Raw genomic sequence first — 55,493 nt, 5'->3', positions numbered from 1 at the left:
GCCGACCTACGTGGTCGCGCCCCTCGTCGCGCGCGGCGCGCTGGTGCCGGTCCTGCGGGATTTCGCGGTCGAGCGCTCGGCCGTCACGGCGCTCTGGCCGGAGAGCCGGCGCGGCAACCCGAACGTCAAGGCGTTCCTGGCCTTCCTCGGCGAAGTGTTCCCGTCGCCGACCCCCTGGGACGCCCTGATCGGCGCGTGATCCCGCCGCGGCGCGGGCCCGCCTCACAGGATCCGCGGATGGCGGCGGGCTGCATCCGCCGCGCGAACGCCATCGAGCGCACGGGGTAGCGGGTTCCTCCGGTGGCCGGTCGCTGGTATCGGCCATGCCTGCACGTGATGAGCAGCTTTGCCGCTCACGTCTGCTTTCAGGACTGAGCAAGGGATCCGCGCATGCCGAGCACGTTTGGCCTGAACCGCACGCTGGGCAGCGCCATCGGCGTCATCGCCCTGGTGTCGGTCCTCAGCAGCGGCGCGGTCCTGATCACCGGTAACCAGCTGCAGGAGGCAACGGACGCCCGAAACCGCTCCAGTCAGCTGATCCGCGGCCTCGATAATTTCCGGACCGCCATGCTCAATCAGGAGACCGGGCTGCGCGGCTACCTGCTCACCGGGCGCGAGGGCAGCCTGGAGCCGTACAGGTCCGGACGCCTGGCTCTCGATGAGGCTATCAGCCGGCTCAAGGTCATGATCGGCAACGATGCCGAGCGCACGCGTCTCCTGGCCGACGCCGTGGCAGCCGCGCGGAGCTGGCAGGCCGACATCGGCGAGGCGGCCGTCCGCAATGCGGCCGACCCGTCGACCCGGGCCGAAGCGGTCCGCATCGAGGCGGACGGCAAAGGCAAGCAGTTCTTCGACACGGTGCGCGAGAAGCTCGCGGCCATCGAGACCCTTGAGGATGCGGTGCGCACCGCGCTGGTCGGACGTGTCGCGCAGGCACAGCGCGACGAGAGCGTCGCCCTGTGGGGCGGGACCTTGCTGACGCTCCTGATCTGCGCAGGCATCTGGATCGCCATCAACCGTCTGATCGTCCGTCCCCTCGTGCGCGTCATGGCCTTCGTCGCGCAGGTCGGCGAGGGCGACCTGTCGGGACGGCTGGAGGCGGGCGTGGCCGGCGAGGTCGGCCGCCTCGGCACGACGCTGAACGCGATGGTGGCGGGGCTGTCGGACCTCGCGCGCACCAACCGGGCCGCCACCGCCGACCTGAGTGCGGCCGCGGCCGAGATCCGCGCCTCGGCGCAGGAGCAGGCCGCCTCGGTGGAGCAGCAATTCGCCGCCGTGCAGGAGACCGCCGCCACGGTCGACGAGATCACCCATTCGGGCGCGCAGATCAGCAAGCGCGCCACCGAGGTGATCGCCACCGCCCAGGCCACCGCCCAGACCTCCCGCCAGGGCCTGCGCGCCGTCTCGGACACCGCCAAGGCCATGGACGCGATCCGCGAGCAGGCCGAGGCGGTGGCCGGCAACATCGTGAGCCTGTCGGAGAAGACCCAGACGATCGGCGACATCATCGAGACGGTCAACGACATCTCGGAGCGCACGCACCTGCTGGCGCTCAACGCGGCGATCGAGGCGGCGGCGGCCGGCGAGAGCGGGCGCAGCTTCGCGGTGGTGGCCTCGGAGATGAAGCTGCTGGCCGACCAGGCGAAGGCGGCGACCGGCCAGGTGCGCGGGATCCTGGGCGAGATCCAGCGGGGCATCAACACGTCGGTGATGCTCACCGAGGAGGCGGTCAAGCGCGCCGCCGCCGGCAAGACGCGCTCGGACACGACGCAGCGGACCATCGAGGAAATCACCGCGAAGGTCGAAGAGGGCGCTCAGGTGTTCCAGCAGATCATCGCGTCGACGAACCAGCAGCAGCTCGGCATCGAGCAGGTGATGGGTGCGCTCCAGAACATCCGGCAGGCCAGCCAGCAGACGGCGGCCGGCACGCGGCAGGTCGAGACTGCCTCGGCCAACCTGACGGAGCTGGCCCAGGCGCTCATGGCCCTCGCCGAACGCTACCGGCACTGAGGCCTGTCCGGCCTCTTCTGGTCCCGTGTGCTGTGTCGGTTCCGGTTATACGGCCGCCGCTCGCGGCGACGCAGATCCGCAAGCGCCGCCGTATCCATCCTCATCCTGGAGCCGATGTCGGCCTCGATCGCACGGCTGAGCGCGTGCGCAGTTCCGTGAAAGCCTCTCGCTCGGGGAAGCGAAGCGCGTCGCTCGGGAGGCGACCGAAGACCCGGAAGGCGGCGGCGCCGTGCACGCGCTGGGGCTCCTGACCGCTCCGGGTGGCGCCGCCGCCGCGAGTTGCCCTCGCGGCGGCTTCCGGTGATCCGCCCAGGAGAGGGCGCCACATGAGCGAGGGGGCCTCTCGATGATGGCTCTCCTGCGCTTGGTCGTGGTGGCGGGCTACCAGAGCCGGGACAGGATTACCGAGGGTCCCGGCGCGCCCGCCCGAGATGCTGCGCCTCCGGGTCAGTAGCTGACGTAGCCGCCGGCGCCCTGGCCGGGGCGGACCGCACCGCTGGTGTTCACGGGTGGGGCGGCCTGCTGGCGTTCCGACGAGCGGTTGGCCAAGGCGCGCCCGGCGGCACAGCCTCCGACGGCGCCGAGGACGCCGTGCCCTGCGTAGTGGCCGGCGATGCCGCCCACGATGGCGCCCTTGATGCAGCCCTTCGCCTCGGCCGCCGGACCGGCAGCCAGAAGGGCACCCGCCGCGAGAGCGGCCGTGACGACACGCTTCATCATGATAGTCTTCTCTCCGCAGCATCATCGCTGTGGCGGAGATGTAAGCTCTGGAAACCCGGCTTTAAGAGGTGTTGAGAAGAATAATTATAACTGTCGCGCCCTTGATTTTCGGAAATCATAGCACTGATCGGAACCGATCCGTCCCTCGGCGCAAAGGTTATGCTGATGAATGCTTGATGAATGGAGCTTGTTAACCGGCTGGACGGCACTGGCCAACCATTAGGTCCTGGCTATGGGCATGCCCCTTCATCAGGCTGGCGATCTGCCCCCGCTACCAGACGCGCCGATCGATCGCCGTTCCGGGCGCCCGGCCACCCGTTCGCGTCGACCGATAGGCTGGCACCAGGACTGAAGCGTCGGCACGCGCCGGACCATCGGTTCAAAAAACATATCGCCGCCTCTAGACGACCGGTCTAATCAAGCCTATGTCAAGGTCATGGCACAGGTCAGCGGCAACATCGACACCCGACGCGGCATCCTCGACACCGCCCACGGCATCGTGGGTGCCAAAGGGTTTTCGGGCGTCGGTCTCAACGAGATCCTGGTCGCGGCCGGGGTCCCGAAGGGGTCCTTCTACCACTACTTCGGCTCGAAGGAGGCGTTCGGCGAGGCCCTCCTGGCCGACTACTTCGAGGCGTACCTTGCCGACATCGACGCGACCCTCGCCGAGCCCGGCCTCAGCCATGCCGAGCGCCTGATGAACTACTGGCGCAAGTGGCAGGCGACGCAGGGCAGCATCGACTACCAGCGCAAGTGCCTTGCGGTGAAGCTCGCGGCGGAAGTCTCGGACCTGTCCGAGCCTATGCGGCTGGCTCTCAAGCGCGGCACGGCCGGGATCATCGACCGTGTGACGGGTGCCATCCAGGCGGGGGTTGCCGAGGGCTCGCTGAAGGTCGAGGCCGAGCCTCGCGCGACGGCCGAAACCCTCTACCACCTGTGGCTTGGTGCGAGCCTCATGGCGAAGATCGAGCGCACCGACGCACCGTTCGAGGCCGCGATGAGGACGACGCGGCGCATCCTGGAGCCGGGACCCGCCTGACCGGGCGAACCGATCCCGATGCGGGGCATGTCCGCGCGCAGACCTTAGACGACCAGTCTACTAAATTCCCATCGGAGGAGAGACCATGACCCCACCAAGCGCAAATCCCATCGCTCCCTACCTGCTGCTCGCCGAACTCGGGGCCGCCTTGTTCGGTGGCACCGCCGCCTCGGCCGAGGAGCGCATCACCCTGGAGGTCATCGGCGCCGTCCGTATGGCCGGTCCCGAGTCGGCTCGCCGCGCGGGCCCAGCGCCCGAGGGAGCCGAGGCCAGGCCGGCGCGCGAGGCGACCGCCGCGCGTTCCATCGACGAGATGGCGGCCCGCCACAACTGACCCGCTCGCGCACGTACCGACGACAGATCCACACCAACCCCGGAGAATGACGATGAAGATCCTGATGGTACTGACCTCGCACGACCAGCTCGGCGACACCGGCCGGAAGACCGGCTTCTGGCTGGAGGAGCTTGCCGCCCCCTACTACGTGTTCAAGGATGCCGGCGCCGAGGTGGTCCTCGCCTCACCCAAGGGCGGACGGCCGCCGCTGGATCCCAAGAGCAACGAGCCGGGCTTCCAGACCGACCTGACCCGACGCTTCGAGGCGGACCGCGACGCCAACGCCGTCCTGGCGGACACCGTCCGGCTCGATGGCGTCAACCCTGAGGGCTTCGATGCGGTGTTCTATCCCGGCGGGCATGGCCCCCTGTGGGACCTGGCCGAAGATCCCGCTTCCGTCCGGTTGATCGAGACGACGCTCAAGGCTGGCAGGCCCGTCACGCTCGTCTGCCACGCGCCGGGCGTGCTGCGTCACGCCAAGGCGCCTGACGGCAGGCCGCTCGTCGACGGCAAGGAGGTCACCGGCTTCACCAACACCGAGGAAGAGGCCGTCGGCCTGACCCAGGTCGTCCCGTTTCTCGTCGAGGACGAACTGAAGCGGAACGGCGGCCGGTTCAGCAAGGCCGGGGACTGGGAGCCCTACGTGGTCGCCGACGGCCTGCTGATCACCGGCCAGAATCCGGCCTCGTCCGGACCCGCGGCCGAGCGCCTTCTCGGCCTGCTCGCGCGCGCCTGACGCCCTGGGGTGCACGGACCGCAGACGAACCCGAGGCGCGTTCGGCATCCCGGCCGACCGCGCCTCGGAATTTACCCCGGCAGGAGGCCCGAGGCGCGGTAGGTCTCGATCAGGCTGTCGAACTGCGCGACGTCCGACCGGCTCCTCGCGTACAGCTGGGCTCCGGACACGGCGGCGAAGATCGCTCGGGCCCGCGCCTCGCTGTCCTCGGGCTCCACAGCCCCCGCCATGACCAGCACCTTGCCGAGCCAGACGATGTTGACGTCGGCGAAGCCTTGCGCCTCCCGCTGCACGATGTCCGGCAGGTTGGCGTATTCCGCCGACATGAAGCTGCACAGGCAGAGCCTGTTCCCGTCCTCGAGCGACCTGCGGAAGGTGCCTGGATAGAGCCGCAGGCAACGGACCGGATCCGAGGTCTCGGCCAGCATCGCATCCAGCTCCGCCGCCGTATCCTCCCAGTAGCGCTTGGCCACGGCGGCGCCGAGATCGGCCTTGCTGGCGAAGTGGTGGTAGATGCTCGCCGCTTTGATGCCGACTGCGTCGGCGAGATCGCGGTAGCTCAGCCCGCCGTAGCCGTGCGCCTGGGCGGTCTTCCGTGCGGCGGCCAGGATCGTTTCCCGCGCGTTCGAACTCATCGCAGACACCCCACCCGCACCGAAAATCTAACGATCGTTAGTTAGGGATTGACGAGCCGGAAATCCAGTCGTACTTCTCGCCTGCCTAACGACAGGTAGGGAAGCGACATGACGCAGGACATCATCTTCTCGGACGCCACCGGACTCGCTGAGCTGATCCGGACGAAGCAGCTCTCGCCCGTCGAGGTCGTGCGGGCACATCTCGACCGCATCGAAGCCGTCGACCCCAAGGTCAACGCCATCGTCACCGTCGCGGCGGGTGCGCTCGACGCTGCAGCGGCCGCGGAAGCCGCCGTGCTCGCCGGCGAGGAACTCGGGCCCCTGCACGGCGTGCCGTTCACCGTGAAGGATTCCATCGACACCGCCGGCGTGCTGACCCAGCGCGGCTCTCCGATCTTCAGGGGCCGGGTTCCGGATGCCGATGCCACCAGCGTCGCGCGGATGAAGAACGCGGGCGGCATCCTCCTCGCGAAGACCAACCTCCCAGAATTCTCCTACTGGATCGAGAGCGACAACCTGCTCTCCGGCCGGTCGAACAATCCATGGAACCTCGACCGCACGCCGGGCGGCTCAAGCGGCGGCGAATCGGCGGCGATCGCGGCGGGCATGTCGCCGCTCGGCCTCGGGACCGACCTCGCCATCTCGGTGCGCGGCCCGGCCGCCCAGACCGGCATCGTCTCGCTGAAGGCGACCCACGGGCGCGTGCCGATGACCGGCATCTGGCCGCGGGCGCCGCGCCGCTTCTGGCATGTCGGCCCGATGGCGCGCAGCGTCCGCGATCTCGCGCTCGCCCTCTCGCAATTGGCCGGCCCCGACGGGCTGGACAGCTTCGCGACCAGCACCGTCCCGTTCGACGCCGGCCTCGGCGCCGCCCCCGACCGCAAGCTCCGCGTCGGCTGGATGGTCGGGCCGGGCTTCGGGCCCATCGACACGGAGGTCGCCGCGACCGTGCGGGCGGCAGCCGAGGCCCTCAAGGGCGAGGGTCATCAGGTGGAGGAGGTGCGCATCCCGGCGCTGGAGCGCGACTTCGCCCTCGACGTGTTCAACAAGCTCCACGTCATGGAGATGAAGCCGGCATTCCGCGCGGCGATCGCCGGCCGTCCCGACGCCGAGATCTACACGATGGCCAGGACGATGCTGTCGCTGCCCGACACGTCGATGGAGGATTACGTCGCGGCCGAGCAGGCGGCGGAGCGGCTCCGGGACGGCTATGCCGCCTATTTCCGCAACCACGATGTTCTCCTGACCCCCGTGCTGCCGGTCCCGGCGCACAGGCACGACATCCGGGACCTCGTCGTCAACGGCGAGACCGTCGACCTGACCTACCTGCAGGGCGCGACCGTGCCCCTCAACGTGACCGGCCTGCCGGGCCTATCGATGCGGTTCGGGACCAGCCGCGACGGGCTGCCGATCAACGTGCAGGTGGTGGGACGCTGGCAGGCGGAGACGACCGTGCTGCACGCCGCGTCGCTGTTGGAGGGCCTGAGCCCGGTCCGCGGGCTGCACCCGAGCCTCTGACGAGAGAGGGGAAACCTGCGGGGCAAGCCGAGGACGCTCGCCACCCGCGCGCCGGGGGCGCAGGTCGCCGGCACCGTCACGCGGCCGGAAGCAGGCGGAAGGTCGGGGAACGGCTCGGCCGGGTGGCGAACGAGCCGACCGGCAGCACCGGCCCGTCATCGTCCAGGACGAGGTCGTTGTCCCGCAGTAACCGCGCCAGGACCAGCACCGCCTCGGACGTGGCCAGCTGCGCCCCGATGCACACGCGGGGACCCGCGCCGAACGGCAGGAAGCTGTAGCGATCCGGCTTCTCGGGTCCGAGAAAGCGCCCGGGGTCGAAACGCTCGGGCGACGTCCACAGGCGCGGGTCGGTGTGCAGCAGGGTGAACGGCATCAGCACGATGGCCCCACGCTTGACCGGGACGCCGCACAGCGCGTGATCCGCCACCGCCTGGCGTGCCGTCATGTAGGCCGGCGGGTAGAGACGCAGCGCCTCATCCACCACGGCGCGCGTCTGCGGCAGAGCGCCGACGGCCGACCCGGCCCCGCCCGGGGACAGGTCCACCCGCCGCGCTTCCCGCCGGACGGCGCGGCGCCAGTCGGGTGCGTTGGCCAGCAGGTAGCAGGCCCAGAACAGCGTCAGGCCCGTCGTCTCGTGCCCGGCGAAGATCATCGTCGACACCTCGTCGGCCAGGAGGTCCTCCTCCCGATCCCCGTAAGCCTCGGACAGAAGGTCGAAGAGGTCGCGCGGCGCCCCCGGGTGATGTGCGGCCCGGCGCTGGGCGATGATCGCGAGGATGAGCGCCCGCCAGCGCCGACGGAAGCGCGCGCGGCGGAAGGTGGCGAGCGTCGGCACCCGAGGCGGCAGGATGAAGTCGCTCGCCCGCGGCCGTCCGACGCCGTCGGCGTAGGACAGGAGCAGGGCGCGCAGCTGCGGTCCGAACGCGTCGACCTCCAGGGAGAACATGCTCGTGCAGGCGACAGCAAGGCTGAGGTCCTGCATCACCCCGAGCAGGTTCACGGGTTCGCCGCGAGACGCCTCCAGCCGGGCGAAGGCCGCCTCGGCGCAAGCGGCCATGTGCGGGGCGAGCAAGGTCACGGTGCGGGGCGTGAAGGCCGGCGCCAGAGTCCGGCGCTGCCGGCGCCAAGCCTGACCCTCGCTGGCGGCGACGCCGCGCCCGATGAGAGCCCCGAAGATGCGATCGCCGGCCGCGATGCGCCGGTAGAGGTCCGGGCGCGTGGCCAGCACGTCGCGCATCGCCTGCGGGCCGGCGGCGATGACGACGTCGCGGCCGAGCATCGGCAGAACGAGGACCGCCTGCTCGCGGCATCGGAGCGGAAAGGCGGAGTAGGCGTTGCGGCGCAGGCCGGCCAGGACGCCGAGGGCGCCCACGCGGTCGGGCGCCAGCGGCGGCATGGGCGGGGCGAAGGAGGCTTGCCCGGGTGTGTCGGTCGCCGTGATGACGGTGTCCATCGGGTGTCCTCGTTGAAGGCGCCGGCGGCCGTGCGTCGCTCCCCGACCGCTGCCGGGCCGGTTCCGACGTGCAGCGGGCATGCCGGGATCCGTACCGGCTTCTCAGGCGCGGTTACAGGCCGGCCGCTGCTTCGGTTCGAAGCGCCCGCTTGGCGTGGATGCCAACGCTATGCCGCTCGGCCCGAGGCTGAGCGGGGCCAGTTGCCGCGACAGCCGCGTGCCGGCCGCCACCCGCGATCGGCGCCGGGGTGAGGACCGGCTGTCATGGGACCAGACCGGCCGCCCGAAGCTTGTCCGGGAGGCGCGGGTAGACCTTGAGCGCGTTCCCCGCGAAGACCTTGGCCCGATCCGTTTCCGACAGGGCGGCGGCTTCGACGTAGCGCTTGGTGTCGTCGTAGGCGTGCCCCGTTTCAGGATCGATCCCGTTCACCGCACCCACCATCTCCGAGGCGAACAGCACGTTGTCGGAGGGCACGACCTTGAGCAGCAGGTCGATGCCCGGCTGATGGTAGACACAGGTGTCGAAGAAGACGTTGCCCATCAGCGCGGACAGCGGAGGCCGCTTCATGTCCTGGGCGAGCCCCCGGTAGCGGCCCCAGTGATAGGGAACCGCGCCGCCGCCATGGGGGATGATCAGGCGCAGCGTCGGGAAGTCCTTGAACAGGTCCGACGTGACGAACTGCATGAAGGCGCTGGTGTCGCCGTTGATGTAGTGCGCTCCGGTCGCGTGGAAGTTGCGGTTGGCCGAGGCGCTGACATGGACCATGCCCGGCACATCGAGTTCGACCATCTTCTCCCAGAGCGGGTACCAGAAGCGGTCGGACAGCGGCGGATCCGTCCAGTAGCCGCCGGACGGGTCCGGGTTGACGTTGCAGCCGACGAAGCCGAGTTCCTTCACGCAGCGCTCCAGCTCGGCCGTGCAGTTCTTCGGCGAGACGCCCGGCGTCTGCGGCAGCTGGCAGACGCCCACGAAGTTTTTCGGCATCAGGCTCGCGACGCGGTGGATCATGTCGTTCGACACGATCGACCAGTCGAGGCTGGTGCGGGCATTGCCGATATGGTGGCCCATCCCGCCGGCGCGCGGCGAGAACAGAGCGAGGGAGATGCCACGCTCGGACTGAAGCTTGAGCTGCCGACCGATCACGCTGGCGCGCACCTCGTCGTCGCTGACCTTCAAGTCGGCGGGCGAGGGCGATTGCGCGGGGTCGTTGATGGCTTCGACTTGGCGCTTGCGCCACGCCAGCATGGCGGCCGGCTCGGTCGTGTAGTGGCCGTGGCAATCGATGACGAGGCCCGTGTGGCGCGCGGGCTCGGCCTGCGCCGTGATCGACACCGCAGCGCCCAAGCCGGCGCCCAAGCCGGCAAGACCGCGCATAAAGCCGCGGCGCGGCAGGCAGCATGGGCAGGACGCGCCTGCGGCAGGCTCGATCTCGACGGTCATCGTTGGGCGTCCTCCGGCTGAGTAACGGGTGTGCGCGACCTGTCGCCGAGGGCCGGCGTGCCGTTCGGAAACGGTCGATCCGCGGTCATCCCGGATCGGCTCCCACCGCGCGCAGGTATGCGGCCGTCGCCGGATGCAGCCAGGCGGCCGGTACGGTCGCGACCAGATTGCGCGGGTCGCTCTCGCGGCCCTGAGGATAGGACCGGGCCAGAATATCCCGGCCCCGGTCGATCGCGCGGACGAGCCGGGTGACACCGATACCGTCGAGGCCGGGGCGCGCCAGGATGAAGCTCCAGGACCCGACGGTCTCGATCGCCGCGTCCTGTCCGCGGAAGGAGGCCGGCGGGACGGTCAGACGGCGCATCGAGGCGCGCAGGGCCAGGATGGTGGGGATCGCCTCGGGGGCGGGGCCGAAGAAGCGGGCGCCGCCCGGAGCATCCGCGAGCGTCCTGAAGCCTGGCCAGCCGAGGCTTGCGCCCCACAGGGCCGCCGCGCGGCCGTCGAGAACCTGGGCGGCGCCCTCGCCGGCGTCGTCGAGGAGGATCGGCGTGATGTCGTGGTCGGGATCGAGGCCGGAGCCCTGGAGCACGGTTCTCCCCATGATCGTGAAGCCCGAGCCGCGCGTCCCGAGCGCCACGGCACGGCCGCGCAGATCCTGAACGCCCCGGATCGGACTGGCGGCCGGGACCACGAACAGCCCGGGCGACGCGTCGATGGGGGCCACGACCGACAGGCGATCGCTTCGGGCCTGTTCGCCGGACAAGGCCTCATAGGCATACTCACCCTGCACCAGCGCCAGGTCGAGCTGCCCCGCTTTGAGCAGGGTCAGGTTCTCTGTCGAGCCCTTGGTGATCCTCGGCTCGATGGTCACCCCGGGATCGACGTCGCGGAGTGCGGCGATGAGCGCGCTGCCGAAGGCGGGGAAGGAACCGCCCGGCGTCGCGGTCCCGAGGGTCAGGTTGAGGGCGGCCTCGGGCTGCTGAGCCCATGGCTGAGCCCATGCGGGCGCGAGCGAGCCGCAGGCCGCCAAACCCAGGAGCAGTTGACGCCGCCGCATCATATTCTCCCTCCGCGGTGTTCAGCAGCGCCGGAGCGGTGCGGCACACCTCGACAATCGCGCCGGAAAGCCCTCAGATCGACGCGCAAGCCAGACGCGCGAACCAAGGCCGCACGCCAAGCCCAGCGGCCGACAATGCCCCGCGCTGGATCGGGAGGACAAGGCGATGCGACAGTACGCGTTACTGCCGGTTGTGGCGGCTGCCATGAGTCTCGGTTTCGGTTGCGTCGGCGGCGCCGTCGCGAAACCGCTGGCCTTCTCGGGAATCCGGCTGATCGATGGCCGATCGGCCGAGCCTGTCGAGGACGCCGTGGTGATCGTCGACGGCGACCGCATCGTCGCGGCAGGACCGCGCACCGCGGTCGCGGTACCGCCCGATGCCGAGATCCGGGAGATGCGCGGCCGTACGATCATGCCGGGGCTGATCTCCGACCACTCCCATGTCGGCATCGTCCAGGGCGTCGATGTCGGCGCCCGGAACTACACGCGCGAGAACATCCTCGCCCAGCTCAAGGCCTATACCGACCGGGGCGTCACCACGATCATGGCGCTCGGGCTCAACGGCGCGATCATGCCGGAGATCCGCGCCGAGGCGCATGCGGGCCGGATCCCCGGCGCCGACCTGTTCGGGGTCGATCGCGGCATCGGCGTACCGGACGGGGGCCCGCCCCAGGCGATGATCCGCGTGAGCGCGGATCAGCTCTTCCGGCCGGCCAACGCCGAGGAGGGCCGCGAGGCCGTCCGCGCGATGAAGGGGCGCGGCACCGACATGGTGAAGCTCTGGCTCGACGATTTCGGCGGGGCCGTGCCGGCGAAGATGCAGCCCGCGGTCTACGAGGCCGTGATCGACGAGGCGCACCGGCTCGGCCTGCGGGTCGCGGCGCATGTCCACGACCTGGAGGATGCCCGTGCGATCACCAAGGCCGGTGTGGATGTGCTGGCCCACGGCGTGCGCGACAAGCCGGTCGATGCCGACCTGATCGCGCTGCTCAAGGCGCAGAACACCTGGTACATCGCGACGCTCGCCCTCGACGAGGCGACGTTCGTCTATGCGGATGCCCCGGCCTGGGCGCAGACCCCGTTCGTCCGGACGGCGCTGGCCCCCGATCTGAAGGCCCGGTTCGACGATCCGACGTGGCAGCGCGAGACGCGCGCGAGCGCCAAGGCGCAGGCCGCCCGGGATTCGCTGGCGGTGAATCTGGCCAATCTGAAGCGTCTCGCCGACGCCGGCGTGCGGATCGGGTTCGGCACCGACAGCGGCGCGGCACCCGAGCGCGTTCCCGGCGTCGCCGAGCACCGCGAGTTGGCCTTGATGGTGCAGGCGGGCTTCACACCCATGCAGGCCCTCACCACCGCAATGTCGAAAGCGGCCGAGCTTCTCGGTCTTTCCGATCGCGGCACGCTGGAAGCCGGCCGCCGCGCCGACCTCGTGATCCTCGAGGCGGACCCGTCCAAGGACATCGCCAACAGCGTCCGGATCGTCGAGGTCTGGCGTGCCGGCCAACGGCAAGACGAAGCATCGACGGCGCCCGGCGCATCCGCGACGTCGCGATAGCGCCCCGTGCTCCCGATCCCGGTATGGCCGGGCGGGAGATGCCGCTGCGCGGGACACCGATGTCTCGCGTGGAGGCGTGGCCGCCGCTGACGCGGTCACCGATCCCTGCGCGGTCGAGATCGGACGCGTCGTGCAGCCCGCCGCGGCGGAGGTCCTAGAAAACCTTCGCCTTCACGGTGTCGACAGCCTCGGCGCGAGTCGAATTTCCAATCCTGCCCTTGCGCGCAAGAATGCGCTCGCCATCTTCAGACCATCCAACGGGATGGTATGAGGAGGGTCGAGATGGCGGAGAACGTGCGTGAGCTGCGCCCGAAGCTGCCTGACAGCGAGAAGCTGACGGTCAATCTCGGCTTCGTCGATCTGGGCCATATCGACCTGATGGTGCGCGACGGCTTCTACGCCAACCGGGCCGATTTCATCCGCACCGCGGTGCGCAACCAGATCGAGCGACAGGGCGAAGCCGTGAGGCAGTCCGTCAGCCGCAAGCAGTTGCGGCTGGGCCTGTCGTACTACTCGAAGCAGACGCTCGAAGCCGCCCGCGACTCCGGGACGCCGATCCACATTCAGGTGCTCGGGCTGGCCAGCATCGCTCCGGATGTCACCCCCGAGCTCGCACGCGCGGCCATCGCCGCGGTCGAGGTGCTCGGCGCCTTCCAGGCCAGCCCCGCGGTCAAGGCCGCCTTGGCCGACCGGATTACCTGACACGCCAACGCCGACACGATGCTTCCCGGACGAGGCCGAGCCTTCCGCTCCGTCCGTCGCGCACACCAGGATCAGACCCCATGAACGCCTTTCCGAAGATGGACTTCTCCAAGCTCGGCATGCCCAAGCTCGACCCGGCACGCACGGCGCGGATGATGGAGCGGATGGCCCGGTTGCAGACGCAACAGGCCGCGGCCTACGCCCGCTGGGCCGAGGGCCAGAAGGCCGCGGCCTCCGCCGCCGAGGCGAAGGGCGCGGAGGGCGGCGCGACGATCGACATGCGCCCGCCCGCGAGCCCCGGCGAAGCCTGGACGGCGCCGGATGCCGCGCCGGGCGGTGCTCCGGACAAGCCGGCCTTCGCGCCCCACGGCGACATCGCCGGGGATGTGATGCGGACGATCAAGGCGGCGCTGGCGAAGGGCGGCGTCGGGACCGGTCTGGGCTCCGGCCTCGACGACGGTCTCGGAGCCGCAACGCCGGCCGCGCCGCTCCCGGACGGCGCGCGCTTCGAGGCCCGCACCTTCACGGGTGCCGTCGGCAGTCGGAACTACAAGGTCTACGTGCCCAGCGGCTACACCGGTCAAGCGCTGCCGGTCGTGGTGATGCTGCACGGTTGCACCCAGAACCCGGACGACTTTGCGCGCGGGACCCGGATGAACACGGTCGCCGAGGAACAGACGTTCCTGGTGGTGTATCCGGAGCAGCCGCGCTCCGCCAACATGCAGCGCTGCTGGAACTGGTACGAGCCGGGCGACCAGCAGCGCGAGGGTGGCGAGCCCGCGCTGATCGCCGGCATCGTCCGGCAGGTGATCGCGGAATTCTCGGGCGACGCGAGCCGGGTCTATGCCGCCGGTCTCTCGGCAGGCGGGGCCGCGGCCGCGATCCTGGCGTCGACACATCCCGACCTGTTCGCGGCGGTGGGCGTGCATTCCGGGCTCGCTTGCGGCGCGGCCCGCGACATGCCCTCCGCCTTCGCGGCGATGCGCGGGGGCGGTGCCGGAGCGTCCGGAGGGACGCGGCACGGCGTCCCGACGATCGTGTTCCACGGCGACGGCGACAAGACCGTGAACGTGGCCAACGGCGATCGGGTGGCCGCACAGGGACCGGCCGGACCGGACCTCGCGCAGGCGGTCAGCGCGGGGCGGACGCCGGACGGCGTGGCTTACACCCGCACGGTGCGCAGCGACGCGTCGGGCCGGGCCGTGCTGGAGCATTGGGTACTGCACGGGACCGGCCACGCGTGGTCGGGTGGCGATCCGGCCGGGTCGTTCACCGATGCACGCGGCCCGGACGCCAGTCGGGAAATGGTGCGGTTCTTCCTGTCGCATGCCGGCCCGGCGAACCCGTCCGGCAGCGCGGCGGGCCGGGGGTGAGCGGCGCCTTCAGCTTGAACGCCCCCGGCTGGGGGCGCGCCGACGGACCCTGCTGAACCTCAGCGGGGCGTCCCGGGCGCTGTAGAGCCCGTCGCCGCGCCCGGTCCCGACGTGATCGCCCAGAGTTCCGTCGGAAGGCTGATCGGCGCGCCGGGCTTGTAGTCGGCCGAGTCCTGGATGTGGGACGTCGTCACGTAGATCGTGCCGTCCGGCGCCTCGCTGAACGTATCCGGCCACCGCAATTGCGGGTCCTGCACCAGGGTCGTGAGGCCGCTCCCCTTGGCGGTGAGGTCGCGGATCTTCACGGCATTGTCCTGCGGCGAGGTCACGTACATCCGCCCGTCCTTGCGGGCGATCAGCAGGCCGTCGGCGGGGCCGTTCTCGCCGACCGTGACGATCTTCGAGTCCAGCGTCCGGTCGCTCAGCATCTCGGGCACGAACGCGGCGGTCGCCCAACCGGTGAGCGCGTCGGTCGGCAGGCTGTAGAGCGTCTTGCCCTTGATGGCCTGCCAGTACAGCGTCTTCCCGTCCGGCGAGAGGGCGATGCCGTCGGCCGAGAACGCGACGTCGCGGCCGTCCGGGCGGCGCAGCGGCTTGCCGTCGTACTGCACGGTCACGCTCTTGTCCGGCATGGTCGAGGCATGGCCGGACAGCACGCGCTTGGCGGAGCCGCTGTCGAGATCCACCACGATCAGCGCCCCCTCGGCGCCGGAATCGGTCAGGTAGGCGGTCTTGCCGTCGGGCGCGATCCGCACGTCGTTGATGTACGAGGCCTGCAGCACCGTGCTGGTATCGAACGGGATCGTCTTCACGACCTGGTTGGTCTTCAGGTCGATGCCGACGAGCTTGGGGCCGTCCTTGATCACGTGCGCCATGGCGGGCGCGGCCGCATCGACCACCCAGAGACGGTCCTGGTCGTCGGCCACGACGCTCTGCACGCAGACGAAGTGGGTCTTCGGGTCGACCTCGTCCGCCTTGGCGTTGCGCCAGCTGTTCCAGTCCGCGTCGGGGTACGGAACGGGCTTGCCGTCCTTCACCTCGGCCACCGAGACGGAGGCGTCCTCGCTCCAGCGGGGGAAGTTGACGAACATGCGCCCGTCGCGGCTGACGGTGATGCCGGTGACCTGATGCGCGAAGCTTGCCACCTTGGTGAGCTTCCCCGGCCCGGAATTGGCGTCCTGAGCCGCGGCGGGGCCCGCCAGCCCGACGGCACCCGACATCAACGACGCGGCCAGCCCGATGCGAACGCCAACAGCCAGCTTCATAGCGCGCACTCCAATCCGATGAGGGGGGATGTTCGGGCCAACGCGTCAGGGCGGGGCCGGGTCCGGGATGCGGCGGGATGACCCCCTCAGCCGCGGCCCCACGCCCGCAGATCCCGGACGAACAGGTCCGGGGCTTCCAGGGCGGCGAAGTGCCCGCCGCGCGGCATCGTCTGCCAGCGCGAGACCGCGTAACCGCGCTCCAACCACTCCCGCGGCGGCGCGGGCGTGCGCGGATCCGGGTAGGCCGCGAAGGCCGTCGGCACCGTGACGCGGCGCCCCGGCGGCATCCGGCGCACGCTCTCCTGCTGCGCGCCGGCATAGAACCACGTCGCCGTCGCGAAGGCATCGGTCAGGATGTAGAGCAGGGCGTTGGTCAGGAGCTGATCGTTCGAGAAGACCTGCGCGAAGGGCCGCTCCCGCAGGTCGGCCCAGTCGTGGAAGCGCTCGACCAGCCACGCCAGCTGCGCCACCGGCTCGTCCGCCATGGCGTAGCCCAACGAGAGCGGCTTGGTGCCCTGGAGCTGCGCGTAGGCCCCGAGCGCCTGCTGACTGGCCGCGGCCGCCTTCTGCCAGGCCCGCTCCGCCGCGCTCTCGGGCTCGGCATCGGGCTGCACCAGCAGGTAGTTGAGATGGATCGCCTCCAGCGACGCGGCGTGGTCGAGGCCGAGCCAGGCCGCGACGCCGGCGCCCCAGTCGCCGCCCTGCACCCGGTATCGGGAATAGCCCAGCCCCTCGCGCATCAGGCGGTCGAACAGACGCGCCGTCGTGCGCGGCCCGATCGGCGCGGCGGGCTTTCCCGAGAAGCCGAAGCCCGGCAGCGCCGGGATCACGAGGTCGAACGCGTCCTCCGGCCGCCCGCCGTGGCGCGACGGGAAGGCCAGGGGCTCGATCACCGACCAGAACTCGTAGATCGAGCCCGGCCAGCCGTGGATCAGCAGCAGGGGGCGCCGGCCTTCCGCCTCGCCGACGACGTGGACGGCGTGCAGGTCGAGATCCTCGACCCGGGCCAGGATCTGCGGGAAGCGGTTGAGCTCGGCCGCCGCTTTGGCCTCGTCGAAGCCGTCGAGCCAGTAGGCGCACAGGCCGGCGAGGAAGTCCGGGTCGCAGCCGTAGCGCCATCCGGCCTCCGCCGGCAGGCGCGGCATGCGATGGGCCCGCACGCGCTCCCTGACCCAGGCCAGCCGGGCCGCGTCCCAGGCGACGGTGAATGTCTGCATTGAAAGCCTCCGCTCGTATCCGCGGCTCGGGAGAGCGCCGAAGCCCGCCTCCCGGCAGGAGCGGCGCTGATCTGCTTCAACGCGGCCGGGTCGAGACCGTCGCGCCGGGAATGGGCCTGGCGGCTATCGCAGCGCCGGGACCGGCTCCCGGGCGGCGGCGATGCGGGCGAGATAATCGACCTTGCTGAGCTGCAGGTGATCGACGCTGAGCTGCGCCAGCGCCCAGCGGTCGCGGTCGCGCAGAAGGTCGATCATGATCCCATGCTGGCTGATCGAGAGCCGAAGGCCGTCGGCATCCGCCAGGGTCTTGGCGCGTATCGGAAGCGTCAGGCCCATATAGTCGCTGAGCGTGCGCACGAGGTACGGGTTCCCACAGGCCTCGAACAGGGCGACGTGGAAGGCGTCGTTCGCCTCATGGATGCCGCGCAGGTCGCGCTTCTCCACCTTGTCGCAATAGGCATCCTGAAGCGCCTCGAGGCGGGCGATGAGGTCGGGCGCGGCCGGCAGCGCGATCATCAGCATCGCCTGCCGCGTCAGCATCTCGCGGACTTCGTAGATCTGCCGGACCTCCTCGGCGGAGTAGGACCTGACGGTCGCCCCGACGTTCCGCTCCCGCCCGACGACGCCCCGGCGCTCCATCTCGACCAGGGCCTGACGGATGAAGTGCCGGGAGGCGCCGAAGCGCGCCATCAGGGCATCCTCGGTCAGGCGGGCTCCGGGAGCCAGCCGCCCGAAGATGATGTCCTCCTCCAGGCGCGCCACGATGGCGCCGATGCCCTCGCGCCGGAGGGGCAGGATGGAATCCACGGAGCCGTCCCCGGTCACCGGGCTTCCGCCCGGCCCGCGAGCCGGTAGCAATCCTCTACGAGCCGCAGCGTCTCGAGATTGTCGGCCGGTTCGGTCTCGAACGGCGCGCCATCCTCCAGGCGGTCGATGAAATGCGCGATCGCTGCCGCGTAGGACTCCGCGTAGGTGGCGGCGAGGTCGAAGGTTTGAAGCCGCGTCTCCCGCCCCGTCATCGACAGCTCGGATCCCTGGAGCCGGATCGCGCCGCCGGGACCCAGGATCTCGAGGCGGTCGGGGGACGCGGGTGGGGCCCCATGGGCCGCGAAGGTCGCGAACACCTGCACGGCGACCCCGCCGGGACCGGTGAGCTGGATCAGCGCCGTGTCCTCCCCCGCGAGGTCCGGACAGGTCCGGCTGGTCGCGCAGGCGGTGACCCGCAGCGGCCCCAGCAGCATGCGCAGCGTGTCGAGGTGATGGATGAGGACCTCGGCGACGAGCATCCGCGCCTCGTCGCGCATGAACGGCTGGCGCTCCAGGGCCGGATAGCGGCCCGCGCCGTCCGGCAGGGTGCCGCTCGTCACGAGATCCAGCCGCGCCGCGAAGGGCCGCCCGATGACCCCGGCGCGCAGCCACGCCGCGGCCTCACGGTAATAGGCGCGGAACCGCCAGTTCTCGTGCACCATCAGACGTGCCCGGCCCTCCACGGCGGCGACCAGCGCCTCCGCCTCCGCGAGCGTCGGGGCCAGGGGCTTCTGGCAGAGGATCGGCAGCCCGTGATCGGCCGCCAGGCGGACGAGCTCGGCATGCACGGCGCGGGGCGCCGCGATGTCGACGGCGTCGAGGCCACCCGCCGCCAGCAACGCCTGGGCGTCCGGGTAGGTGTGCGGGATCTGGAACGCTTGGGCCCGCGCCTCGCGCCGCTCGGCGGACGGGTCGGCGATCGCGACGACTTCGGCGCGGCCCTTCAGGGCGGCCCAGCCTGCGAGATGATGCTGGGTGACCCAGCCTGCCCCGATCAGGCCGATCCGCCGGACGGCGCTCAATGGACAGCTCCGGCCCTGCCCGGGCCGCCTCCGGGCAGAGGCGTGGCGGGGATGGCGGCCGTGGTCCGCGCGTCGAACAGAAAAGCGGCCTCGGACCGGAAGAACAGGTCGACGATTGCGCCCACCTCGGCGCGCGTGTCGCGCGGCAGCCGGGCCGTGCATTCGGTGCCGCCCTCCGTCTCCACGGCGAGGAGCGTCTCGGCGCCGAGGGGCTCGACGGCGAAGACCCGCCCCCGGATCCGGCCGGCCGCTGCGCTCCCGGCCGCCTCGGTCGACAGGTGCAGGTCCTCCGCCCGGACGCCGAGCACCACCTCGCGACCGGCAAGGGGGGCGAGCGCGGCCGGCGCCCAGCGCGTCAGCGCGGTCTCGATCGCGGCCGTGCGGACGCGGTCCCCGCCGGTGAACGGCACGGTGAACAGGTTCATCGGCGGCGAACCGAGGAAGCGGGCGACGAAGGTGTCGGCCGGGTTCCAGTAGACGTCGAGCGGCTTCCCGACCTGGGCGACGCGGCCGCCGTTCATGACGCAGATCCGCGTGCCCATGGTCATCGCCTCGACCTGGTCGTGGGTCACGTAGATCATCGTGGACGCGAGCCGGTGATGCTGCTTGATCAACTCGTTGCGGGTGTTGACGCGCAACGCCGCGTCGAGGTTCGAGAGCGGCTCGTCGAACAGGAACACCATCGGCTCGCGCACCATGGCGCGCCCGAGGGCGACGCGCTGGCGCTGCCCGCCCGACAGGGCCTGGGGCTTGCGGTCGAGATAGGGGACGAGACCCAGCATCGCGGCCGTCTCCCGGACCCGCCGCTCGATCTCGGCGGAGGGCGTGCGGCGGCGCTTGAGGCCGAAGGCGAGGTTCTCGGCGACGGTCATGTGCGGGTAGAGGGCGTAGGACTGGAACACCATCGCGATGTCCCGGTCCTTGGCGGGCACGTCGTTCATCGTCCGGCCGTTGATCGACAGCGTGCCGGACGAGATGGTCTCGAGGCCCGCGATCATGCGCAGGGTCGTGGACTTGCCGCAGCCGGACGGGCCGAGCAGCACCATAAACTCGCCGTCCCCGATCGTGACGTCGACGTTGTCGACCACGACCGGCCCGCCGGAGCCGTAGCGTTTGCAGATCTTCGAGAGCTGAACGACCGCCATCTACGGGCCCTTACTTGACGGCGCCCGCGGTCATGCCGCGGATCAGCTTCTCGGAGAAGAAGATGTAGACGATGATCACGGGCACGACCGAGATCATGACGCCGGCCGCAATCATGCCGATGTCCTGGAAATGGTCGCCCATGAAGGCCCGGATGCCGATCGGGAGGGTCCGCTTGTCCGGATCGGTGATGAGCACCACCGCGAACAGGAACTCGTTCCAGAGCTGGATGAAGTTCAGGATCAACGTGGTGGCGATCGCCGGCATGCCGATCGGCAGGACGATGCGGCGGAAGATCTCGATGTCGCCGTAGCCGTCCATCTTCGCGGCATCGAACAGGTCCTGCGGGATCCGGGCGAAGAATCCCTCCAGCAGATAGACCGTCAGCGGCAACTGCAGCGAGACATAGACGAGCGTCAGCCCGAGAAGGCTGTTGTACAGCCCGTAATCGACCAGGATCTGATAGAGCGAGATCAACGTGATCTGCGGCGGGAAGATGATCGACGAGAACAGGATACCGTAGACGATGCGGTTGCCGCGGAACCGATAGCGGGCGAGCGCGTGGGCGGCCGCGGCGCCGACCAGCGTCACCACCGCGACCGCGGCGACGACGACGATCGTCGAGTTCCAGAAATAGGTGGCGAAGTCGGAATCGACCCAGGCGATCCGGAACTGTTCCCAGTGGAACGGGCGGGGCCAGGCGTAATGGTCGGCCGAGATCTCGCCCGTGGTCCGCACCGACATGGTCGCCAGCCACAGGAACGGCCCGAGCGTGTACGTGGTGTAGGCGGCGATAGCGACCGCGAGGGCCGTCCGGCTCGCCAGGAAGCCGCCCCGCCCGGCGGCCGGGGGCACGGTCGCGTCGGCGCTCACGTCAGTACTCCAGCCGATCGCGGGATTTGAAGACCCGGTTGAGGATGATGACCGCCGCGCAGACTACGCCGAACCAGACCGTCGCGATCGCCGACGGGTAGCCGAGGTCGAAGGTGTTCCAGTTGAAGGCGCGCTTGTAGACGTAGGTCGAGACCGTCTCGGTCGCCCAGAGCGGCCCTCCGCCGGTCATGATCCAGACGAGGTCGAAGACCTTCATTTTCCCGATGAAGGCGAGGACGTAGAGGTTGAGCAGCGTGGGCCGCAGCATCGGAACGATCACGTAGCGCAGCTTCGCGCCCCAGCCGCAATTGTCGAGCTCGGCCGCCTCCAGCACCTCGGACGGCAGCGCGTGGATCGCTGCGAGGCAGACCACCATGTTGAACCCGGCCCATTTCCAGGCATGCGTCACGATGAGGGACGCCAGCGCGGTGTTCGGGTCACCGAGCCAGGAGCGGGCCAGCGCGTCGAGCCCGACAGCCCGGAGTCCCTCGTTCACCACGCCCCAGTCGTAGTTGTAGATCCACATCCACAGGATCGCGACCACGACGTAGGAGAGCAGGACCGGCGTGAACCACGCGACCCGGAGGAAGCGCGCGAACGGGACGCCGGCATAGAGCGCGAGCGCCAGGAGCAGGCCCGTCGCGACGTCCAGCACCGGGGCGACGAAGGCCCACACGAAGGTGTTGCGCACCGCGATCCAGAACGTCTCGTCGCCCAAGAGGTCGCGGTAATTGGCGAGCCCGACGTAGGTCCGTTCCGACCCCTCGATCGTGAACAGGCTGTCGAAGATCGTCCGGAAGGCCGGGTAGGCCGTCAGGCCGAGATAGATGACGAGCGCGGGGGCGAGGAAGACGATCAGGACGGGCCAGCTCGCCCGCCGCGGGTCCGACACGCGACCCGATGCCGGTGCATCCTCCGCGGGCGGCGCCGTCGTCTCGAGAGCCGTGATGCCCGCCACCGCGTCAGCTCCCCTTGCGGCAGGCCGCGTCCATCTTGTCGGCGGCCTCGGCCACGCCGATCAGGCCGGCCGGGAAGGCGTTGTTCATAACCTGGGTGTATGTCTCGGCGCACTTGGATCGATAGTACAGCAGCGGTGTTCCGAAGAAGTAGGTCGCGCCCTTGTTGCGGGCGTTGAGCTCGGCGAAGTACTCGGCATGGCTCGAGTTGATCTTCGCCGGATCCGATTTCAGGCCGGTCTGCAGGGAGACCTGCTCCATCCACTTGTCGCCATTCCCGGCGGTGGCCATGGAGTCGAGCAGCGCGCCGGCGCAAGGTTTGTTCTTCCCGCGCGCATACATCACGAAGCTGCCGGCCACCGCCAGCGTCTTGCAGGTCGGGCACTTGCCATCGTCCATGGCGGGGAATTGCATGATGCCGAGGGGGAAGTTCGCCGGCATGCCGCCGCTCTCGGGTGAGGCGAAGGCGCGTCCCGTGAACCAGCTCGGATCCGGGAAGGTCAGGGCGCCCGGCTTCTGGTAGAAGTAATAGTGGGACTCGCCGAGCTTCAGCGTCGCGAAGCTCTTCGGATAGGCGCCGGCATCAACCAGCCCCTTGAACCACGTCATCACCTCTTGGACGCGCGGATCCTTGAAGGACAGCGTCCCGTTCAGGAGCTTCCCGTAATCCTCGGTGCCCAGCTTGCGCAGGAGCGACTCGAACAGGAGCAGGCCGCCCGGGAACGGCCGGTCGCCGACGCCCTGCGACACGGGCGTGATGCCGGCCGCGGCCCCCTTCCTGACCAGATCCGCGAAGCCGGCCTGTGTCAGCTGATAGGACGGCGGCACCTCGACGCCGACCTTCTTCACCAGATCCTTGTTGTAGTACAGCTCGACCGTGTAGGCCTCGACCGGCAGGCCGTAGACCTTGCCCTTGTAGGTCCAGGCCGGCTTGGCCCAGTCCTCGAACTTGGACAAGTCGACATGGCCATCGAGCGGTTCGAGGAAGCCGCCCGCCAGGAATTCGGGCTGGTCAGGCTCCAGGTAGAAGACGTCGGGGGCCTGGCCTGTGCGAACGGCGGATTTCGCCTGCGTATAGATGTCGGCTTTCGGGATGAAGCTGAGCTTGACCGCGCATTGCTTGTTGGTGGCTTCGAATTCCCGGACGCGAGCGGCCACCCAGTCCTTCTTGGCCGGCTCGTCCGGCCAGTTCGACCACATGGTGATCTGGACGGGCTCGGCCGCCACGGCAGTCCCGGCCGCGAGCAGGCCCGCGCCGAACGTGAACGCCAGTCCAAGGCCAGCCCTCGGCATCGCGCCTTCCTCCCTCATGTTTGTTGCCCAGATCGTCCGCGACTGATTCGGGATTGTCAATAAATATGCGGCCGTTGCGGATCGATCGTGGGCACCTGGCTCCGATCTCGTGGATTTTATTGATAATCGAGGATCGGGCCGCACATGCGTAAGCGCCGGCGGCGGCCTGTTTCCGGTCGTTTCGTCGGGTTGAGAGATCGTCGGGGCGGTGGATAGGCTCCGTGGGTCGCGCCTGCGCCAAAGCGATGTTGAGCGGCTGCCGGCAAGCACAGGTTCCGTTCCGCGGCGATCGTTTGTCCTGTCCGCACCCGGCCGAACGCTATCGAGTGACGATCTCAGGTGTTCTTCTCATCGAAGCGGACCGCTGAACCTGCGGCAGGATGGACAGCGACGCGCTGAGTATGGCCGATTGTCGCCAACGCCGGGCTTAAGCATCGGCGACGGGACGGATACGCCAATGAAGACGACGCGTCGCGTTTTCCTGACAGGTGCCGCATCCGCCATCGCGGGCGGTCTGGCGCCGGGGGTGATCCGCTCGGCCTGCGCGCAGGGCGCCGGGTCGACGATCCGGATCGGCATGGTTCTGCCGGTGACGGGCCCGGGTGCGGATGCCGGCCGCTACGCCCTCGCCGGAGCCAAGATCGCCCTGGAGGCGGTCAACAAGGCCGGCGGCGTGCTGGGCAAGCCCCTGGAGATCGTCACCGAGGACGACCAGACCACCAATCCCGGCGCGGTCTTCGCCTTCTCCAAGCTCGCCTCGCAGAGCGACCTCGTCGGCTTCCTGGGCTCGATCCGCTCGACCCAGAACCACGCCATGGCGCCCGACATCCTGAAGTCCGGCAAGCCCGTCTGTTTCGGCGGCACCGACCCGGTGCTGACCCAGCTCGGCAATCCCTGGCTGTTCCGCTTCCGACCCAACGACAGCTTCTCGGCCCGGGTGATCGCCGAGCACGGCGTCAACGGGCTGGGGAAGAAGAAGTGGGCGATCATCCACTCCACCGACGCCTTCGGCACCAGCGGCGCCAAGGCGCTGACCGAGAGCTTGGCCAAGGGCGGCGCCACGGTCGCCCTCGACCAGGGCTACACCAACCAGAGTCAGGACTTCACCCCGGTCGTGCTGGCGATCCGCCAGTCGGGCGCCGACGTGATCGGCTCGTACTTCACCTTCGAGAACGACATCGGCATCTTCGCCCGGCAATTGCGCCAGCTCGGCGTCACCGCGCCGTGGGTCGGCTCGCCCTCGATCACCAACGTGACGGCGCTGAAGCTTGCCGGGCCGTCGCTCTACGGCACCTACGGCGTGGCCGACTACGCCGAGGAATCGAGCGACGCCGCCCGGGCCTTCGGCAAGGCCTATCGGGCCGCCATGAAGGTCGCCCCCGACAACCAGTCGTCCTGGACCTTCGACGCGGTGACGGTGCTGGCCAAGGCGATCAACACGGCGGGCAAGACCGACCCGCAGGCGATCCGCGAGGCCCTGCTCGCGGTGCGCGGCCACGAGGGCGCCGAGGGTACCTACAACTTCGACAAGAACGGCGACGGCCTGCACGGCTACAACGTCGTGCGCAATGACAAGGGCAACATCGTCTTCGACCGGCGGATCGACTTCTACCAGGGCTGAGACGTGCCGATCGCGCCAGGCCTCGGGGCCGCGCCGATCCAGCCGGATCGGCGCGGCCCCGGCGCATCCCCGAGGAAGCAACGCGTGCGGACCGCATGGACCTGATCCTGCAACTCCTCTTCACCGGGATCGGCATCGGCTCCGTCTACGCCCTGGTGGCGCTCGGCTTCGTGCTGATCTTCCGCGCCACCAACGTGGTGAACTTCGCGCAAGGCGAGTTCTCGATGGTGGCGGCCTTCCTGATGGTGGTCTTCGCCGTCGATCTGCAATGGCCCTACTGGCTGTCGCTGCTGCTCACCCTCGGCGGGATGGCCCTGCTCGGCGCCCTGTTCAACCTGGGCGTCTACTACCCGCTGCGGCACCGCAGCTACCTGCCGGTGATCATCTCGACCATCGGCGCCTCGATCTTCCTGGCCAACACCACGCTCGCCCTCTACGGCCCGCAACCGCAGGTGCTGCCGCCCGTGTTCGAGACCCAGGGTTTCCTGCTCGGGCCGGTCTTCCTCGACAGCCAGTACCTGCTGATCATCGCCGCGACGGCCACCCTGGTGGCGTTCCAGTACTGGTTCTTCGAGCACACGCTGGTCGGCAAGAAGCTGCAGGCGACCTCGCAGGACAAGGAGATGGCCGCGCTCCTCGGCATCCCGGTGGCCGGCATGATCATGCTGACCTTCGTGTACAGCGCGGTGCTCGGCGGCATCGCCGGCATCCTGGTGGCGCCGGTGCTGTTCGTGTCGATCCAGATGGGCGCCACGATCGCCCTCAAGGCGTTCGCGGCGACGATCATCGGCGGCTTCGGCGACGTGACCGGGGCAATCATCGGCGGCTTGGCACTCGGCATCATCGAGACCTTCGGGGCGGCCTACATCTCGGTGCCCTACAAGGACGCCTTCGCCTTCCTGGTCCTCGTGGTCTTCCTGGTCGTGCGCCCGCAGGGCCTGTTCGGCGAGCGCGTGGCGGAGAAGGCATGAGCGGCACCCCCACTCCGATCACCGGCCCGGCCGCCGCAGCCCCGGCCTCCGACCCCGCGGCGCGCCGCCGGCTCCCCCTCGGCAGCCTCGCCTACGCGGTGCTCGCCGCAGCCCTCGTCGCGCTCGCCGCGACGACGCCGCTCAGCGGTTACGCCCTGAACATCCTGATGCAGGCGGCGACCTACGCCATCGCGGTGATCGGGCTCACCGTGGTGCTCGGCCTGTGCGGACAGATCAACTTGGCCCAGGCCGGCTTCTTCGGCATCGGCGCCTACGCGGTCGGCCTCGGCACGGTCGACGGCGGTCTGAACTTCTGGATCTGCCTCATCACCGGCCTCGGCCTCGCCGTGGTGCTGGGCGCCGCGCTCGGCGCCTCCACGCTGCGGCTCGGCGGCCACTACCTCGCCATGGTGACGATCTCGTTCCAGCAGATCCTGACCCTGGTCCTCACCAATTGGATCCCGGTCACGCACGGGCCGGACGGCGTGCCGAACATCCGCCGCCCGGCCCTGTTCGCGGACGGGCAGAGCTACCTCGCCCTGTGCGTGCTGGTGCTGGCCGTCGTCGGCTGGCTCGTCTGGCACATGCCGCGGACCCGGCTCGGGCGCGCCATGCGGGCGGTGCGCGACAACGAGCTCGCGGCGGGCGTGTCGGGCATCGACATCTACCGCACCAAGGTCGCGGCCTTCGCCCTCGGGGCGCTGCTGGCGGGGCTCGGCGGCGGGCTGTTCGCCGGCAGCTTCACCTATATCAGCCCGGACCAGTTCTCCTTCGCCGAGTCGATCGTCTTCCTGACGATGGCCCTGCTCGGCGGCGTCGGCTCGCCGGTGGGCGCCGTGATCGGCACCGCCCTGCTGATCCTGATCCCGGAATGGCTCCGCTTCCTCAAGGAGATCCCGGGGCTGTACCTCGCGATCTACGGGCTCGCGGTGATCCTGATCGTGGTGTTCATGCCGGACGGGATCTGGGGCTTCCTCGGCGACCAGGTCCGGCGCCTGCGCCGCGCCCGTCCGGCCGCGCCGCCCGCCGCCGAACTGACGCTGAGCCAGGGTGAGGCGTCCGCCGCGCCGATGCTGGAGGTCTCGGGGCTCGCCAAGCATTTCGGCGGCCTCAAGGCCGTGGACGCGGTGAGCTTCACGGTGGCGCGGGGCGGGATCCACGCGCTGATCGGCCCGAACGGTTCCGGCAAGACCACGACACTCAACGTCCTCTCGGGCCTCTACAGCCCCACGGGCGGCACCGTCCGGCTGGCCGGGCAGGACGTCACGCGCCTGCCCCCGCACCGGCGGGCGGCGGCCGGGATCGGGCGCACCTTCCAGAATATCCGCCTGTTCCGCTCCATGAGCGCTCTGGAGAACGTCGTCATCGGCGCCGAGCGGCCCAACAACCCGCTCGCCGCCCGCGACCGGGTGACCCTGGAGGCCCGCGCCCGGGCGGCGCTGGCCTTCGTGGGGCTGGAGGGGCGGGCGCAGGAGCCGATCTCCGGCTTCTCGTACGGCCACCAGCGCCTGATCGAGATCGCCCGGGCGCTCGCCGGCAATCCCGTGCTGCTGCTCCTCGACGAGCCCGCCGCGGGACTCAATTCCAGCGAGAAGAACGCCCTGACGGTGCTTCTGCGCCGGATGGCCGCCAAGGGCCTGACCATCCTGATCATCGACCACGACATGACGCTGGTGAGCGACGTGGCCAGCCACATCACCGTGCTGAACTTCGGCCGGTGCATCGCGGACGGCGTCACCGCGGGGGTGCTGCGCGAGCCCGCGGTGATCCAGGCCTATCTCGGCGAGGACGCCGCCGCCGGCCCGGCGGCGAGCCTCAAGACCGACCTCGCTCCGGTGTGATCTCGCGATGCCGACACCCCTCCTCGAGATTCGCGACCTCGTCGTCCGCTACGGCGAGATCGAGGCCGTGCGCGGCCTGTCCTTCTCGGTCGGCGCCGGGGAGGTGGTGACGCTGCTGGGCTCCAACGGCGCCGGCAAGTCCACGACCCTGAAGGCGATCTCCGGGCTGGTGCGCCCCGCCGCCGGCACGATCCTGCTGGAGGGGAAGCCCCTGGAGGGTCTCAAGCCCGAGGCGATCGTGCGGCTCGGCGTCGCCCACGTGCCGGAGGGGCGGCGAGTCTTCCCCGGGCTGACCGTCCGCGAGAACATCATGCTGGGCGCCTCGAACCGCTCCGGGCTGCCCAAGCGGGCGCTGCGCGACGAGGTCGAGGCGATGTTCGATCTCTTTCCGGACATCCGCCGGTTCGGCGACGCGCTGGGCTGGACCCTGTCGGGCGGCCAGCTCCAGATGGTGGCCCTCGCCCGCGGCCTGATGGCCAAGCCCCGCATCCTGCTCCTCGACGAGCCCTCGCTCGGCCTCGCCCCGGTCATCGTCCAGGCGGTGTTCGCGATCATCGCCGAGGTGCGCCGCCGCGGAACCACGGTGCTGCTGGTCGAGCAGAACGCCCGGATGGGTCTCTCGGTGGCCGATCGCGGCTACGTGCTCGAGACCGGCCGGCTGGTCCTGGAGGGCGCGCCGCAGGCGCTCTGGGCGAACGACGAGATCCGGTCGGCCTATCTCGGTGGGCGCACGAAGCCCGAACTCTCGGCTTCCGGATGACACGCGTTCGGCTGCGGCCGGGTGCCCAGGCCTAGCCCCGCGGACGGGGGAGATAGGACGGAAAGCAGGGCCCGCTCGACCCTGAGATGTTTACGACGTGCCACCAACTACCTGCGATGCCCAGAGGGCAAGGTAAGTGGTGGAGCCGAGGGGATGCTTACCTTAACTGACGTTAGAGCGGCATCCGATCAGGTTGCATCGTATCCTGCAGCGGCAAGGTAGGCTCGACATTCAGCTGGCGCGAAGCGGGTTAGGCTGCGCCGTATGGCGTCCCAGAGGTCTGGGATGGTTCGCGCCGCCGCACTGCGCAGCAGCGCCTTCAGCTTCGCAAAGGCCATCTCGATCGGGTTGAAGTCGGGCGAGTAGGCCGGGAGGTAGAGCAGCCGGGCTCCCACCGCCTCGATCTGGTCGCGGATGCCGCTGACCTTGTGAGCCGGCAGGTTGTCCATGACGACCGTGTCGCCGGGCTGGAGCGTCGGAGCGAGCACGTCGGCCACGTAGGTGCGGAAGGCCTGCCCGTTCATGGCACCGTCCAGCAGCCAGGGGGCGGTGATGCCGCTGGTGCGCAGACCCGCCGTGATAGTGGTGGTTTTCCAATGGCCCTGCGGCACGCTCATCCGGCAGCGTTCGCCCCGTGGAGCGCGCCCGTAGCGCCGGGCCATGGCGGTGTTGGCTGCGGTCTCGTCGATGAACACGAGGCGATCCGGGTCGAGGTCGAGTTGGCCCTCGAACCACGCCTCGCGCGCAGCTCTCACGTCCTCCCGGCCCTGCTCGGCCGCGTGGCCTGTCGTTTTTTTCGCGAGATGCCGTGGCGCTTGAAGAAGCGCGAGAGGCTACTCTGAGCCACGCAGATGCCGTGCTCGGCCAGAGCCGCACGGAGTTCGTGCAGGTAGATGCCGGGCTGCGCCTCGTAGAGGGAGACGATCAGGTCCGCCTGGGCCTCGATCTGGTGCGAGCGCTGATCGCCGCCCATCGGCTTGGGCGCGACGTGGCCCTCACGGGCGAAGCGCTCACACCACCGACTGGCGCTCGCCAGGCTGACCCCAAAGCGTTCGGCAGCTTTGTGCCGGGAGGCGCCGGCCGCGACGGCATGGACCGCGCGCTGACGCAGATCGACGGACAGGGCTGAGGACATTGGCGCTCTCCTTCGCCGACCAACCCTTCACCTCGCCAGCCGTTTCATCACGCTCGGATGGTGCTCTAGTCCTTGAACGGTGCGCCGTTGCGCAGCGCGCCGGGCTTGCGGGCCAGCACTGGGACGTAGTGCCAGGGATCGAACACCGTCTGGTTGCGGCCGAAGACACGGGCGTGCTCGGCGACGATGCGGCCGGGGGCGAGGAAATGGTTGGCGAGCGTTTCTGACGGTTCTCATGCAACCGGTCGAAGTGTGGCACACGCTAGAGTAGAGCGATTGTGTGGCAAACACGCCGCTCGCTCGACCAGCCGGAGCGCAGATCTTAGAACGGGTAATCTTCATCGCTCCACGACTGAGCCTCTCTTCGATGTCTGCTTCCGGGATGCAAGTAGGTGGGGGTGAACGGCTACAATGGGCGCGAAACCGAACGTCCGGTTCTGCGCGCGATGGCAGGCCGGCCTGACGGAAGTTGGCCGAAAGCGGCTGGTCCGCTTCGGAGAAGAGCCGCCGGAAAAGCGGACGAGCCCCCGACCCCACCTCGCCGTAGACACACCTCACGTAATGGTGGCCTGTCCGCGCCGGTGTTCGTGCCCGTCGACGACACGTCTCAGAAGCTCGGTCAGGTGGACCTGTTCCGCTGGCGTGAGTGCCTCGATTGTCGCAGCGTGCGCCAGTCGCGCCGCTGACTCCATCGCGCTGTGGAGCGCCGCGCCCTCCGCTGTCAGGCGACAGATCTGGGCGCGGCGATCCATGGGCGATGTCGAGCGGCTGACCAAGCCGCGCGCCGCCAGCCGTTTGACGGCGCCGGTCGTCGTCGTTCGGTCCAGAGCGACCGCGCTCGCGAGCGTCGTCTGATCGGCCTCCCCTAAGTCACGCAAGACGGAGAGGAGGCTGTACTGCAACGGGGTGACGCGGAAAGCGGCGCAGCGCTCAGCGAAGAGGCTGACGTGGATCTGGTGCATGCGGCGCGCGAGGAAACCCGGGCGGTCGACCAGAGGCCAATGCCGAGTGCCTTCTGGCGCCTCTGTTGCCGCCGCCTCATCTGCGAGGCCGGCTTGCAGACCCTCATCCATCACCCGTCTCCGCAGATCGCTTCCAGCCTTGGCACGCCCTGTGCAGGACCGGGTTACGAAGCATGCTTCGCATTTGGCAAGAACGGGGCCTGCGCGAGCTGGCCAGGATCACGAGGTCGAGATGGACAATCGCCGCTACGATCTGGTTCTGCGTGGCGGGCGGGTCATCTGCCCTGCCTCTGGCATCGACAGCGTCCGCGACGTGGCGGTGCTGGACGGGCGCATCGCCGCCGTGGCGGACACCATCCTGCCCTCGGCCGCCAACGAGGTGGTCGACGTCGCGGGCAAGCTCGTCCTGCCCGGCATGATCGACACGCATGCCCACGTCTACCAGTACGTCACGGGCCGCTTCGGCCTGAACCCCGACATGGTCGGCGTGCGCTCGGGCGTCACCACGGTAGTGGACCAGGGCGGCCCGTCCTGCATGACGCTGCCGGGCTTCCGCCACTTCATCGCCGAGCGCTCAGAGACGCAGGTGCTCGCCTTCCTATCGGCTTATCTCGTCGGTGGCCTTGAGGGTCATTTCTATCCGAACCTCTACAGCCCGGACGGCGTCGACATCGACGCGACGGTGAAGTCGGCCACCGAGAACCGCGACCTCGTGCGCGGCATCAAGGGCCATGCCGAGATCGGCGGCTTCGCCCGCTGGGGCATCAAGGTGATGGAGATGGCGGCCGAGATCAGCCGGCGCGCCGACCTGCCGCTCTACGTGCATTTCGGCCAGCTCTGGGGCCTGCCGGAATCGGGGGCCAACGGCGAAGACGCCGACACCATCGTCGAGCGGGTCATCCCGCTGCTGCGGCCGGGCGACGTGCTGGCCCATCCCTTCACCCGCCACCCGGGCGGCTTCATCAACGAGCAGGGCGAGGTCCACCACATCATCCGCCGGGCCATGGAGGCCGGGCTCAAGGTCGATGTCGGCCACGGCAGCCACTTCTCCTACCGCGTCGCCCGCGCCTCGCTGCCGGCCGGCGTGATCCCCTACACGCTCGGCGCCGACATGCACGGCTACAACACCGAGGTGCCCGAGGTGAAAAAGCCCGCCGGCACCCCGGACGAGCACCACGACGACGAGAACCACCCGTTCCTCGGGCAGGCCCGGTTCAGCCTCACCCAGGCGATGAGCTCGATGATGGCGCTCGGCATCCCGCTGGAGGACGTGGTGCCGATGGTGACGTCGCACCCGGCCGAGATGCTGCGCATGAGCGACCAGATCGGCGCCCTCAAGGTCGGCTACGCGGCCGACGTCTCGGTGCTGCACGACGACCGCGGCCGCTTCCTGCTGCGCGACAACGAGGATACGCGGGTGATCGCCGACCGCCTGCTGCGCCCCGCCTTCTGCCTGCGCGCAGGGAAGCGCTTCGAGGCCGACTCGCCGATCCTGCCCCAGGCGATCGCGGCCTGAGGTGGTGCCGGTGCCCGCCTTCGTTCTGGACGATCCGACACCGCCGGATCCGCGCTGCCGATGGGCCAGCCTGGACGCGGCGGCCCGGGGCGCCTGCTACGACAACAACGCGGGCGTGCCCGACAGCGCCGCGCAGGTCGCGGCCCGCAATGCCGCCTCCGCGACCTACCGGGCCGCGCATCCGGCGGGGCTCGACATCGCGTACGCCGCGGGGGACCGCACAGCCTTCGACCTCTACCCGGCGGCGGACGCGCAGGCCCCCTGCCTCGTCTTCGTCCACGGCGGCTACTGGCAGCGCAATGCCCGGGCCGATTTCGCCTGCTTCGCGGAGGGGCTGAACGCCGCCGGCTGGGCGGTGGCGATGCCGGGCTACACCTTGGCGCCCGAGGCGAACCTTAGCGGCATCGTCGCCGAGATTGGGGCCGCCCTCGACTGGCTCGCCGAACATGGCGTGGCGCGCGGGATCGGCGGCCCAATCATCCTCGCCGGCTGGTCCGCGGGCGCGCAGCTTGCCGCCCTCCACCTCGGCCACCCGGCGGTCGCGGCGGTCCTGGCGATCTCCGGCGTCTACGACCTCGCGCCGATCCGCGAGACCTACCTGAACGAGAAGCTCGGCCTGACCGAAGCGGAGATCGAGTCGCTGTCGCCCCTGCGCCTGCCGGTGACGCCGAAGCCCATGACGGTCGCCTACGGCAGCCGGGAGCTGCCCGCCCTCGTCCACGACGCGCGCAACCTCCACGCCCTGCGCAGCGCCGCCCACGCGCCGGGCACCCTGCTGCCGGTGCCCGGCGCCGACCACTTCTCGATCCTCAATGGATTCCGCCGTCCCGACGGCATCCTGGCCCGTGCCGCGCAGGGCCTTCTCGGAGGCACCCGATGAGCCGCGAGGGTGTCGGGGCTTCTCTGCCCCGCAAGGAGGACGAGCGCCTGATGCGCGGGCGCGGCCAGTATGTCGGCGACATCCGTCTGCCGGGACTGCAGGACGTCGCCTTCGTACGCAGTCCGCTGGCCCATGCCCGCATCCGCGCCGTCCACGTCCCGGAGGCCTATCGCGACCGCGTCTTCACCGCCGCCGACCTCGACGGCGTGCTGCCGATCCGCGCCGTCTCGGGGCTGCCCGGCTTCAAGGTTTCCGAACAGCCGGTCCTCGCCACCGGCAAGGTCCGGCAAGTGGGCGAGCTCGTCGCGATGTGCGTCGCTCCGACCCGCGCGGAGGCCGAGGACATTGCCGCGGCCGTGGTGCTCGACTTGGAGGAGCTGCCCGCCGTCCACGACATGCTGGCCGCGCGCGAGCCGGGCTCCGCGCTCGTCCACGAGCACTGGGGCGACAACGTCTTCCTGGAGACCCTGGTCGATGTGGGCATTGAGAGTGCCCTCGATGCACCGATCAAGGTCAGCCGCACCATCTCGACGGGCCGCCAGTGCATGGCGCCGATCGAGGGTCGCGGCACCGTGGTGCAGCTCGATCACCGCCTCGACCAGCTCGTGGTCCACACCGCGAGCCAGATGCCGCACATCGTGCGCAACGGCCTCTCGGAATGCCTCGGACTCGAACAGGGGCGCATCCGCATCGTCTCGCCGGATGTCGGCGGCGGCTTCGGCTACAAGGCGATCCTGCTCGCGGAGGACGTGGCGCTTACTTGGCTCGCGCTCCGCCGCGGCCATCCGGTCCGCTGGCTCGAGGACCGGCGCGAGCACCTGACCGCCAACGCCAATTGCCGCGAGCACCATTACCGCATCACTGCGTACGCGGAGCGGGACGGAAGGCTGCGCGGCATCGACTGCGAGGCCACGGTCGATTCCGGCGCCTACTCGGCCTACCCGTTCTCGGCCTGCCTGGAGGCCGCGCAGGTCGCCAGCATCCTGCCTGGGCCCTACGATTTCCCGGCCTATCGCTGCCGCACGTGGTCGGTGGCGACCAACAAGTGCCCGATCCTGCCCTACCGGGGAGTGGCGCGCACCGGCGTCTGCTTCGCCCTGGAGCTCGTCCTCGACGCCGTCGCCCGCGCGGCCGGGATCCCGCCCGAGGCGGTGCGCGAGAAGAACCTCGTGCGGCCCGAGCAGATGCCGTTCGAGAACATCACGAAGAAGCATTTCGACAGCGGCGACTACCCGGAGGCGCTCGCCCGGGCGCTGAAGGTCGTCGACGTGGAGGCGGTCCGCGCCCGCCAGCGTCAGGGCGAGCCGGACGGGCGCCGGATCGGCCTCGGCCTCGCGATCTACTGCGAGCAGGCCGCGCACGGCACCTCGGTCTATTCCGGCTGGGGCATCCCGATGGTGCCCGGCCACGAGCAGGCCAGCGCCCGCCTGACCCCGGACGGCGGCCTGGAGCTGCGGATCGGCGCCCATTCCCACGGCCAGGGCCTGGAGACGACGCTCGCCCAGGTCGCCCACGAGATTTTGGGCGTCCCGGTGGCGCGCACCCGCCTGGTCCACGGCGACACCGCCATGACCCCCTACTCCACCGGATCCTGGGGCTCCCGCGTCATGGTGATGGCCGGCGGCGCCGTGGCGGCGGCCTGCGAGGAGCTGCGGGCCCGGGCCGTGCGGATCGGTGCCCACCTGCTCCAGGCGCAGCCCGAGGCGTGCCGCTTCGAGGGCGGCCACGTCGTCGGTCCCACCGGCGACGTCCCGCTCGAGGCGATCGCCCGCACCTGGTACCGGCGCCCGCAGGATCTCGCGCCCGACACCGATCCGGGCGGGCTCGAAGTCACCGCCGGCTACAAGCCGGTGCGCGATTCCGGCACCTTCTCGTACGCGGCGCACGCGGCCGTAGTGGCGGTGGATCCCGAACTCGGGGCGGTAGAGATTCTCGACTACGTCATCGTCGAGGACGGCGGCACGCTGGTGAACCCGCTGGTCGTGGACGGCCAGATCTACGGCGGCCTCGCGCAAGGGATCGGCACGGCGTTCCTTGAGGAGATGCGCTTCGACGGCCGCGGCCAGCCGCTCGCCTCGACCTTCGCCGACTACCTGCTGCCCGGCGCGCCGGACGTGCCGATGGCCCGCATCGACCACATGGAGACGCCCTCGCCCTACACGCGCTTCGGCCAGAAAGGCATCGGCGAGGGCGGCGCCATCGCGCCGCCCGCGGCGCTCGCCAACGCCGTCAACGACGCCCTCGCGCCGCTGGGCGTCGAGATGCTCCACTCCCCTGTCACCCCCCGGCGGATCGTGGAAGCGGTGCTCGCTGCCGGAAACCCCGCCGCGACCGCGCGGGAGGCTGCATGAAGCCCGCGGCCTTCGCCTGGGAGCGCCCCGACAGCCTGCCCGCGCTCCTGGCGCGCCTCGCCGAGGCGCCCGCCGGCGTGAAGCTGATCGCGGGCGGCCAATCCCTCGGGCCGATGCTGAACCTGCGCCTCGTCGAACCCGACCTCGTCATCGACATCACCGGCGTACCTGAACTCCGGGAGGCGCGGGTCGAGGGCGAGACACTCGTGCTCGGGGCCTGCGTAACCCATGCCGACATCGAGGACGGACGGGTGCCCGACCTCACCGGCGGGGCTCTGCAGCGGGTGGCGGCCGCGATCGCCTACCGGCCGGTGCGCAACCGCGGCACGGTCGGTGGCAGCCTCGTCCACGCCGATCCGGCCGCCGACTGGGTCAGCGCCCTGACGGCCCTCGGCGCCGAGGTCGAGATCGCGGGGCGGGACGGCCGCCGCACCCTACCGGTGGAGCGTTTCGTCACCGGTGCGCTGGAAGTGGCGCTCGGTGCGGGTGAGATCCTCGTCGCCGTGCGCGTGCCGTCGCTGCCGGCGGGCGCGGCCTGGGGCTACGTCAAGCATTGCGCGAAGATCGGTGAGTTCGCTCACGCCATCGGCGCCGTGCGCCTCGAACCCGACGCGGGCCGGGGGCGCGCCGTGATCGGCGCGGTGGAGGGACCGCCCGTGCTCCTCGCCGATGCCCGCCCGCTGTTCGGCGGCTGCGTCGGCACCGACTTCGTCGCGCGCTTCGATCCGCGGGCGGCGGATGAGGCCCTGCGAGAGTCCGGCATGGCGGACGCGGTCGAGCGGCATATCCACGTCACGGTTCTGGCTCGTGCCGTGGCGCAGGCGGCCAAACCCACTCCCCTGCACCGTCGTCTGGAGGCTGCATGAGCGCCGCGCTGGCGGATCCCGGGGCCGGCCGGATGGCCCTTGCGCTGACGGTCAACGGCCATGCCGTGCGTCTGGCTGCCGAGCCGCGCAGCCACCTCGGCGACGTACTGCGCGACGCTCTGGACCTCACCGGCACGCATCTTGGCTGCGAGCACGGCGTCTGCGGCGCCTGCACCGTGCTCCTCGATGGCGAGCCGGCCCGCGCCTGCCTCACCTTCGTGGGCGCTTGCGCGGGCGCCGCCGTCACCACGATCGAGGGCTTGGACTCGGACGAAATCGCGGGCGAGCTGCGCGCCGCCTTCAATCGCGAGCACGCGCTCCAGTGCGGCTACTGCACGCCCGGCATGCTGGTGGCCGCGCGCGACTTGGTCCTGCGTCTGCCCGAGCCGGACGAACGACGGATCCGCGTCGGGCTCTCGGGCAATCTCTGTCGCTGCACCGGGTACGCCGGTATCGTCCGGGCGGTGATCGCGGTGATCGCGGCGCGGCGCGCGCGCGGCATTTCCCCCGAGTCCGGTGTCGAGCGGGCGCTCGGCCCGGTCGGCGCCCGGACCGGCGGGGGGACCGTAGCTGCCCTCCATCTTCCGACCAGCGCGGCCGCGTCGGTCGCCCCCGCCGCGGTGGCTGAGCTCGCCGCGTCCTTCGCGCCGGCCCATGGCTTCGTGCAAGCCCTCAACCTCGCCCACCCTCCGGAGGCGGTGTTCGCCCTCCTCGGCGACATCGAGGCGGTCGCCGCCTGCCTGCCGGGCGCCGTGCTGACGGCGCGACCGACCCCCGACACGGTCGAGGGCGGTCTGCAGGTGCGGATCGGACCGATCGCCGCGACATTCCGAGGTCGCGCCCGCATCGAGCGGGACGAGGCGGCGCGGAGCGGCTCGGTCCGCGGTGCCGGTAGCGATGCCGGGGGCCGCTCGGCCACCGAGGGCCGGATCCGCTATCGCGTCGGACCGGGACCGGCGGCCGGCACAGCCCGGATCGAACTGGAGGTCGGCTACACCCTGACCGGGCCGCTCGCCCAGTTCGGCCGCCCCGGCCTCGTGCGCGACGTCGCCGGTCGCATCGCGGCTGAATTCGCCCGCAACGTCGACGCCCGCCTCTCGGGCGTCGCCGCCCCGGTACCGACCGGTCTCAATCCGCTCCGACTGCTGCTCGACCTCGTCCGCGCGCGCCTCGCAGCGTGGTTCGGCCGCCCCTGACCTCGCCCTTCCATAGTTCCACGCAACGGAGACACGAGAATGCCCAGCAGGTTCACCCTCACGACCGCGATCCTGCTGGCCCTCGCGGCGACGGGCGTTCGGGCGGACACGATCCGCATCGGTGTCAACGAGCCGCTGACCGGGCCATTCGCGGCCTCGGGCACCTACGTGGTCAACGGCGCCAAGATCGCCGCCGACGAGATCAATGCCAAGGGCGGCGTCCTCGGCAAGAAGATCGAGCTCCTGATCGAGGACAACAAGAGCAACCCGACCGAGGCTGCCGCGGTCGCAGAGAAGCTGATCACCAGCGACAAGACCCCGGTGATAATGGGGGCCTGGGGCTCTAGCCTGACGCTCGCCGTCATGCCGAAGCTAATGGACTACGAGACGCCGATGCTGGTCGAGACGTCCTCGTCCGGCAAGATCACGACCTCGGGCAACCCGTACGTGTTCCGGATCTCGCCACCCTCGTCGCTGGAGGCCGAGACCTTCGCGCCGATGGTCGCTCGCCTCGGCATGAAGAAGGTCGATTTCCTGGTCCTCAACAACGATTTCGGCCGCGGCGCGGCGACCGATTTCGGCAAGATGCTCAAGGACAAGGGCGTCACGGTCGGACTCGTCGAGACGATGGATCAGGGCGCGCAGGACATGAGCGCCCAGCTCGCCAAGCTGAAGGCCTCGGATGCCGACACGATCATGATCACGAGCTCGGTCGATCAGCTCGTGCTCCTGTTCAAGCAGATGGCCGCCCTCGGCCTGAAGAAGCGCGTGATCACCACCGGCGGCTCCCAGAACCCGGACCAGATCATCGCCCAGGCCGGGGCGGCCGCCGACGGCACGATGCACCTGACGACCTTCCTGCCCTGGTCGCCCGACAAGACGCCGGACCCGAAGGCCACCGGGGCCTTCATCGAGGCGTGGAAGAAGCGCGGCTTCGACTTCGCCGGCGTCACCGAGAGCTTCCGCGGCTACGACGGCATCCGGGCGATCGCGCACGCCATCGAGAAGGCGGGCTCGGCCGATCCGGCAGCGATCGCCAAGGCGTTCTGGTCCGTCGACTTCGTCGGGCTCAACGGGCCGATCCGCTTCGCCAAGGCCGGCCCCGCCGGGAAGGAGAGCGGCCAGAGCAAGCCCGACGTCTACCTGATCGAGATCAAGGACGGCCGCGTCACCGTTCCGGCGCTGTGAGCGCCCCTTTGCCGGCGGCTTGACCGCCGGCAGGCCTGCCCCTCGATCTGCAGCCGGCCTTCGCGGCCGGGGGCGCACCCTCGGAGGTTGTCCGTGGACGAACTGATCCAGCACCTCGTCAATGCGCTCGTCCTCGGCGGCACCTACGCGCTGCTGGGGATCGGCCTGACGCTGATCTTCGGGATCATGAACGTCGTGAACTTCACCCACGGCGCGCTGTACACGGTCGGCGCCTACGTGATGTACCTGGCCGTCGCGGCGCTCGGCCTGAACTTCTTCCTGGCGCTGCCGGTGGCGATCCTCGGAGGGCTTCTGCTCGGGGCGGCGATCGAGCTGCTGCTGCTGCGCCCGTTCCGGGGCTCGGACATCGACACCACCATGCTGGTGATGATCGGCGCCGGGATCATCCTGCAATCGGGCACGCTCTGGACCTTCGGCGGTGTCGCCAAGGCGATCCCGTCGCCGTTCCCCGAGGCGCCCCTCCAGATCGGCCCGGTCTCGGTGTCCTGGCTGCGGCTGTTCGTGCTCGGCGCGGCGCTGACTCTGATCGCCCTGACCTACGCGCTGATCAACCGAACCAAGCTCGGGCTCGCCATGCGCGCCGCCTTCCAGGATTCCGACACGGCGGCGCTGATGGGCGTCGACGTGCGCCGCATCTACACGGCCACCTTCGCGCTGGGCTCGTCGCTCGCCGCGGCCGCCGGCGCCCTGCTCGGACCGGTCTACGTTGTGTTCCCGCAGATGGGCGGCCTGGCCGAACTCAAGGCCTTCGCCATCGTCATTCTCGGCGGCCTCGGCAACGTCACCGGCGCCGCCATCGGTGGCTTCGTCCTGGCGCTCGCGGAGGAGTTCGGCGCCGGCTACGTCTCCTCCGGCTACCGAGACGCCATGGGGTTCCTGATCATCATCGCGGTCCTGCTCTACAAGCCCACCGGGTTGTTCGCGAAGGCGGAGCGCATCGGATGACCCGGCTCCTCCCGCTCGCGCTGCTGGCCGGCCTCGTCGCCCTGCCGTTGGTGCTCGGCGCCAATCCCTATCTCCTCAACGCGCTGATCGTGACGGGCATCCTGACGATCGGCGCCATGAGCCTGAACCTGCTCCTCGGCTTCACCGGGCAGCTCAGCCTCGGACACATCGCGTTCTTCGGCATCGGCGCCTACGTCAGTGCGCTGACGAGCCTCGGCTTCGATGTGGACCTCGGGTTCGGCATCCGCGTGGTCCACGAGCCCTGGCCGGCCTGGGTCGGTTTCCTGCTGGCGACGGTCGCTGCCGGCGGCTGCGGCTACCTGATCGGGCGGCTCTCCTTCCGGGTGCGCGGCGCCTACTTCGTGATCGTGACGATCTCGTTCGCCGAAGTGGTGCGGCTCGTGGCCCTGAACTGGGTGGAGCTGACCCAGGGCCCGCTCGCGCTCACCAACATCCCGGCGATCACGCTCGGCCTTCCGGGCCTCGGGATGTGGACCCTCAGGACCAAGCTCCAGAACTACTACCTCGTGCTCTGCGTGGGCACGCTCTGCTACCTGGTGATCGCCCGCCTCGTCGGCTCGCGCTTCGGGCGGGCGATGCGGGGCCTCAAGGAGAACGAGTCGCTGGCACTCTCGGTGGGCATCAACGCCACCCGCACGTTGACGGTGGCGGCGGTGATCTCGGCCGCCATGGCCGGCGCAGCCGGCAGCCTCTACGCCCACTACCTGCGCATCATCGACCCCGACGTGTTCCTGTTCGCCACCACGGTCAACATGGTCATCATGGTGGTGGCGGGCGGCAAGGGCAGCCTCATGGGCCCGGTCGTCGGCGGGCTGATCTTCGGCTTGCTGCCCGTGGCGCTCCGCCCGGTTATGGCGCCGGAAGCCCAGTGGATCGTTTACGGTCTCGTTCTGATCGTGATCCTGTTCGTGATGCCGCGCGGCATCGTCCCGGGGCTCGCATCGCTTCTCGGCCGGCAACCGGCGCGGCCTCTGCGCGTCCTCGAACCCGATCCGGCGGTGCAGCGATGAGCGCGATCCTCTCGGTCGAGCATGTCGGGGTCCGCTTCGGCGGCCTCGTCGCCATCGCCGACCTGCATTTCGACGTGCACGAGGGCGAGATCGTCAGTTTGATCGGCCCGAACGGGGCGGGCAAGACGACCGCCTTCAACGTGATGACCGGCTTTCTGAAGCCCAGCCAAGGCGAAGTCCGCTTCCGAGGCACGCCCCTGCGCGGGCTGGCGCCGCACGCGATCACGCGGCTCGGCCTCGCCCGCACCTTCCAGCGCACCAGCGTCTTCCCGGACGATACGGTCCTCGACAACGTGATGATCGGCCTGCACCAGATGGGCGCCCGGTCAGCGCGCGTACCGGTTCTCGACGCACTTCTCGGCCGCTCGGGTGCCGGTGCGACGCAGCTGCGCGGCCGCGCCGAGGCGCTTCTCGACTGGGTCGGGCTCACCGCCAGAGCGCACGAGAAGGCCGGCTCCCTGGCCTATGGCGAGCAGCGTCTCGTCGGCGTAGCCCTGGCGCTCGCCACCGAGCCCGCCATGCTGCTCCTCGACGAGCCGGTCTCAGGGATGAACGCCTCCGAGACGCGGATCTTCGTGCGGCTGATCCGACAGATCCGCGAGCGCGGCATCACCATCCTCCTCGTCGAGCACGACATGCCGATGGTGATGGAGGTCTCCGACCGCATCGTCGTCCTCAACTACGGCCGCCTGATCGCCGAGGGGCCGCCGGACCGGATCCGAACCGATCCGGCGGTGATCGAGGCCTATCTCGGCCAGGGCAGCGCCGCCCGGCAGGCCGCCGCGTCGGCGCAGGAGGCGGCTCATGCTTGAGATCCGCGATCTGGTCTGCGGCTACGGCCACGTCACCGCGCTCAAAGGGCTCACGATCGACGTGCGCGAGGGTCAGCTCGTGGCCCTCGTCGGCGCGAACGGCGCCGGCAAATCCACGACGCTCCGGGCGATCTCCGGCCTCGTCCCGCCGCGCTCCGGCGCGATCCGGTTCGTCGGCCGGGACATCGCGGGGGCGGAGCCTCGCCGGATCCTGGCCGAGGGCATCGCACATTGCCCGGAGGGCCGACGCGTCTTCCCGCAGATGACCGTTTCCGAGAACCTCGCCATGGGCGCTTACCTGCGCCGCGACCGGGCGGCGGTCGGGGCGGATCTGGACCGCATCTACGGGGAGTTCCCGCGCCTCGCGGAGCGCCGCGACCAGGCGGCCGGCACGCTCTCGGGCGGCGAACAGCAGATGCTGGCGATCGGTCGAGCGCTGATGGGGCGCCCGAAGCTCGTGCTGTTCGACGAGCCCTCCCTGGGGCTCGCCCCCAACATCGTCGAGCGCATGTTTGCGGTGATCCGGGCGGTCCGCGACACCGGCACGACCGTTCTGCTCGTCGAGCAGAACGCGTTCGCGGCCCTCGAACTCTGCGACTATGCCTACCTCCTCGAGACCGGCCGCATCGTGCTCGAGGGGACCGGGCAGGCCCTCATCGCCGACCCACATGTGCGGGACGCCTATCTCGGTGGTTGAAACCGGGAGAACGGCGGGCATTTGCCTCGGCCCGGGCGACCTGCTCGGCAACCGGGACCTGATGCCCATCACCGCGGGAGGACGCCACCTGCTTCTCGTGCGGGACGGCGAGCGGATCGTCGCCGCCGAGCGGGCCTGCCCGCACGAGGGGGCGGACCTCGCTCTCGGCCGGTGCGTCGGCGGACGACTGCTCTGCCCCAGGCATCTCGCCTCTTTCGACCTCCGGGATGGCTCCGTCTCGCCGGGCTGGTCGTTTCGTGCCCTTCGGCTGTTTGAGATCGAGGCGACGTCGGATGGGCTATGGCTCAGGACGGGATAAGGCTTCTTGCGACTGAATTCATGACCGACTCAGCGGCACGGCTCCGATAAGGGAGGGTTGGGCGCCGCATCGTCACGGTGGGTCTGATAGGCCCTGTCGCCTGTTCCTTGCCGCGCCCTCAGCCTCTCGCTCGGCTGGGCGGGGTTCAAGTTGATACAGGAGACCGCGGGTGCAGATTGGCGCCGGAACGACGTGCTGTCGATCCGGCAAGATGCGCTTCCGCGAGCAAACCAAGACGGTCCGCAGATCACCGCTCAGCCATGCGCAGAGCGAGATTCTCACCGATCATTACGCAGGTGAAATGCAAATTGGCCCGGCAATCACTGGGCATAATGGAAGCATCGCATACGCGCAGTCCGCCAATCTCGCGCACCTTGAGATCCGGGTCGACGACGCCGGATGAATCCTGCCACCCGCTCATGCGGCAGGTGCCGGCTGCGTGCTGGATATCGCCGGCTTCATGGAGCATCAGGTCGTCAAGCTCGGAATCCGGGAGTCGCGCGGCCTCGCCGATCGCAAGCGGGCTGTCGCCGAGCCGGATCGCCGTAGCGAGATCGGCCAGCGCTGGCTGCGCCATCAGGCGCGCGAGGCGTTGCACGGCATCGCGCATCCGCAAGCGGTCGCGCGGATCGTCGAGCATGTTCTCCTCGAGGATCGGATTGATCTCGGGATCGGCCGACGTCAGGTGCAGCGAACCGCGCGAGAACGCATCGTATAGCCCGGCGCCGACGGCACCTTGCGGGGTCGGCTCCGGGCCCGTGAGCCCCCGGTGATTGTACGCGACGAGGATCATGTCGCGCTCGCCTCCGCCGGCGAGACCGCTCGAATACGTCACGCAGCAATTGGTGTGTCGCGCGTCCGGACCGAGCGCCCGGTGTTCGGGCCTCAAGTCCATCGTCGCCCGCAGGATCGGATGATCCATGAGATTGCCGCCGACCGCCGCGTGCGCCTCGAGGACGGGGATGCCGAGGGCTTGAAGTTGCGCGGCCGGGCCGATCCCGGAGCGCATCAGGATGGCCGGGCTATGAACGGCGCCGGCACACAGGACGATCTCGCGGCCGTGGATCTGGGTCCAGGGCTCCGTCCCGAAGCGGACGCGGATCCCGACCGCGCGGCGTCCCTCGAACAGGACGCGATCGACGAGGGCGCCGCCGCGGATCTCGAGATTTCGACGCCCGCGCGCCGGTTCGAGGTAGCCGTCGTTGGTGGTGACCCGGTGACCGTTCCGGCTGTTGATCGGGTTGCACGAGACGCCTTCGCCGGTTGGCGCATTCAGGTCCGCCTTCCAGGGATAGCCGGCAGCGAGCGCGGCCTCCCGCAGCCCCAAATCCACCGCGCCCCAGGCCTCCGGTGGCGCGCGGTAGATCGGCAGCGGGCCGCCGCGACGGACACCCGTCTCGGCGCCGAAATCGGCATCGTCCTCGATCCGGTCGAAGAGCGGCAGGACGTCCCGGGCCGACCAGCCGGTGCAGCCCTGTTCCGCCCACGCATCGAAGGCCGCCGGGACACCGCGGATCGCGATCTGAGCGTTCACCGTCGAACTGCCGCCGAGCGCACGACCGCGCCAGTAGAAGCGCGGCTCCTGCACGCGGGTCCGCCGGCTCATCAGCCCCGGCCACTGCCAATCGCCCTGATGTCCCGGGTCGTACATGAACGGGATGATGTTGGCCGACCGCAGGGCCGCCGGGGCCTCGTGCGAGCGCCAGTCGCGCCCGGCTTCCAGCAGGAGCACCCGGCGCTGCGGATCCTCCGAGAGGCGGGCCGCCAGGGCCGCCCCGGCGGAGCCGGCACCGACCACGACGACATCGTACAGCGCTGCGCTCATTGCTTCTCAACGTTCCAGAAGAGCGGGACGGCCGAGGGGATCAGGCCGGTGAGCGAGGTGCGGTAGGCCGCGGGCTGCGCGAACTGGCCGAACGGGACGACCAGCCCCTCGCCGTAGACGATGGCCTGGATCTCGCCCGCGATGGCGCGCCGCTTGTCCAGATCGGGCTCGCGGGCGAAGCGGTCGAACAGGCCGACCATGCGCGGGTCGCACATGAACCCGGAGCTTGCCGCGTCCTTGCAGTTGAAGTTGATGGCCGAGTTCGTCAGCGGCGAGCTGAGATCGAGGCCCAGGGCGTGGATGCCGAAGAGGCTCCACCCGGCCTTCTTGGTGCGGCGCGCCAGCAGGGCCGCCCAGTCCATGACCTGCAGATCCACGGTGAAGCCGGCCTGCTTCAGCCGGTCGGCCAGGATGGTCGAGGACACGCGCGCCGCCTCGAGATCGTTGGCCACCATCACGATCACCGGCTCGCCCTTGTAGGCGGTCGCCTTCAGGGCGGCCCGTGCCGCCGCCACCGACGGATCGTGCAGGAGCTCCGTTCCGACATGCGTCTCGTAGGGCGAGCCGCAGATGAAGAAGGCGTCGCAGGTCTGGGAGAAGCGCGGCTCGAGGCCGAACCCGTCTAGGACCTCGCGCTGATCGACGAGCCGCAGCAGGACGCGCCGGATCGCCGGGTCGTCGAACGGCTTGGCCGCCGTGTTGATGCGAAAATGGCCCGTGAACCGATGCGGGCCGGTAAAGTTCATCACCGCCAGGTTCTTGTTGCCCTCGATCTGCTCGATCAGATCGAAGGGTGCGTACTGCATGAAGTCGATCTCGCCGGCGCCGAGGGCGCCCGTGGCGGTCGCCCCGTCGGGGATGACGCGGATGTCGAGGGCATCGACCTTCACGACCTTGCCGCCCGCCAGGAAGTCGGCGGGCTCGGGACGCGGCCGGTAATCGGGATTCCGGCGCAGCAGCATGTGGTCGCCGGGGATATGCGCGGCGCGGTCGTAGACGAAGGGACCGGATCCCACGACCTCGGTGAGCTGCGTCGCGGGCGGCGTCGCGGCGAGCCGGGCCGGCATGATGAACGGCGTGGGGCTCGACGTCGTGCCGAGCGTGTCGAGCACGAGGCCGTAGGGCTCCCGCAGCGTCAGCACGACGGTCCGGTCGTCCGTGGCCTCGAGGGCTGCGGTCACGTCCATGAGCCGGCCGCCCAGCGCACTGCGGGCCGCCCAGCGCCGCAGCGAGGCGACGCAGTCGGCGGCCCGGACCGGCGCGCCGTCGTGGAAGCGCAGCCCGTCGCGCAGGGTGAACCGCCAGGTCAGGCGGTCGTCCGACACCGACCACGTGTCGACCATCTGCGGCCGGAACACGCCTTTCGCGTCCGGCGCGAACAGCGTGTCGTAGACCATGTAGCCGAAGGTCCGCGTGATGTAGGCCGTGGTGAAGTAGGGATCGAGGGTGACGATCTCGGCTTCCAGCACCGCCTTCAAGGTTGTTTCCGCTCCGGCGGAGGCCGGCGCGAGCCATGCCGCGGCCGCGAGCAGCCCGGAAAGCCAGGATCGTCTCATACGCATTCACCCTCTGTCCCGGGCCCGCTAGGCAAGCCGGATACCAACCGTGCGCACGCCCCACGCCGGTGATGCCGCGTCGCCGGCGAGCGCCGGGAGACGACGCCGGGCGCGGTTTGACGACATGGACCGGTCCACCTGCCGCCACAGCCGGGCAACTGGCCTGGTCGATGCATCGGACCGAGGCGGCCCCGGTCTGCTTTGGGGATCGCAGGATCGCCCCGGCGCAGGTTCCGAGGCGCTGGAAAGGTCACGGATGAACCGTCGCGATTTCGCCAAGCTCGTTCTCGCCGCCGGTGCGGCGGGGCCGGTTCCGTTCGGCATCACGCGGGCCTTCGGACAGACCCGCGGCGGCATCCTCAACACCGTGATCCAGCCCGAGCCCGCGATCCTGGTCTCGGCGCTCAACCAGCAGGCGCCGACGCTCACGGTGTGCGGCAAGATCTACGAGAGCCTGCTGACCTACGATTTCGATCTCACGCCCAAGCCCGGCATGGCCCAGAGCTGGGAGCGCAGCCCGGACGGCCTGACCTACACGTTCAAGCTGTTCCCCGGCATCACCTTCCACGACGGCTCGCCGATGACCGCGGACGACGTGGTGTTCTCGGTCACCAAGGCGCTGATGGAGGCTCACGCCCGGGCGCGCGGCACCTTCGCGCGCCTCGCCTCGGCCGAGGCGCCGGATCCGCTGACCGTCGTGTTCAAGCTGAAGGAGCCCTTCGCGCCGTTCCTGCATGCCTTCGACGCCACCACCGCGCCGATCATCTCGAAGGCGCTCTACCAGAACACCGACCTGCGGCAGAACCCGAACAACGCCCGGGCGATCGGGACGGGACCGTTCAAGCTCAAGGAGTGGGTCAAGGGCTCCCACATCCACCTCGTGCGCCACGAGGGCTACTACCGGAAGGGCGAGCCCTATCTCGACGAGATCTACTACCGGGTGATCCCGGACGCGGCCTCGCGGGCGGTCGCCCTGGAGAGCGGCACGATCCAGCTCACCCAGTGGAACGATGTCGAGGCCTTCGACGTGCCGCGCCTCAAGGCGCTGCCGAACCTCGACATGACCACGAAGGGCTACGAGTTCTACGCGCCGCATCTCTGGCTGGAGATGAACACCCGCATCGCGCCGATGAATGACCGGCGCTTCCGCCAGGCGGTGCTGTACGCCATCGATCGGGAGGCCCTGCGCAAGCGCGTGTTCTTCGGCCTCGGCAAGGTCGCCACCGGCCCGGTCTCGTCGAAGACCCGGTTCTACGAGCCGGACGTGCCGAAATACGAGTACGCGCCCGCCAAGGCGGTGGCGCTCCTCGACGCGATGGGCCTGAAGCCCGGCGCCGACGGCAAGCGGGTGAGCCTGAAGTACCTCGTGCCGCCCTACGGCGAGATGTGGCAGCGGGTGGCCGAGTACGTGCGCCAGTCCCTCGGCAAGGTCGGGATCGACATCGTGCTGGAGGGCATCGATGTCGGCGGCTGGGCGGCGCGCTGCGGCAACTGGGAATTCGAGATCTCCGCCCCCTGGACCTACCAGTACGGCGATCCGGCGCTCGGCGTGTCGCGCTCCTATATTTCCTCGAACATCCGCAAGGGCATCCTGTTCTCGAACACGTCCGGCTACAGCAACCCGGAGGTCGACCGGCTGTTCGAGGCCGCCGCCGTGGCGCCGGACGACGCCACCCGGCAGAAACTCTACAGCCAGGTCCAGAAGATCTTGGTCGAGGACGCCGCGGTGGCGTGGCTCATGGAGCTCGACTTCCCGACCTTCACCGACAAGCACATCAAGGATCTCGTCGTCACCGGCAGCGGCGTGAACGACACCTTCGCCCGGGCCTACCGCGCATGAGGATGCTGGCCGGACTGGCCGCCTGGATCGCGCGGACGCTGGCGGTGATCCTGGTCATCGCCAGCGTGAACTTCGCCCTCGTCCACGCGGCGCCGGGCGATCCCGCGCAGGTCATCGCCGGCCAGTCCGGCGCCTCGGACGAGACCCTGCTCCGCCAGCTCCGGGCCGAGTACGGCCTCGACCAGCCCTACGCGGTGCAACTCGCGACCTATCTGGGCCGGGTGCTGCGGCTCGACCTCGGCTATTCCTACCGGCAGCAGCGGCCGGTCCTCGGCCTCGTCCTGGAGCGCCTGCCCGCGACCCTGCTGCTGACCGGCACGGCCTTCGCCCTGGCGCTCGGCTTCGGGATCCTGCTCGGCACGCTCTCCGGGGTGCGGGCGGGCCGGTGGTCCGACACGCTGATCGGCCTCGTGGCGCTGGTGCTCTACGCCATGCCGGTCTTCTGGCTCGGCCTGATGCTGGTGTTGGTCTTCTCGGTCCAGCTCGAATGGCTGCCGGCCTTCGGCTACCGCAGCGTCGGCGCGACCTTCTCGCCGCTCGGGCAAGTGGGCGACGTGCTGGCGCATCTGGTCCTGCCCGCCGTGTCGCTCGCCGCGGTCTACCTCGCGGTCTACGCCCGCCTGATGCGGACCGCGATCGTCGAGGTCGCCGCCCAGGATTACGTGAAGACCGCCCGGGCCAAGGGCCTGACCCGCGGCCGCGTGATCCGCGACCACATGATCCGCAACGCGATCCTGCCGGTGGTCACCGTCGCCGGCATGCAGGCCGGGGCGCTGGTCGGCGGCTCGGTGGTGGTCGAGACCGTCTTCGCCTGGCCGGGCCTCGGCCGGCTGGTGTTCGAGGCCCTCAGCCAGCGCGACTACCCCGTCCTGCTCGGCCTCTTCCTCGTGATGTCGGTGCTCGTGATCCTGATCAACATGCTGACCGACCTGCTCGCGCGGCTGATCGACCCGCGGATCGCCGCCTCCGCGAGGGCCGCGTGATGGGCTTCGTTCGCGCGTTCCTGCGCAATCCCGGCGGCCCGATCGGCCTCGTCCTCCTCGCCGCGGTGGTCGCGGTGGCGCTGCTCGCGCCGCTTTTGGCGCCGGTCGATCCCTGGGAGATGGTCGGCGCCCCGTTCGAGCCGCCGTTCAGCCCGGACCTGCCCCTGGGCTCCGACACGATGGGCCGCGACATCGCGGCCGGCCTCGCCCACGGTGCCCGGGTCTCGCTGGCGATCGGCCTGTCCTCGACGCTCGCGGCCCTGCTGGTCGGGGTCGTGGTCGGCGCGACCGCCGGGTGGTTCGGAGGCTTGGTCGATGCCGGGCTGATGCGGGTCGCCGAGCTGTTCCAGACCATCCCGGGCTTCATCCTCGCCGTCCTGCTGGTCGCCACCCTGGGGCCGTCGCTGTCCCACGAGATCCTGGCCATCGCGGCGATCAGCTGGCCGCCCCTGGCGCGCCTGACCCGGGGCGAGTTCCTGCGGCTGCGGAACCGGGATTTCGTGCGCGCCGCCACCTGCCAGGGTGAGCGCCCGGCCGCCCTGGTCCTGCGCCACATCCTGCCGAACGCCGTGGCGCCGATCATCGTCACCGGCTCGCTCACGGTGGCCACCGCGATCCTGATCGAGAGCGCGCTCAGCTTCCTCGGCCTCGGCGACCCGAACTTGATGTCCTGGGGCTACATGGTCGGCGCCGCCCGCACGGTCATCCGGCAGGCCTGGTGGATGAGCGTCTTCCCCGGCGCCGCGATCCTCGTGACGGTGCTGGCCATCAACCTCGTCGGCGAGGCGCTCAACGACGCGCTCAACCCGCGGCTCGCCCGTGGGAGCCGCGCATGAGCGCGCCAATCCTGTCGATCACCGACCTCTCGGTCAGCCTGCCGGCGGGCGCCGACCGCACCCAGGCGGTGAGCGGCGTCTCGCTCACCGTCAACGCCAACGAGATCGTCTGCCTCGTGGGCGAGTCCGGCTCCGGCAAGTCGATGATCGCCCACACGATCCTCGGCCTGCTGCCGCCGGGCGTGGCGATGGCGGGCGGCGCGGTCACGCTGCGCGGGCGCGACATCGCCACGGCCTCCGAGGCGGAGCTGCGGGCCGTTCGCGGCCGCGACGCCGCGATGATCTTCCAGGAGCCGCTGAGCGCGCTGAACCCGCTGAAGCGGGTCGGCGCGCAGATCGCCGAGGCCATTCGGGCCCAGGCCCCCGCGACGCCGCGCGCCGCGGTCGCCGCACGGGTCAGCGCGCTGATCGAGGCCGTCGGCCTGCCCGACCCGGCCCGGATCCGCGACAGCTTCCCGTTCGCATTGTCGGGCGGCCAGCGCCAGCGGGTGATGATCGCCATCGCCATGGCCAACAACCCGGCGCTGCTGGTGGCCGACGAGCCGACCACCGCCCTCGACGTCACCACGCAGGCCCAGATCCTCGCGCTGATCCGCCGGCTCCAGGGCGAGCGCCGGATGGGCGTCCTGCTGATCACCCACGATTTCGGCGTCGTCGCGGAGGTCGCCGACCGCGTCGTGGTGATGCGCGACGGCCGGGTCGTCGAGCAGGGCAGCGCCGAGGCGGTCCTGACCGCGCCGCGCGATCCCTACACCCGGGCGCTGGTTGCGGCGGTGCCGCATGCCGGCAGCCGCCCGGCGCGCGCGGCCCCGGCGGCGCGGCCGCCGCTCCTCGCGATCGAGGCGCTCTCGAAGACCTTCACCCTGCGGCAGGGTTGGTTCCGCCCGCCCCGGCATGTGGTCGCCGCGGACGCCCTCTCCCTCACCCTCGCGGCCGGCGAGACGGTGGCGGTCGTCGGCGAATCCGGATCGGGCAAGTCGACCCTTGGCCAGATGATCCTGCGCCTGGCGGAGCCGGATTCGGGCCGCATTACCTTCGAGGGCCAGGATCTCCTGGCCCTGCGCGGCGAGGCCCTGCGGGCCGCGCGGCGGCGCATCCAGATCGTGTTCCAGGATCCGTTCGCGGCGCTCAACCCGCGCCAGAGGGTCGGCGATGCGATCGCCCGCGGGCCCATGGCCTACGGGGTGCCGCGAGATCAGGCGATGGCCGAGGCGCGGGCGCTGCTCGACCGGGTCGGCCTGAAGGCTTCCGCGGCGGACCGCTTCCCGCACGAGTTCTCCGGTGGCCAGCGCCAGCGCATCTGCATCGCCCGGGCGCTGGCGCTCAAGCCGCGCGTCCTCGTCGCCGACGAGGCGGTCTCGGCCCTCGACGTCTCGGTGCAGGCCCGCGTGCTCGACCTGCTCGCCGAGCTCCGGGCCGAGTACAACCTCGCGATGCTGTTCATCACCCACGACCTGCGCATCGCCGCGCGGATCGCCGACCGGGTGGCGGTGATGCGGCAAGGCCGGATCGTCGAAGCTGGGCCAGCCGAGGCTATCTTCGCCGCGCCCGAACACGCCTACACGCGTGGCCTCCTGGCGGCGATGCCCGGGCGGCGGCTGTTCGGCGGTCTCGACGCGCCGACGCCCGAGGCGCTGACCGCCTGAGGGCGCCTCGAACCGTGCAGGCGCGGCCCGGCCCGGCCGCGAAGACCCGCGAGACCGGCACAAGGGATGCACAGGCCGTATGTTTTCGCGGCGCGCACCATTCAGGGAGATCCATGGCTTCGGCGACGGGACGAATTCTGACGGGCGCGGAGATCAAGGCGCTGTCGCAGCGCTCGGACCTGCGCGGCGCAGCGCGCCTCGGCGCGCATGTTCTGATGCTGGCCGGTTCCGGCTGGCTGGTCTGCCGCTCCGGGGCCTGGACGCTGCTTCCCGCCATGCTGCTGCTGGGCGTCGTGCAATCGGCCCTGTTCGCGCCGATCCATGAGACCATCCACCTGACCGCGTTCCGCTCGCGTCGAGCCAACGCCGTCGCCGGCTGGCTGGTGGCCTGCCCGTCGCTCTTGAACTGGCACTTCTACACGGCCTTCCACCTCGCCCACCACCGCCACACGCAGGATCCCGAGCGCGATCCGGAACTCGCGTTGCTGCCCCCCTCCACCCTCGACGCTTATGTCTGGCGCGTGATGGCGCTGCCCTATTGGCGCACCCGCCTCCAGGTGGTCTGGGCCGGCCTAAGCGGCGATCTCTCGGCCTATCCCTTCATCACGGAGCGCGCCGCGCCGCGCATCATCCGATCGCTCCGGCTCATGTGCGCCGTCCTGCTCGGCGGCTCGGCTCTCGCCATCGCGCTGGTCGGCTGGTGGGCGCCCCTCGTGTTCTGGATCGGGCCGCAGCTCCTCGGGCAGCCGTTCCTGCGGCTCTACCTGCTCACCGAGCACACACTCTGCACCATGGACGACAATGGCCTGACCAACACACGCACGACCTTGACCAACGGACTGATGCGGCTGCTCATGTGGAACATGCCGTTCCACACCGAGCACCATCTCTACCCATCGATCCCGTTCCACCGCCTGCCGGACGCCCACGCGGCTATGCGCGAGCGGCTCGGCGTGTTGCAGCGGGGCTACGCTCGCTGGCACGTGGGGTTCTTCCGGACGCTCCGCCCATGACCAGCTGGCCGACGGCCACCGGCAGCTTCGCGCTCGGAGACCTGTCCCTCCAGGCGGGCGATCTCCTGCGGAGCGCCACGCTGCGCTGGAAGACTCACGGCACCCTCTCTCCTGCGCGCGACAACGTCGTGCTCTACCCGACGAGCTACGCGGCCCAGCACCCCGACCTCGAATGGCTGATCGGACCCGAGGGGGTGCTCGATCCGGCCCGCTGGTTCATCGTCATCCCGGACATGTTCGGCAACGGCCTGTCGTCGAGCCCGTCGAACAAGCCGGACTGGCCCGGCCTCGTCACCGCCTGGGACAACGTCCACGCCCAGCGCCGCCTGCTCGCCGAGACCTGGGGCATCGAACACCTGCACGCGGTCTACGGCTGGTCCATGGGGGCGCAGCAGGCCTACCACTGGGCGGCTTTGTTCCCCGATCAGGTCGCCCGGGCGGTGATCAATTGCGGCAGCGCCCGGACCGCCACGCACAACCGCGTGTTCCTGAAGGGCCTGATGGCGGTGCTGGAGGCCGCGCCCGAGCATCGCGGCGCCGGCCGCTTCTCGGCCGAGCCCGCCGCCGCGCTCCGGGCCTTCGGGCGCATCTACGCGGGCTGGGCGCTCAGCCAGGACTTCTACCGGGCCGACCTGCACCGCACCGCCCTCGGCGCCCCGGACCTCGACACCTTCCTGCGCACCGACTGGGAGGAGCGCTTCGCCCGCCGCCCGGCGGCCGATCTGTACGCGCAGCTCCGCACCTGGGAGGCGGGCGACATCAGCCGCGACCCGCGCTTCGGCGGCGACCTCGCACGGGCGCTGGGCGCGATCACGGCCCGGCTGCTGCTGATGCCGGGCGAGACCGATCTCTATTTTCGCGTCGCCGACAACGCCGCCGAACTGCCGCACCTGCGCGAGGCCGTCCTGCGGCCGATCCCGAGCGTCTGGGGCCATCGCGCCGGCAATCCCGCGGCCAACCCGGCCGACGCCGCCTTTCTCCGCGATACCGTGCGGGCCTTCCTCGGATCGTCCGAGGACATATGAGCGATGACCTCCGCATGCCTGAGACGCGGCAGATTCAAATATCCGCCCGGAGCCGGGACCGAGCGTTGGAGTGATTCAATCCGCGACGTTCGCCGCAGCGTCCGCTTTCGAGATGCTGCCGGGCCTCGGATGGACGGCGACAATGGGCGCAAAGCTGAAGGTCCGGTTTTGCGCTCATCGGCGATCCGGCATGGCGTGGTTTGGCCAAAACCGTCCTTGGAGGTCCGGCTTCGTGCGCTAAGCGTGATCAAAGCCTCAGCGGCGACGCATTGCAGCGAGCTGTAGAGACGGGCTCTCTCTACCGACGTCGGCTCGGGGAACACAAAGCTACCCTGCCTCATGACCCTCGCCGCCACGCCGCCCTAGGCTCCGCCGCGGACTCGCATTCCCCACTGGGCCCGAAATCGGGCCGCCAACCGCGCTCGATTGCGCTCCTGCATGCACTTCCCCGCGAGATCGTGCCGGCAGCCGACCTGACAGCTAAGCGCGCTCTTCCGACCACCGCGCGTACCACGCCTTGAAGATCCGCAGCTGGTTCTCCGCGTAATGGCGCTGGCCGGCACTCAGCGCGTCGGAGGCATTGAAGTGGAGCGCATATTCCGGGCTCCCCTCCAGCACCATCAGGTACTTGTAATAGAGCACGAGGTCGGGCCCCTCGTCGAAGCTCGACAGGATCGCCAGCGCCGCGTCGAGCTCCCCCGCCCGTCGCCGAGCCAGGACATCGCCGGTGGCCGCCTTCTCGCACAGATCGACGAGGTGGAGCACCTCCCGCGGCAGGACGTTGCCGATGCCCGTGATGGCGCCCCGGGCGCCGCAATTGACGTAGCCGTGCACCACCTGCGTATCCACCCCGACCATCAGAGTGATGTCGGGCGACTGGCCGGCGATGTGCTCGGCCGCGTAGGTGAGCGAGGCCGCGCCGCCGAATTCCTTGAACCCGACGAGGTGCGGGTAGCGGGCGCGCAGGCGGAAGAACAGCTCCGCGCGGGTCTCAAAACCGTAATAGGGGCTGTTGTAGATCACCGACGGCAGGTCGACGGCCGCCTCGAGGATGCCGCCGAAATGTGCCTCCTGGGCTGCGGCCGAGCTGCCGCGCGACAGGACCCGCGGGATGATCATCAGCCCATGGGCGCCGGCCGCCTTGGCGTGCGCCGCGAGCGCCGCGGCCCGCTTCGGGTTCTGCGCGCCGGTCCCGACGATCACCGGGACGCCGGCAGCGAGCAGCCGCTCGACGCCCGCCATCCGCTCCTCGTCGGTGAGCAGCGGCCAGTCGCCCATCGAGCCGCAGTAGACGACCGCCGACATGCCGGCATCGACGAGCTCGCGCCCCTTGCGGGCGAGGGCGTCGAGGTCGGGCGTCCGGTCCGACCGGCAGGGCGTCATCAGGGCCGGGATCGTGCCGGAGAAGATTTGTCGATCGAAGGCCATCGCCGGCTCGCCTGGTGGGAGGTGGGATCGTCCCGGCCGGCCTTGCGGGCCTCGCTGGGCGGCACGCCTCTCCATGTCAGCGCCGCGCGAGTCTGGCAAGGATTTTATACAATCACGGTCGAGCGGGCCGGGCTGGGCGTGGCGCCGAGGAACGCCATCAGCGCGGCGGCGACGTGGTCAATATGGTCGGTCAGGAGGGCGCAGGCGGCCGAGACGTGGCCGTTCCGGCACAGCCGCACGATCTCGCGGTGCTCGCGGTCGGCCCGTTCCAGCTCGGCGTTGTCGGTGGAGAGCTGCAGGCGGGTGTAGCGGTCGCACTCGGCCAGCAGGGAGCCGACCAGCCCGAGGGCGCGGGGACGCTCCGCCCGGCTGTAGAGAAGGAGGTGCAGCTCCGTGTTAAGGGCACCCCAGCGCGCCGTCGCGCCCGCCCGCAAGGCCGCTGCGTACTCCTCCAGCAGCGCGTCGGCACGAACGTACTCGTCGGCGGTCAGGCGGGGCGCCGAGAGAGCCAAGAGGCGCGGCTCGAGGGCGCCCCGGAGTTCGAGGGCCTCGGCCGCGTCCGCCGGCGAGAGCGGCGCCACCATGGCCCCGCGATGGGGCAGGATCCGCACGAGGCCCTCAGCCTCCAGCTGGAACAGGGCCTCGCGCACCGGGATGCGGCTGGCGCCGAACTCCGCCGCGAGGCCGTCCTGGCGGAGCTGGGAGCCGGCCGGATAGCGTCCGTCGAGGATGCGCCGCCGGATCTCAGCCCCGATCGAACCCGCGATGGTCTGGTTCTTCATCGTCTCGCTCCCGGTCAGGCCCTGGCGCTCCGCAGGACCCTTGACGGCGGAGCTCCGGTGTTGAAATTGTATAAAATCAATCGGGCATCTGGCTCGATCAGGACAAGGGTGCCCGCGATGACGCTCTCCCGTCGCCAGCTTCTGGCCGGAACCGCAGGCGCGGCCGTTGGCCTCGGACTCCCACACCTGGTCCGGTCCCAGCCTGGCGGCGGCAGCGTGCTACGCTTCATCCCGTCAACACCCCTGCCGTCCCTCGATCCGATCGTCGCCACGAGCTACGTCATCCGCAACCACGGCT

General features: G+C 70.2%; 51 protein-coding genes (2 of these 51 running past the window's edge). 32 read left to right on the top strand and 19 right to left on the bottom strand.

The annotated features are described in order from the left end of the window. Positions 1 to 199, top strand: partial view of a LysR family transcriptional regulator gene (locus AC3WSN_RS21855; RefSeq protein ID WP_492540798.1) — the 3' portion only. The gene continues 737 nt to the left of window position 1, outside the view; only the last 199 of its 936 coding nucleotides appear in the window; its start codon lies beyond the left edge, outside the window; it ends in the stop codon at positions 197 to 199. Between the two features lie 191 nt (positions 200 to 390). Further along, positions 391 to 2,010: a methyl-accepting chemotaxis protein gene (locus tag AC3WSN_RS21850; protein ID WP_373622109.1), complete on the top strand. Its 1,620-nt coding sequence runs from the start codon at positions 391 to 393 to the stop codon at positions 2,008 to 2,010. A 447-nt stretch (positions 2,011 to 2,457) separates the two neighbouring features. Here the strand turns inward: AC3WSN_RS21850 and AC3WSN_RS21845 are convergent, their stop codons facing one another. Further along, a complete protein-coding gene (locus AC3WSN_RS21845; protein WP_492540796.1) occupies positions 2,458 to 2,730 on the bottom strand; it encodes a hypothetical protein in 273 nt (90 codons plus the stop codon). A gap of 436 nt (positions 2,731 to 3,166) precedes the next feature. Between AC3WSN_RS21845 and AC3WSN_RS21840 the strand changes: the two genes are divergently transcribed. The 3 genes from AC3WSN_RS21840 to AC3WSN_RS21830 all read left to right on the top strand — a co-directional run bounded on the left by AC3WSN_RS21840 (position 3,167) and on the right by AC3WSN_RS21830 (position 4,839). After that, positions 3,167 to 3,769 (top strand): TetR/AcrR family transcriptional regulator, encoded by a 603-nt coding sequence (locus tag AC3WSN_RS21840; RefSeq protein ID WP_492540794.1) that lies wholly within the window; start codon positions 3,167 to 3,169, stop codon positions 3,767 to 3,769. 85 nt (positions 3,770 to 3,854) lie between these two features. Beyond that, positions 3,855 to 4,103, top strand: coding sequence for a hypothetical protein (locus AC3WSN_RS21835; RefSeq protein ID WP_192710697.1), 249 nt, complete (start codon positions 3,855 to 3,857; stop codon positions 4,101 to 4,103). 52 nt (positions 4,104 to 4,155) lie between these two features. Then, entirely contained in the window at positions 4,156 to 4,839 is a 684-nt protein-coding gene (locus AC3WSN_RS21830; protein WP_492540792.1) for a type 1 glutamine amidotransferase domain-containing protein, read from the top strand. A gap of 71 nt (positions 4,840 to 4,910) precedes the next feature. On the opposite strand, the gene AC3WSN_RS21825 is transcribed toward AC3WSN_RS21830, so the two are convergent. Further along, positions 4,911 to 5,474, bottom strand: a complete 564-nt coding sequence (locus AC3WSN_RS21825) for a TetR/AcrR family transcriptional regulator (RefSeq protein ID WP_492540790.1) — start codon at positions 5,472 to 5,474, stop codon at positions 4,911 to 4,913. A 108-nt stretch (positions 5,475 to 5,582) separates the two neighbouring features. On the opposite strand from AC3WSN_RS21825, the gene AC3WSN_RS21820 reads away from it, so the two are divergent. Continuing rightward, entirely contained in the window at positions 5,583 to 6,992 is a 1,410-nt protein-coding gene (locus tag AC3WSN_RS21820; protein ID WP_492540788.1) for an amidase, read from the top strand. Between the two features lie 76 nt (positions 6,993 to 7,068). On the opposite strand, the gene AC3WSN_RS21815 is transcribed toward AC3WSN_RS21820, so the two are convergent. The 3 genes from AC3WSN_RS21815 to AC3WSN_RS21805 form a co-directional block, all read right to left on the bottom strand. Further along, complete coding sequence (locus tag AC3WSN_RS21815) at positions 7,069 to 8,445, bottom strand: cytochrome P450 (RefSeq protein ID WP_492540786.1); 1,377 nt, start codon at positions 8,443 to 8,445, stop codon at positions 7,069 to 7,071. 262 nt (positions 8,446 to 8,707) lie between these two features. Continuing rightward, entirely contained in the window at positions 8,708 to 9,886 is a 1,179-nt protein-coding gene (locus AC3WSN_RS21810) for an amidohydrolase family protein (RefSeq protein ID WP_492540784.1), read from the bottom strand. An 85-nt stretch (positions 9,887 to 9,971) separates the two neighbouring features. Next, positions 9,972 to 10,943 carry a TAXI family TRAP transporter solute-binding subunit gene (locus AC3WSN_RS21805; RefSeq protein ID WP_492540782.1) on the bottom strand — a complete coding sequence of 324 codons (972 nt, stop codon included), beginning with the start codon at positions 10,941 to 10,943 and terminating at the stop codon, positions 9,972 to 9,974. 166 nt (positions 10,944 to 11,109) lie between these two features. On the opposite strand from AC3WSN_RS21805, the gene AC3WSN_RS21800 reads away from it, so the two are divergent. The 4 genes from AC3WSN_RS21800 (at position 11,110) to AC3WSN_RS21785 (ending at position 14,573) form a co-directional block, all read left to right on the top strand. Then, positions 11,110 to 12,498: an amidohydrolase family protein gene (locus AC3WSN_RS21800; RefSeq protein ID WP_492540780.1), complete on the top strand. Its 1,389-nt coding sequence runs from the start codon at positions 11,110 to 11,112 to the stop codon at positions 12,496 to 12,498. Positions 12,499 to 12,574: 76 nt separating this feature from the next. Next, the gene (locus AC3WSN_RS21795) at positions 12,575 to 12,769 is read left to right on the top strand and encodes a hypothetical protein (protein WP_492540778.1); all 195 of its coding nucleotides are present in this window, start codon (positions 12,575 to 12,577) and stop codon (positions 12,767 to 12,769) included. A gap of 11 nt (positions 12,770 to 12,780) precedes the next feature. Then, positions 12,781 to 13,200 (top strand): CopG family transcriptional regulator, encoded by a 420-nt coding sequence (locus tag AC3WSN_RS21790; RefSeq protein WP_210031568.1) that lies wholly within the window; start codon positions 12,781 to 12,783, stop codon positions 13,198 to 13,200. 80 nt (positions 13,201 to 13,280) lie between these two features. After that, positions 13,281 to 14,573, top strand: a complete 1,293-nt coding sequence (locus AC3WSN_RS21785) for an extracellular catalytic domain type 1 short-chain-length polyhydroxyalkanoate depolymerase (protein ID WP_492540776.1) — start codon at positions 13,281 to 13,283, stop codon at positions 14,571 to 14,573. 59 nt (positions 14,574 to 14,632) lie between these two features. Here the strand turns inward: AC3WSN_RS21785 and AC3WSN_RS21780 are convergent, their stop codons facing one another. The 8 genes from AC3WSN_RS21780 to AC3WSN_RS21745 form a co-directional block, all read right to left on the bottom strand. After that, positions 14,633 to 15,838, bottom strand: a complete 1,206-nt coding sequence (locus AC3WSN_RS21780; protein WP_492540774.1) for an L-dopachrome tautomerase-related protein — start codon at positions 15,836 to 15,838, stop codon at positions 14,633 to 14,635. Positions 15,839 to 15,924: 86 nt separating this feature from the next. After that, positions 15,925 to 17,055, bottom strand: coding sequence for an epoxide hydrolase family protein (locus tag AC3WSN_RS21775; protein WP_492540772.1), 1,131 nt, complete (start codon positions 17,053 to 17,055; stop codon positions 15,925 to 15,927). Positions 17,056 to 17,178: 123 nt separating this feature from the next. Then, positions 17,179 to 17,862 carry a GntR family transcriptional regulator gene (locus AC3WSN_RS21770; RefSeq protein WP_492540770.1) on the bottom strand — a complete coding sequence of 228 codons (684 nt, stop codon included), beginning with the start codon at positions 17,860 to 17,862 and terminating at the stop codon, positions 17,179 to 17,181. Positions 17,863 to 17,876: 14 nt separating this feature from the next. Further along, entirely contained in the window at positions 17,877 to 18,884 is a 1,008-nt protein-coding gene (locus AC3WSN_RS21765) for a Gfo/Idh/MocA family protein (RefSeq protein WP_492540767.1), read from the bottom strand. Further along, the gene (locus tag AC3WSN_RS21760; RefSeq protein WP_492540765.1) at positions 18,881 to 20,029 is read right to left on the bottom strand and encodes an ABC transporter ATP-binding protein; all 1,149 of its coding nucleotides are present in this window, start codon (positions 20,027 to 20,029) and stop codon (positions 18,881 to 18,883) included. Before AC3WSN_RS21760 ends, AC3WSN_RS21765 begins: the two co-directional genes overlap by 4 nt. A gap of 10 nt (positions 20,030 to 20,039) precedes the next feature. Then, the gene (locus AC3WSN_RS21755) at positions 20,040 to 20,900 is read right to left on the bottom strand and encodes a carbohydrate ABC transporter permease (protein WP_492540763.1); all 861 of its coding nucleotides are present in this window, start codon (positions 20,898 to 20,900) and stop codon (positions 20,040 to 20,042) included. Between the two features lies 1 nt (position 20,901). Continuing rightward, positions 20,902 to 21,858 carry a carbohydrate ABC transporter permease gene (locus AC3WSN_RS21750; RefSeq protein WP_492540761.1) on the bottom strand — a complete coding sequence of 319 codons (957 nt, stop codon included), beginning with the start codon at positions 21,856 to 21,858 and terminating at the stop codon, positions 20,902 to 20,904. 4 nt (positions 21,859 to 21,862) lie between these two features. Then, complete coding sequence (locus AC3WSN_RS21745; RefSeq protein ID WP_492540759.1) at positions 21,863 to 23,149, bottom strand: ABC transporter substrate-binding protein; 1,287 nt, start codon at positions 23,147 to 23,149, stop codon at positions 21,863 to 21,865. 457 nt (positions 23,150 to 23,606) lie between these two features. Between AC3WSN_RS21745 and AC3WSN_RS21740 the strand changes: the two genes are divergently transcribed. From AC3WSN_RS21740 to AC3WSN_RS21725, 4 genes are all read left to right on the top strand, one after another. After that, on the top strand, positions 23,607 to 24,770 hold the full coding sequence (locus tag AC3WSN_RS21740) for an ABC transporter substrate-binding protein (protein WP_492540757.1): 1,164 nt from the start codon (positions 23,607 to 23,609) through the stop codon (positions 24,768 to 24,770). A gap of 95 nt (positions 24,771 to 24,865) precedes the next feature. Then, positions 24,866 to 25,741 carry a branched-chain amino acid ABC transporter permease gene (locus AC3WSN_RS21735; protein WP_238196881.1) on the top strand — a complete coding sequence of 292 codons (876 nt, stop codon included), beginning with the start codon at positions 24,866 to 24,868 and terminating at the stop codon, positions 25,739 to 25,741. Beyond that, the gene (locus AC3WSN_RS21730) at positions 25,738 to 27,582 is read left to right on the top strand and encodes a branched-chain amino acid ABC transporter ATP-binding protein/permease (protein WP_492540755.1); all 1,845 of its coding nucleotides are present in this window, start codon (positions 25,738 to 25,740) and stop codon (positions 27,580 to 27,582) included. Before AC3WSN_RS21735 ends, AC3WSN_RS21730 begins: the two co-directional genes overlap by 4 nt. Positions 27,583 to 27,589: 7 nt before the next feature. Beyond that, positions 27,590 to 28,342 carry an ABC transporter ATP-binding protein gene (locus tag AC3WSN_RS21725; protein ID WP_492540753.1) on the top strand — a complete coding sequence of 251 codons (753 nt, stop codon included), beginning with the start codon at positions 27,590 to 27,592 and terminating at the stop codon, positions 28,340 to 28,342. Between the two features lie 188 nt (positions 28,343 to 28,530). On the opposite strand, the gene AC3WSN_RS21720 is transcribed toward AC3WSN_RS21725, so the two are convergent. Together AC3WSN_RS21720 and AC3WSN_RS21715 are read right to left on the bottom strand one after the other, a co-directional pair. Then, positions 28,531 to 29,477, bottom strand: a protein-coding gene (locus AC3WSN_RS21720; protein ID WP_492540675.1) for an IS630 family transposase whose coding sequence is annotated in 2 segments (ribosomal slippage) — positions 28,531 to 29,141 and positions 29,141 to 29,477 — 948 coding nt in all. Because the reading frame shifts where the segments join, the coding sequence is not laid out codon by codon here. 554 nt (positions 29,478 to 30,031) lie between these two features. Further along, positions 30,032 to 30,550 carry a MarR family winged helix-turn-helix transcriptional regulator gene (locus tag AC3WSN_RS21715; RefSeq protein ID WP_492540751.1) on the bottom strand — a complete coding sequence of 173 codons (519 nt, stop codon included), beginning with the start codon at positions 30,548 to 30,550 and terminating at the stop codon, positions 30,032 to 30,034. A gap of 121 nt (positions 30,551 to 30,671) precedes the next feature. Here AC3WSN_RS21715 and AC3WSN_RS21710 point away from each other — a divergent pair, with 121 nt between their 5' ends. The 11 genes from AC3WSN_RS21710 to AC3WSN_RS21660 all read left to right on the top strand — a co-directional run bounded on the left by AC3WSN_RS21710 (position 30,672) and on the right by AC3WSN_RS21660 (position 42,261). Continuing rightward, positions 30,672 to 31,955, top strand: coding sequence for an amidohydrolase/deacetylase family metallohydrolase (locus AC3WSN_RS21710; RefSeq protein WP_492540749.1), 1,284 nt, complete (start codon positions 30,672 to 30,674; stop codon positions 31,953 to 31,955). Positions 31,956 to 31,965: 10 nt separating this feature from the next. Further along, a complete protein-coding gene (locus tag AC3WSN_RS21705; protein ID WP_492540747.1) occupies positions 31,966 to 32,835 on the top strand; it encodes an alpha/beta hydrolase in 870 nt (289 codons plus the stop codon). Beyond that, on the top strand, positions 32,832 to 35,186 hold the full coding sequence (locus AC3WSN_RS21700) for a xanthine dehydrogenase family protein molybdopterin-binding subunit (protein WP_492540745.1): 2,355 nt from the start codon (positions 32,832 to 32,834) through the stop codon (positions 35,184 to 35,186). The genes AC3WSN_RS21705 and AC3WSN_RS21700 overlap by 4 nt, the downstream gene beginning before the upstream one ends. After that, positions 35,183 to 36,052: an FAD binding domain-containing protein gene (locus AC3WSN_RS21695; RefSeq protein WP_492540743.1), complete on the top strand. Its 870-nt coding sequence runs from the start codon at positions 35,183 to 35,185 to the stop codon at positions 36,050 to 36,052. The genes AC3WSN_RS21700 and AC3WSN_RS21695 overlap by 4 nt, the downstream gene beginning before the upstream one ends. Further along, complete coding sequence (locus AC3WSN_RS21690; protein WP_492540741.1) at positions 36,049 to 37,248, top strand: xanthine dehydrogenase family Fe-S subunit; 1,200 nt, start codon at positions 36,049 to 36,051, stop codon at positions 37,246 to 37,248. Before AC3WSN_RS21695 ends, AC3WSN_RS21690 begins: the two co-directional genes overlap by 4 nt. Before the next feature lie 39 nt (positions 37,249 to 37,287). Continuing rightward, positions 37,288 to 38,436, top strand: coding sequence for an ABC transporter substrate-binding protein (locus tag AC3WSN_RS21685; protein ID WP_492540739.1), 1,149 nt, complete (start codon positions 37,288 to 37,290; stop codon positions 38,434 to 38,436). 93 nt (positions 38,437 to 38,529) lie between these two features. Continuing rightward, a complete protein-coding gene (locus AC3WSN_RS21680) occupies positions 38,530 to 39,402 on the top strand; it encodes a branched-chain amino acid ABC transporter permease (protein ID WP_492540737.1) in 873 nt (290 codons plus the stop codon). After that, positions 39,399 to 40,433, top strand: a complete 1,035-nt coding sequence (locus AC3WSN_RS21675) for a branched-chain amino acid ABC transporter permease (protein ID WP_492540735.1) — start codon at positions 39,399 to 39,401, stop codon at positions 40,431 to 40,433. Before AC3WSN_RS21680 ends, AC3WSN_RS21675 begins: the two co-directional genes overlap by 4 nt. After that, on the top strand, positions 40,430 to 41,245 hold the full coding sequence (locus AC3WSN_RS21670) for an ABC transporter ATP-binding protein (protein ID WP_492540733.1): 816 nt from the start codon (positions 40,430 to 40,432) through the stop codon (positions 41,243 to 41,245). The genes AC3WSN_RS21675 and AC3WSN_RS21670 overlap by 4 nt, the downstream gene beginning before the upstream one ends. Further along, positions 41,238 to 41,942: an ABC transporter ATP-binding protein gene (locus AC3WSN_RS21665; protein ID WP_492540731.1), complete on the top strand. Its 705-nt coding sequence runs from the start codon at positions 41,238 to 41,240 to the stop codon at positions 41,940 to 41,942. The genes AC3WSN_RS21670 and AC3WSN_RS21665 overlap by 8 nt, the downstream gene beginning before the upstream one ends. Then, on the top strand, positions 41,845 to 42,261 hold the full coding sequence (locus AC3WSN_RS21660) for a Rieske (2Fe-2S) protein (RefSeq protein WP_492540729.1): 417 nt from the start codon (positions 41,845 to 41,847) through the stop codon (positions 42,259 to 42,261). The genes AC3WSN_RS21665 and AC3WSN_RS21660 overlap by 98 nt, the downstream gene beginning before the upstream one ends. Positions 42,262 to 42,508: 247 nt before the next feature. On the opposite strand, the gene AC3WSN_RS21655 is transcribed toward AC3WSN_RS21660, so the two are convergent. Beyond that, complete coding sequence (locus AC3WSN_RS21655; protein ID WP_492543200.1) at positions 42,509 to 44,074, bottom strand: GMC family oxidoreductase; 1,566 nt, start codon at positions 44,072 to 44,074, stop codon at positions 42,509 to 42,511. Positions 44,075 to 44,082: 8 nt separating this feature from the next. Beyond that, positions 44,083 to 45,648 carry an ABC transporter substrate-binding protein gene (locus AC3WSN_RS21650; RefSeq protein ID WP_492540727.1) on the bottom strand — a complete coding sequence of 522 codons (1,566 nt, stop codon included), beginning with the start codon at positions 45,646 to 45,648 and terminating at the stop codon, positions 44,083 to 44,085. A 250-nt stretch (positions 45,649 to 45,898) separates the two neighbouring features. Here AC3WSN_RS21650 and AC3WSN_RS21645 point away from each other — a divergent pair, with 250 nt between their 5' ends. From AC3WSN_RS21645 to AC3WSN_RS21620, 6 genes are all read left to right on the top strand, one after another. After that, on the top strand, positions 45,899 to 47,482 hold the full coding sequence (locus AC3WSN_RS21645) for an ABC transporter substrate-binding protein (RefSeq protein WP_492540726.1): 1,584 nt from the start codon (positions 45,899 to 45,901) through the stop codon (positions 47,480 to 47,482). Beyond that, a complete protein-coding gene (locus AC3WSN_RS21640) occupies positions 47,479 to 48,465 on the top strand; it encodes an ABC transporter permease (protein ID WP_492540724.1) in 987 nt (328 codons plus the stop codon). Before AC3WSN_RS21645 ends, AC3WSN_RS21640 begins: the two co-directional genes overlap by 4 nt. Beyond that, positions 48,465 to 49,301: an ABC transporter permease gene (locus AC3WSN_RS21635; RefSeq protein WP_492540722.1), complete on the top strand. Its 837-nt coding sequence runs from the start codon at positions 48,465 to 48,467 to the stop codon at positions 49,299 to 49,301. Before AC3WSN_RS21640 ends, AC3WSN_RS21635 begins: the two co-directional genes overlap by 1 nt. Beyond that, positions 49,298 to 50,947, top strand: coding sequence for an ABC transporter ATP-binding protein (locus tag AC3WSN_RS21630; RefSeq protein ID WP_492540720.1), 1,650 nt, complete (start codon positions 49,298 to 49,300; stop codon positions 50,945 to 50,947). The genes AC3WSN_RS21635 and AC3WSN_RS21630 overlap by 4 nt, the downstream gene beginning before the upstream one ends. Before the next feature lie 113 nt (positions 50,948 to 51,060). Next, positions 51,061 to 51,960 carry a fatty acid desaturase gene (locus tag AC3WSN_RS21625; RefSeq protein ID WP_492540718.1) on the top strand — a complete coding sequence of 300 codons (900 nt, stop codon included), beginning with the start codon at positions 51,061 to 51,063 and terminating at the stop codon, positions 51,958 to 51,960. Beyond that, positions 51,957 to 52,985 (top strand): alpha/beta fold hydrolase, encoded by a 1,029-nt coding sequence (locus AC3WSN_RS21620; protein WP_492540716.1) that lies wholly within the window; start codon positions 51,957 to 51,959, stop codon positions 52,983 to 52,985. The genes AC3WSN_RS21625 and AC3WSN_RS21620 overlap by 4 nt, the downstream gene beginning before the upstream one ends. 480 nt (positions 52,986 to 53,465) lie before the next feature. On the opposite strand, the gene AC3WSN_RS21615 is transcribed toward AC3WSN_RS21620, so the two are convergent. Continuing rightward, positions 53,466 to 54,413, bottom strand: coding sequence for a dihydrodipicolinate synthase family protein (locus AC3WSN_RS21615; RefSeq protein ID WP_492540714.1), 948 nt, complete (start codon positions 54,411 to 54,413; stop codon positions 53,466 to 53,468). A 104-nt stretch (positions 54,414 to 54,517) separates the two neighbouring features. After that, a complete protein-coding gene (locus AC3WSN_RS21610) occupies positions 54,518 to 55,195 on the bottom strand; it encodes a GntR family transcriptional regulator (protein WP_492540712.1) in 678 nt (225 codons plus the stop codon). A gap of 117 nt (positions 55,196 to 55,312) precedes the next feature. On the opposite strand from AC3WSN_RS21610, the gene AC3WSN_RS21605 reads away from it, so the two are divergent. Continuing rightward, on the top strand, positions 55,313 to 55,493 hold the beginning of the coding sequence (locus AC3WSN_RS21605) for an ABC transporter substrate-binding protein (protein ID WP_492540710.1). 1,412 nt of this gene lie beyond the right edge of the window; 181 of the gene's 1,593 nt are visible here — the first part of the coding sequence; its start codon is at positions 55,313 to 55,315; its stop codon lies beyond the right edge, outside the window.

This window comes from Methylobacterium sp. FW102-HT35C08 (assembly GCF_058790235.1).
The sequence above is the reverse complement of the archived record's forward strand: the minus strand, read 5'-3'. Positions and strand labels throughout refer to the sequence as shown.

What these genes read in the sequence shown, in the direction of transcription:
- AC3WSN_RS21850 (WP_373622109.1), top strand. Translation starts at nt 391, where the DNA reads ATGCCGAGCACGTTTGGCCTGAACCGCACGCTGGGCAGCGCCATCGGC.
- AC3WSN_RS21845 (WP_492540796.1), bottom strand. Translation starts at nt 2,730, where the DNA reads ATGATGAAGCGTGTCGTCACGGCCGCTCTCGCGGCGGGTGCCCTTCTG.
- AC3WSN_RS21840 (WP_492540794.1), top strand. Translation starts at nt 3,167, where the DNA reads ATGGCACAGGTCAGCGGCAACATCGACACCCGACGCGGCATCCTCGAC.
- AC3WSN_RS21835 (WP_192710697.1), top strand. Translation starts at nt 3,855, where the DNA reads ATGACCCCACCAAGCGCAAATCCCATCGCTCCCTACCTGCTGCTCGCC.
- AC3WSN_RS21830 (WP_492540792.1), top strand. Translation starts at nt 4,156, where the DNA reads ATGAAGATCCTGATGGTACTGACCTCGCACGACCAGCTCGGCGACACC.
- AC3WSN_RS21825 (WP_492540790.1), bottom strand. Translation starts at nt 5,474, where the DNA reads ATGAGTTCGAACGCGCGGGAAACGATCCTGGCCGCCGCACGGAAGACC.
- AC3WSN_RS21820 (WP_492540788.1), top strand. Translation starts at nt 5,583, where the DNA reads ATGACGCAGGACATCATCTTCTCGGACGCCACCGGACTCGCTGAGCTG.
- AC3WSN_RS21815 (WP_492540786.1), bottom strand. Translation starts at nt 8,445, where the DNA reads ATGGACACCGTCATCACGGCGACCGACACACCCGGGCAAGCCTCCTTC.
- AC3WSN_RS21810 (WP_492540784.1), bottom strand. Translation starts at nt 9,886, where the DNA reads ATGACCGTCGAGATCGAGCCTGCCGCAGGCGCGTCCTGCCCATGCTGC.
- AC3WSN_RS21805 (WP_492540782.1), bottom strand. Translation starts at nt 10,943, where the DNA reads ATGCGGCGGCGTCAACTGCTCCTGGGTTTGGCGGCCTGCGGCTCGCTC.
- AC3WSN_RS21800 (WP_492540780.1), top strand. Translation starts at nt 11,110, where the DNA reads ATGCGACAGTACGCGTTACTGCCGGTTGTGGCGGCTGCCATGAGTCTC.
- AC3WSN_RS21790 (WP_210031568.1), top strand. Translation starts at nt 12,781, where the DNA reads ATGGCGGAGAACGTGCGTGAGCTGCGCCCGAAGCTGCCTGACAGCGAG.
- AC3WSN_RS21785 (WP_492540776.1), top strand. Translation starts at nt 13,281, where the DNA reads ATGAACGCCTTTCCGAAGATGGACTTCTCCAAGCTCGGCATGCCCAAG.
- AC3WSN_RS21780 (WP_492540774.1), bottom strand. Translation starts at nt 15,838, where the DNA reads ATGAAGCTGGCTGTTGGCGTTCGCATCGGGCTGGCCGCGTCGTTGATG.
- AC3WSN_RS21775 (WP_492540772.1), bottom strand. Translation starts at nt 17,055, where the DNA reads ATGCAGACATTCACCGTCGCCTGGGACGCGGCCCGGCTGGCCTGGGTC.
- AC3WSN_RS21760 (WP_492540765.1), bottom strand. Translation starts at nt 20,029, where the DNA reads ATGGCGGTCGTTCAGCTCTCGAAGATCTGCAAACGCTACGGCTCCGGC.
- AC3WSN_RS21745 (WP_492540759.1), bottom strand. Translation starts at nt 23,149, where the DNA reads ATGCCGAGGGCTGGCCTTGGACTGGCGTTCACGTTCGGCGCGGGCCTG.
- AC3WSN_RS21740 (WP_492540757.1), top strand. Translation starts at nt 23,607, where the DNA reads ATGAAGACGACGCGTCGCGTTTTCCTGACAGGTGCCGCATCCGCCATC.
- AC3WSN_RS21735 (WP_238196881.1), top strand. Translation starts at nt 24,866, where the DNA reads ATGGACCTGATCCTGCAACTCCTCTTCACCGGGATCGGCATCGGCTCC.
- AC3WSN_RS21730 (WP_492540755.1), top strand. Translation starts at nt 25,738, where the DNA reads ATGAGCGGCACCCCCACTCCGATCACCGGCCCGGCCGCCGCAGCCCCG.
- AC3WSN_RS21725 (WP_492540753.1), top strand. Translation starts at nt 27,590, where the DNA reads ATGCCGACACCCCTCCTCGAGATTCGCGACCTCGTCGTCCGCTACGGC.
- AC3WSN_RS21715 (WP_492540751.1), bottom strand. Translation starts at nt 30,550, where the DNA reads ATGGATGAGGGTCTGCAAGCCGGCCTCGCAGATGAGGCGGCGGCAACA.
- AC3WSN_RS21710 (WP_492540749.1), top strand. Translation starts at nt 30,672, where the DNA reads ATGGACAATCGCCGCTACGATCTGGTTCTGCGTGGCGGGCGGGTCATC.
- AC3WSN_RS21700 (WP_492540745.1), top strand. Translation starts at nt 32,832, where the DNA reads ATGAGCCGCGAGGGTGTCGGGGCTTCTCTGCCCCGCAAGGAGGACGAG.
- AC3WSN_RS21695 (WP_492540743.1), top strand. Translation starts at nt 35,183, where the DNA reads ATGAAGCCCGCGGCCTTCGCCTGGGAGCGCCCCGACAGCCTGCCCGCG.
- AC3WSN_RS21690 (WP_492540741.1), top strand. Translation starts at nt 36,049, where the DNA reads ATGAGCGCCGCGCTGGCGGATCCCGGGGCCGGCCGGATGGCCCTTGCG.
- AC3WSN_RS21685 (WP_492540739.1), top strand. Translation starts at nt 37,288, where the DNA reads ATGCCCAGCAGGTTCACCCTCACGACCGCGATCCTGCTGGCCCTCGCG.
- AC3WSN_RS21675 (WP_492540735.1), top strand. Translation starts at nt 39,399, where the DNA reads ATGACCCGGCTCCTCCCGCTCGCGCTGCTGGCCGGCCTCGTCGCCCTG.
- AC3WSN_RS21670 (WP_492540733.1), top strand. Translation starts at nt 40,430, where the DNA reads ATGAGCGCGATCCTCTCGGTCGAGCATGTCGGGGTCCGCTTCGGCGGC.
- AC3WSN_RS21665 (WP_492540731.1), top strand. Translation starts at nt 41,238, where the DNA reads ATGCTTGAGATCCGCGATCTGGTCTGCGGCTACGGCCACGTCACCGCG.
- AC3WSN_RS21660 (WP_492540729.1), top strand. Translation starts at nt 41,845, where the DNA reads ATGCCTACCTCCTCGAGACCGGCCGCATCGTGCTCGAGGGGACCGGGC.
- AC3WSN_RS21650 (WP_492540727.1), bottom strand. Translation starts at nt 45,648, where the DNA reads ATGCGTATGAGACGATCCTGGCTTTCCGGGCTGCTCGCGGCCGCGGCA.
- AC3WSN_RS21645 (WP_492540726.1), top strand. Translation starts at nt 45,899, where the DNA reads ATGAACCGTCGCGATTTCGCCAAGCTCGTTCTCGCCGCCGGTGCGGCG.
- AC3WSN_RS21640 (WP_492540724.1), top strand. Translation starts at nt 47,479, where the DNA reads ATGAGGATGCTGGCCGGACTGGCCGCCTGGATCGCGCGGACGCTGGCG.
- AC3WSN_RS21635 (WP_492540722.1), top strand. Translation starts at nt 48,465, where the DNA reads ATGGGCTTCGTTCGCGCGTTCCTGCGCAATCCCGGCGGCCCGATCGGC.
- AC3WSN_RS21630 (WP_492540720.1), top strand. Translation starts at nt 49,298, where the DNA reads ATGAGCGCGCCAATCCTGTCGATCACCGACCTCTCGGTCAGCCTGCCG.
- AC3WSN_RS21625 (WP_492540718.1), top strand. Translation starts at nt 51,061, where the DNA reads ATGGCTTCGGCGACGGGACGAATTCTGACGGGCGCGGAGATCAAGGCG.
- AC3WSN_RS21620 (WP_492540716.1), top strand. Translation starts at nt 51,957, where the DNA reads ATGACCAGCTGGCCGACGGCCACCGGCAGCTTCGCGCTCGGAGACCTG.
- AC3WSN_RS21615 (WP_492540714.1), bottom strand. Translation starts at nt 54,413, where the DNA reads ATGGCCTTCGATCGACAAATCTTCTCCGGCACGATCCCGGCCCTGATG.
- AC3WSN_RS21610 (WP_492540712.1), bottom strand. Translation starts at nt 55,195, where the DNA reads ATGAAGAACCAGACCATCGCGGGTTCGATCGGGGCTGAGATCCGGCGG.